This is a genomic window from Desulfacinum infernum DSM 9756, from assembly GCF_900129305.1.
Taxonomy (GTDB): Bacteria; Desulfobacterota; Syntrophobacteria; order Syntrophobacterales; family DSM-9756; genus Desulfacinum; species Desulfacinum infernum.
In genome coordinates this window covers 1-57671 of record NZ_FQVB01000022.1, presented here as the reverse complement: position 1 = coordinate 57671, position 57671 = coordinate 1, and the positions used below count along the sequence as shown (strand labels likewise).

General features: G+C 62.6%; 45 protein-coding genes and 1 pseudogene (1 of these 46 running past the window's edge). 23 read left to right on the top strand and 23 right to left on the bottom strand.

The annotated features are described in order from the left end of the window. From BUB04_RS11725 to BUB04_RS11715, 3 genes are all read right to left on the bottom strand, one after another. A protein-coding gene (locus BUB04_RS11725) for a translocation/assembly module TamB domain-containing protein (RefSeq protein ID WP_178371977.1) crosses the window boundary here: on the bottom strand, nucleotides 1-3695 show its 5' portion. The gene continues 361 nt to the left of window position 1, outside the view; the window shows 3695 of its 4056 coding nt (coding positions 1-3695); its start codon is at nucleotides 3693-3695; the stop codon falls past the left edge of the window. A gap of 151 nt (nucleotides 3696-3846) precedes the next feature. Beyond that, nucleotides 3847-4389 carry an acyloxyacyl hydrolase gene (locus tag BUB04_RS11720; protein ID WP_073039707.1) on the bottom strand — a complete coding sequence of 181 codons (543 nt, stop codon included), beginning with the start codon at nucleotides 4387-4389 and terminating at the stop codon, nucleotides 3847-3849. A 25-nt stretch (nucleotides 4390-4414) separates the two neighbouring features. Further along, nucleotides 4415-6253, bottom strand: a complete 1839-nt coding sequence (locus BUB04_RS11715; protein ID WP_084076440.1) for an autotransporter assembly complex protein TamA — start codon at nucleotides 6251-6253, stop codon at nucleotides 4415-4417. A gap of 312 nt (nucleotides 6254-6565) precedes the next feature. Here BUB04_RS11715 and BUB04_RS11710 point away from each other — a divergent pair, with 312 nt between their 5' ends. Then, complete coding sequence (locus BUB04_RS11710) at nucleotides 6566-8248, top strand: FAD-dependent oxidoreductase (RefSeq protein WP_073039703.1); 1683 nt, start codon at nucleotides 6566-6568, stop codon at nucleotides 8246-8248. Nucleotides 8249-8568: 320 nt separating this feature from the next. Here the strand turns inward: BUB04_RS11710 and BUB04_RS11705 are convergent, their stop codons facing one another. Next, on the bottom strand, nucleotides 8569-8889 hold the full coding sequence (locus tag BUB04_RS11705; protein WP_073039701.1) for a hypothetical protein: 321 nt from the start codon (nucleotides 8887-8889) through the stop codon (nucleotides 8569-8571). 294 nt (nucleotides 8890-9183) lie between these two features. On the opposite strand from BUB04_RS11705, the gene BUB04_RS11700 reads away from it, so the two are divergent. From BUB04_RS11700 to BUB04_RS11660, 9 genes are all read left to right on the top strand, one after another. Further along, nucleotides 9184-11700 (top strand): TIGR03960 family B12-binding radical SAM protein, encoded by a 2517-nt coding sequence (locus BUB04_RS11700; protein ID WP_073039699.1) that lies wholly within the window; start codon nucleotides 9184-9186, stop codon nucleotides 11698-11700. 3 nt (nucleotides 11701-11703) lie between these two features. After that, nucleotides 11704-13260, top strand: a complete 1557-nt coding sequence (locus tag BUB04_RS11695) for an Rne/Rng family ribonuclease (RefSeq protein ID WP_073039697.1) — start codon at nucleotides 11704-11706, stop codon at nucleotides 13258-13260. Nucleotides 13261-13319: 59 nt separating this feature from the next. Beyond that, nucleotides 13320-15095: a chloride channel protein gene (locus tag BUB04_RS11690; protein ID WP_245795180.1), complete on the top strand. Its 1776-nt coding sequence runs from the start codon at nucleotides 13320-13322 to the stop codon at nucleotides 15093-15095. Between the two features lie 18 nt (nucleotides 15096-15113). Then, nucleotides 15114-16421 (top strand): glutamate-1-semialdehyde 2,1-aminomutase, encoded by a 1308-nt coding sequence (hemL, locus tag BUB04_RS11685; RefSeq protein ID WP_143156458.1) that lies wholly within the window; start codon nucleotides 15114-15116, stop codon nucleotides 16419-16421. 65 nt (nucleotides 16422-16486) lie between these two features. Next, a complete protein-coding gene (locus BUB04_RS11680) occupies nucleotides 16487-16720 on the top strand; it encodes an AtpZ/AtpI family protein (RefSeq protein ID WP_073039691.1) in 234 nt (77 codons plus the stop codon). Between the two features lie 6 nt (nucleotides 16721-16726). Beyond that, complete coding sequence (locus tag BUB04_RS11675) at nucleotides 16727-17125, top strand: ATP synthase subunit I (RefSeq protein ID WP_073039689.1); 399 nt, start codon at nucleotides 16727-16729, stop codon at nucleotides 17123-17125. A gap of 3 nt (nucleotides 17126-17128) precedes the next feature. Next, the gene (gene atpB / locus BUB04_RS11670; RefSeq protein WP_073039687.1) at nucleotides 17129-17851 is read left to right on the top strand and encodes a F0F1 ATP synthase subunit A; all 723 of its coding nucleotides are present in this window, start codon (nucleotides 17129-17131) and stop codon (nucleotides 17849-17851) included. 179 nt (nucleotides 17852-18030) lie between these two features. Beyond that, a complete protein-coding gene (gene atpE, locus BUB04_RS11665) occupies nucleotides 18031-18306 on the top strand; it encodes an ATP synthase F0 subunit C (RefSeq protein ID WP_435051097.1) in 276 nt (91 codons plus the stop codon). 187 nt (nucleotides 18307-18493) lie between these two features. Further along, complete coding sequence (locus tag BUB04_RS11660; protein ID WP_084076437.1) at nucleotides 18494-19126, top strand: redox-sensing transcriptional repressor Rex; 633 nt, start codon at nucleotides 18494-18496, stop codon at nucleotides 19124-19126. On the opposite strand, the gene BUB04_RS11655 is transcribed toward BUB04_RS11660, so the two are convergent. The 7 genes from BUB04_RS11655 to BUB04_RS11625 form a co-directional block, all read right to left on the bottom strand. Then, nucleotides 19123-21687, bottom strand: coding sequence for an excinuclease ABC subunit UvrA (locus tag BUB04_RS11655; protein WP_073039741.1), 2565 nt, complete (start codon nucleotides 21685-21687; stop codon nucleotides 19123-19125). The genes BUB04_RS11660 and BUB04_RS11655 overlap by 4 nt on opposite strands. 227 nt (nucleotides 21688-21914) lie before the next feature. Beyond that, nucleotides 21915-22961, bottom strand: coding sequence for a 4-hydroxythreonine-4-phosphate dehydrogenase PdxA (gene pdxA / locus BUB04_RS11650; RefSeq protein WP_073039683.1), 1047 nt, complete (start codon nucleotides 22959-22961; stop codon nucleotides 21915-21917). Between the two features lie 15 nt (nucleotides 22962-22976). Next, complete coding sequence (gene nadA / locus BUB04_RS11645; RefSeq protein WP_073039681.1) at nucleotides 22977-23888, bottom strand: quinolinate synthase NadA; 912 nt, start codon at nucleotides 23886-23888, stop codon at nucleotides 22977-22979. Between the two features lie 15 nt (nucleotides 23889-23903). Continuing rightward, a complete protein-coding gene (gene lolA / locus BUB04_RS11640; protein ID WP_073039679.1) occupies nucleotides 23904-24647 on the bottom strand; it encodes an outer membrane lipoprotein periplasmic chaperone LolA in 744 nt (247 codons plus the stop codon). A gap of 19 nt (nucleotides 24648-24666) precedes the next feature. Further along, nucleotides 24667-26880: a DNA translocase FtsK gene (locus BUB04_RS11635; RefSeq protein ID WP_073039677.1), complete on the bottom strand. Its 2214-nt coding sequence runs from the start codon at nucleotides 26878-26880 to the stop codon at nucleotides 24667-24669. Between the two features lie 12 nt (nucleotides 26881-26892). Continuing rightward, nucleotides 26893-28572: a ribonuclease J gene (locus tag BUB04_RS11630; RefSeq protein ID WP_073039675.1), complete on the bottom strand. Its 1680-nt coding sequence runs from the start codon at nucleotides 28570-28572 to the stop codon at nucleotides 26893-26895. Further along, nucleotides 28569-29336: a lysophospholipid acyltransferase family protein gene (locus BUB04_RS11625; RefSeq protein WP_073039673.1), complete on the bottom strand. Its 768-nt coding sequence runs from the start codon at nucleotides 29334-29336 to the stop codon at nucleotides 28569-28571. The genes BUB04_RS11630 and BUB04_RS11625 overlap by 4 nt, the downstream gene beginning before the upstream one ends. Nucleotides 29337-29550: 214 nt before the next feature. On the opposite strand from BUB04_RS11625, the gene BUB04_RS11620 reads away from it, so the two are divergent. Then, nucleotides 29551-30012, top strand: coding sequence for a single-stranded DNA-binding protein (locus BUB04_RS11620; RefSeq protein WP_245795179.1), 462 nt, complete (start codon nucleotides 29551-29553; stop codon nucleotides 30010-30012). Between the two features lie 157 nt (nucleotides 30013-30169). Here BUB04_RS11620 and BUB04_RS11615 read toward each other — a convergent pair whose 3' ends face one another. The 8 genes from BUB04_RS11615 to BUB04_RS11580 form a co-directional block, all read right to left on the bottom strand. After that, complete coding sequence (locus tag BUB04_RS11615; protein WP_073039669.1) at nucleotides 30170-30394, bottom strand: twin-arginine translocase TatA/TatE family subunit; 225 nt, start codon at nucleotides 30392-30394, stop codon at nucleotides 30170-30172. A gap of 21 nt (nucleotides 30395-30415) precedes the next feature. Next, nucleotides 30416-30817: a hypothetical protein gene (locus BUB04_RS11610; RefSeq protein WP_073039667.1), complete on the bottom strand. Its 402-nt coding sequence runs from the start codon at nucleotides 30815-30817 to the stop codon at nucleotides 30416-30418. Between the two features lie 47 nt (nucleotides 30818-30864). Continuing rightward, complete coding sequence (gene hemA / locus BUB04_RS11605) at nucleotides 30865-32172, bottom strand: glutamyl-tRNA reductase (RefSeq protein ID WP_073039665.1); 1308 nt, start codon at nucleotides 32170-32172, stop codon at nucleotides 30865-30867. Between the two features lie 12 nt (nucleotides 32173-32184). Then, on the bottom strand, nucleotides 32185-33006 hold the full coding sequence (ccsB, locus tag BUB04_RS11600) for a c-type cytochrome biogenesis protein CcsB (RefSeq protein WP_073039739.1): 822 nt from the start codon (nucleotides 33004-33006) through the stop codon (nucleotides 32185-32187). After that, a complete protein-coding gene (locus BUB04_RS11595; protein WP_073039663.1) occupies nucleotides 32988-33704 on the bottom strand; it encodes a precorrin-2 dehydrogenase/sirohydrochlorin ferrochelatase family protein in 717 nt (238 codons plus the stop codon). The genes ccsB and BUB04_RS11595 overlap by 19 nt, the downstream gene beginning before the upstream one ends. Before the next feature lie 121 nt (nucleotides 33705-33825). Further along, nucleotides 33826-34851 carry a polyprenyl synthetase family protein gene (locus BUB04_RS11590; RefSeq protein WP_245795178.1) on the bottom strand — a complete coding sequence of 342 codons (1026 nt, stop codon included), beginning with the start codon at nucleotides 34849-34851 and terminating at the stop codon, nucleotides 33826-33828. Nucleotides 34852-35376: 525 nt separating this feature from the next. Next, nucleotides 35377-36741, bottom strand: a complete 1365-nt coding sequence (gene rimO, locus BUB04_RS11585) for a 30S ribosomal protein S12 methylthiotransferase RimO (RefSeq protein ID WP_073039661.1) — start codon at nucleotides 36739-36741, stop codon at nucleotides 35377-35379. Between the two features lie 72 nt (nucleotides 36742-36813). Continuing rightward, nucleotides 36814-37797, bottom strand: a complete 984-nt coding sequence (locus tag BUB04_RS11580) for a hypothetical protein (protein ID WP_073039659.1) — start codon at nucleotides 37795-37797, stop codon at nucleotides 36814-36816. A gap of 334 nt (nucleotides 37798-38131) precedes the next feature. Between BUB04_RS11580 and BUB04_RS11575 the strand changes: the two genes are divergently transcribed. From BUB04_RS11575 to BUB04_RS11525, 11 genes are all read left to right on the top strand, one after another. Beyond that, nucleotides 38132-39196 (top strand): lytic transglycosylase domain-containing protein, encoded by a 1065-nt coding sequence (locus BUB04_RS11575; protein WP_073039657.1) that lies wholly within the window; start codon nucleotides 38132-38134, stop codon nucleotides 39194-39196. A 230-nt stretch (nucleotides 39197-39426) separates the two neighbouring features. After that, nucleotides 39427-39609, top strand: coding sequence for a hypothetical protein (locus BUB04_RS11570; protein WP_073039655.1), 183 nt, complete (start codon nucleotides 39427-39429; stop codon nucleotides 39607-39609). Nucleotides 39610-39798: 189 nt separating this feature from the next. Beyond that, nucleotides 39799-41034: a sulfate adenylyltransferase gene (sat, locus tag BUB04_RS11565; RefSeq protein WP_073039653.1), complete on the top strand. Its 1236-nt coding sequence runs from the start codon at nucleotides 39799-39801 to the stop codon at nucleotides 41032-41034. A gap of 163 nt (nucleotides 41035-41197) precedes the next feature. Further along, a complete protein-coding gene (gene aprB, locus BUB04_RS11560; protein WP_073039651.1) occupies nucleotides 41198-41644 on the top strand; it encodes an adenylyl-sulfate reductase subunit beta in 447 nt (148 codons plus the stop codon). A gap of 19 nt (nucleotides 41645-41663) precedes the next feature. Continuing rightward, nucleotides 41664-43577 (top strand): adenylyl-sulfate reductase subunit alpha, encoded by a 1914-nt coding sequence (aprA, locus tag BUB04_RS11555; RefSeq protein ID WP_073039649.1) that lies wholly within the window; start codon nucleotides 41664-41666, stop codon nucleotides 43575-43577. Nucleotides 43578-44261: 684 nt separating this feature from the next. Continuing rightward, the gene (locus BUB04_RS11550; protein WP_073039648.1) at nucleotides 44262-45527 is read left to right on the top strand and encodes a CoB--CoM heterodisulfide reductase iron-sulfur subunit A family protein; all 1266 of its coding nucleotides are present in this window, start codon (nucleotides 44262-44264) and stop codon (nucleotides 45525-45527) included. Nucleotides 45528-45532: 5 nt separating this feature from the next. Continuing rightward, nucleotides 45533-47752 carry an FAD-dependent oxidoreductase gene (locus tag BUB04_RS20100; RefSeq protein WP_073039647.1) on the top strand — a complete coding sequence of 740 codons (2220 nt, stop codon included), beginning with the start codon at nucleotides 45533-45535 and terminating at the stop codon, nucleotides 47750-47752. Between the two features lie 39 nt (nucleotides 47753-47791). Continuing rightward, nucleotides 47792-48952, top strand: a complete 1161-nt coding sequence (locus BUB04_RS11540) for a (Fe-S)-binding protein (RefSeq protein WP_073039645.1) — start codon at nucleotides 47792-47794, stop codon at nucleotides 48950-48952. Nucleotides 48953-49160: 208 nt separating this feature from the next. Next, nucleotides 49161-49427 (top strand): hypothetical protein, encoded by a 267-nt coding sequence (locus tag BUB04_RS11535; RefSeq protein ID WP_073039643.1) that lies wholly within the window; start codon nucleotides 49161-49163, stop codon nucleotides 49425-49427. A 158-nt stretch (nucleotides 49428-49585) separates the two neighbouring features. Then, on the top strand, nucleotides 49586-50302 hold the full coding sequence (locus BUB04_RS11530) for a YkgJ family cysteine cluster protein (RefSeq protein WP_073039641.1): 717 nt from the start codon (nucleotides 49586-49588) through the stop codon (nucleotides 50300-50302). Nucleotides 50303-50322: 20 nt separating this feature from the next. After that, a complete protein-coding gene (locus tag BUB04_RS11525) occupies nucleotides 50323-51117 on the top strand; it encodes a YkgJ family cysteine cluster protein (RefSeq protein WP_073039639.1) in 795 nt (264 codons plus the stop codon). 161 nt (nucleotides 51118-51278) lie between these two features. Here BUB04_RS11525 and BUB04_RS11520 read toward each other — a convergent pair whose 3' ends face one another. From BUB04_RS11520 to BUB04_RS11510, 3 genes are all read right to left on the bottom strand, one after another. Beyond that, the gene (locus tag BUB04_RS11520) at nucleotides 51279-51542 is read right to left on the bottom strand and encodes an ogr/Delta-like zinc finger family protein (protein ID WP_281246590.1); all 264 of its coding nucleotides are present in this window, start codon (nucleotides 51540-51542) and stop codon (nucleotides 51279-51281) included. 105 nt (nucleotides 51543-51647) lie between these two features. Next, a complete protein-coding gene (locus BUB04_RS11515; RefSeq protein ID WP_073039635.1) occupies nucleotides 51648-52049 on the bottom strand; it encodes a DUF5663 domain-containing protein in 402 nt (133 codons plus the stop codon). Between the two features lie 147 nt (nucleotides 52050-52196). After that, nucleotides 52197-52631 carry a hypothetical protein gene (locus BUB04_RS11510; protein WP_143156456.1) on the bottom strand — a complete coding sequence of 145 codons (435 nt, stop codon included), beginning with the start codon at nucleotides 52629-52631 and terminating at the stop codon, nucleotides 52197-52199. 414 nt (nucleotides 52632-53045) lie between these two features. Between BUB04_RS11510 and BUB04_RS11505 the strand changes: the two genes are divergently transcribed. Next, nucleotides 53046-57230 carry a DEAD/DEAH box helicase gene (locus BUB04_RS11505; RefSeq protein WP_073039631.1) on the top strand — a complete coding sequence of 1395 codons (4185 nt, stop codon included), beginning with the start codon at nucleotides 53046-53048 and terminating at the stop codon, nucleotides 57228-57230. A 159-nt stretch (nucleotides 57231-57389) separates the two neighbouring features. On the opposite strand, the pseudogene BUB04_RS19610 reads toward BUB04_RS11505, so the two are convergent. Further along, nucleotides 57390-57671 (bottom strand): annotated as a pseudogene (locus tag BUB04_RS19610) (IS110 family transposase); the annotation flags it as partial.

Sequence of the window (57671 nt, the reverse complement as noted above, 5' to 3'; positions counted from 1 at the left end):
TGGGCCAGGACTTCGTCCTGGGGCCGCTCGGGCGTGGAGGAAAGCTTGAGGGAGGGCCTGGAGGCAGGGCCTGTGATGGTCACAACGGCGGTGAGTTCCCTTAAGGGGGCCTCGGCCGTCACGTCCAACACGGGATCCGGAGGGACCGACCCGTAGAGCTGGACGGTTCCCCGGGTCACCCGAAACCGCTTGTTCAAGAAGTCCAAGGTTCCCCGGACGGTCTCGAATCGCCCCGTGATCAGGGGATCGGAGGCCGTTCCGGAAAGGTTCAGCGCCCCCTTCCATTCCGAATCCAGCCCCCAACCGCGAACCGTGATCCGGCGTGGAAAGTCCACGGAAAGATCCAGGCGGATCCGCGAAGGCTTTTCGCCGGCTGCTCCCGCGTCGGCCCGCTTCGATGGGGACACCCCCTTTCCCACCTCCTCCACCTCGATCTCCGTCAGGGCCGGAGGAAGCCGTTCCGGCAGGATGATCTGAAGGGGCTGAACGGTGAGTTCCCCCCGCACCGCCATGTCCTGAAGGGAACCGGACGCTACCACCCGGCCGGAAACCTTTCCGAACACATCGTCGCGGTGAACCGGCGCGAACTCCTCCAGGGTCAAGCTCAAGGAAAACGGATACGCCCCGGAAGGCTCCAGCCGGGCGGTTCCGGCGCCCTTCAGCCGTCCGCCCAGCCCGTCCCGGGCCGATAGGTCCACGATGCGGATCTCCCGTTGGGAAGCCGTCACGGAAAGCGCCACATCCTGAACGAGGAGTCCCAGGTCCTCGTTTTCGTATCGGCCTCCAGCCAGATTCATCGTTCCGTCCACCTGGGGATCCGGCCACGAGCCGGAAAGGGTCAGGCGACTCTTGAGCATTCCCGAAAACCTCTGCTGGTCCAGTTCCAGGAGGGGCGCCACCCGTTCCAGATCGCAGACCAGTTCGGCGGAGCCCTGTAGCGGCTCGTCACCGCGGATCCGGAAGGTGAAGGGGGCCAGCCGGAACCGCACGGGAAAAGAGGCCTCCAGACGGCTGGGATCCTTTGCAAAACCTTCCAGATCCCCCCTGAGTCCCAGGGATCGGGCGTCCAAAAAAAGATTCGCACGCACCGATGCTTCAGGAGCCGAATGGGGATCCCACGACGGCGCCCGGATGCCTTCGACATTCAGGGCCGCCTCCACCTGAGGACCGGAAGCCCCTTCGGTGAGTCGGGCCTGTCCGCTGACCCGTCCCTCCACTGCCGGGCCCCCCAGCAGTCGGACCAGGCCCAGATCCACATCCTTCAAGGCCAGCGTTCCCCGAGACGCCCCCGGTTCCCACAGTCCGTCGGCCCGAACCGAGCCTTCGCCCAACCTCAGGGCCAACCCCGAAAGCTCCAAGCCCTTTTGGCGAGGGCTCAGAACGGCCTTCCGCTCAAGGGAAAAGGGCATGTCCGCCAAGCGGCCGGAAAGCCGCTCAAGAACAAGATCCATGCGGTCGGGATCCCGTTCCAGAAAGCCCCTGGCGTCCGCCCGGAAAGACGCCGCGGCCTTCCCCTGCCATTCCGCGGAATAGGCCAGCCGCCGCCCGTCGCCCTCGACCTGCGCCTGGACCTTATCCAAGAAAAGCGAAGGAAGGCGCAGGCCGCTTCCCGCCAAACGCACCGTTGCCTGGGGATTCGGCCCCAGCCGGGCCACGTCCAGATCGCATCGGAGCGAATCCAGCGACGCGTCTTCGAAGCGAATGGACGTTGCCGTCAGATTCCCTTTCGCCCGGGACCGGTCACCGTCCTTGGCCAGATCCAGGCGGGCCTGGACGCTTCCGTGCAGGTTCTTACCCACAACATCCCCCAGTTGCTCCAGCCGGGGCACGGAAAGATCCAAGGTTCCCGTAAAGGAAAGGGCGGCCGGCTCCCCCTTGACCTGTCCTCGAAGAACCGCGTCCCGGTACCGGACGTCCAGGTAGGAAAGATCCACGGTGCGGTCGATTACGGCAAAACGAGTTTCCGCCCAGAGTGGCCCATGGACGTGGTCGGCCTTCACGGTCATTTGTCCCCGGGGGGACCCGGGTAGATCCGCTGCGTCCAGGTCCACCCGGGCCCGCTTCCAGCGGATGTCCCCGTAGGCCAGGTCGCTTGCTTCCAACACGGCCTTGAGGTGGAAACCGTTCCAGGAGCCTTCCACGGTGCCGGACGCCTCCAGGCGCCCCTCCAGACGCTGGGGTGCGAGGGAGGAAAACCGGGCCAGGGAAGGAAGATCCAGATGGAAGCCCCCTTGCAAGATCCGCTTTCCAAGGTCCGCGGTCCCGGAAAGTTTCATGTCGCCCATCTCCTGGATCTGCACATGTCCGACTTCCAGAACCAGTTCCCCTTCCGGGGCCAGGCGCCCGCGGGCGACGAGCTGGAGATTGGGAACGGCCGTGGGATCTCCGTGCTTTAGAACCAGCCGGTGGGCCTCGCCTTCCAGCTCCACGGACGAGGCCGGGTAGGGGCCTTTGCCGCCCAGGCCCACGGCCCAGCAGGCCTGAAGGCGGACGGCCTGGCCCGAAAATTCGGGAAGCGAAAGATCCTCAAGGGTGAGCACCGTCCGGCCCTCCAGATCCTTCGCGTTCCCCCTCAGGGTCCCGTCCGCCGCCGCCTTCCCCGAAATCGGAAGGCCCGCCAGGGAGGAAAGAACCCCCAGGTCGGAAACCCCCAGCCGGTAGGACACCTCCTCCACATGCATGGAATCCGGCCGCAGGCGGCCGGAAACGGAAAGATCCAGTGCGGGCGAGGCGAGGTGGAGGGAGGCCACATCCAGAGTGCCGTCCTCCCATCTTTTGGCAAGAACGGAAAGATCCGTCGGATGAGCCAGGAGGGGGATCCAGGGTTCCGGAAGGAGGGTCCGGGAGGGTTCCGCGGTACCTTGGAGGGAAATCTCGAGGGGAACTCCGGTGCGGGGAAGATCCAGACCGAAGGAGAGATGGGCCCTGCCCAGCGCCGCGGCCCGGAAGGCCATCGTTCCCTCCCACCGGGAAAGATCGCCTCCCGCCTCCACCTGCGCGAACACCTCCCCGTCACCTGCAATTCCCGCACGCCGGCCCACCCACCCCGCGGGCGATTCGGAAAGATCGAGACGTATGGAAAGATGAGGGATCCCCGGCTTGACAAGGGCGAGGAGGGACAGGCGCGTCCCGGCGGCGTTTTCCAGGCCGGTCACGTTCAAGGCCGCCTCCAGTGCCCCCTCCTCCAGGCGGGAGCTCACGGTGCCCTGAACGGACGCCATCAAAGGTTCCCCCGCCACAGGAGCGTCCAGGAAGAGGTGATCCAGAAAGAGGCGTTCCACGGTGATGGGGAAGAACCTTTTCGGAGGCCCCCAGGGTTCGGCGTCTTTCGGGGAGGGAGAAGGTTCGGCTGGAGCTGGAAGGCGCAGGAGGCGAAGACGGCGCGCTCCCAACGTCCTCACCTGAAGGCGTCCGCCGAGGAGCGCCCAGGGGTTCCAGTCCAGTTGAGCGTCGTTCAGTTCAAGCCACGTCCCGCCGGCATCCCCCACCCGAAGACGTTCCACGCCCAGGGAAAAGGGAATCCATCCGGATAGGCCTTCCAGTTCCATCACCTGCCCGGGGCCGGAAAGTTCTTGGGACAAGACCTTGGCGGCGAACCGCTTGGTCGCCGGAAGCTGGAGTCCCCCCCAAAGCGCCGCCAGAAGCAGCAAGAGCGCACATGCCGAGAGAACGGCAAGCTTAAAAAGTCTCTTCATGGTGAGCACACCGCCTGACATTTCCGGTCGGGGCCGGGAGAACGTTTTGAGGGGCGGGCGGTGTTAGAGAAACCCAATGAAACAATGGTTCTCTCCCGGCAGGCATCCTTCCCGCTCCCGCGGGATTCCCCCCTCCCACCTCGCCGGACCGTCAGGGCAGGAGCCAGCGCAACTCCAATACATGGAAATCCAGGCCGGGATTGTGGTTATAGAGGCCGGCATTGGAAATATGCTGGAAACGGTACCCCACGCTCAAACCGCCCAGGATCGCCAGGTCCACGCCCAGCTCCTCCGTGAACTGCAAAGCGCCCCCCACGTTTTCTTTTCCGAAGACGTGGTCTTCGAGAAAGCCCGGCCGAAAGCCGAAAACGAAAGAGACGCGCTTCCACGGGGTCTCAAGCACCAGGGCCGGGCCCGTGGAAAAGAGCACCCGGTCTTCGCCGGCGGCGCTCAACAGCCCGAAGTGGATCTCCCACAAGGTATTGAGATACCAGCCGTCCTTCCATTTCCAGTCCCACGGCAGGGTGTGAAAGGCCACCAACTCCTGGATATGAAAGGTTTCCTCCTTTTTGATGGCCGTGAACCCGGAACGCACCGCCACTCCGAACTGGAGTCTTTCCGCAGCCGGCAGGGGAACCGGGACAAGGGCCGGCAGGAGAACCGCCAGGATCGCAACGATCAAGGCTTTACGCATGGAAACCTCCGTCATGACCGGTCACTCAAAAGGCCTGGCCCAGACTTACATAGAACTGGAAGGCATCGTCAATGCCTTCCCTGCGATTGAGCGGGAAGGCCACGTCGATCCGGAAGGGTCCCAGCGGCGAGTAGTAGCGCAGCCCCAGGCCCGCTCCCCAGCGGGGGGTCTCGCCGGAGCCGGGAAGGGCGTCGGCATAGGCGGAACCTCCGTCCACGAAAAGGACCATGCCGTAGCGCTCGGTGATCTTCCACCGGGCCTCGGCATTCACAAGAAAGAAGGATCGGCCGCCCACCGGATCCGTTCCTTCCAAGGGGCCCACGCTCTGGTATTCGTATCCCCGGACGGACCCGCCTCCCCCCACATAGAAGCGGATGTCGGCCGGGACGGCGTCGCGACCCGCGCCCAAGATGGAACCCGCGGCGGCCTTGAAAGCCAGGACGAGGCGCCTGTCGTCCAGCACTTCCCTGTAGGCACTCGCAGAGGCGGACAGTTTGGAAAAGGCCAGGGACAGATCCAGCATATCCCAGTAGGGCGAAAAATTCAGCTGAAGCCTTAGCCCTTTGGACGGATCCAGGGGATCGTCCGTGTTGTCCAAAGCAAATAACACGGGCGCATAGAGAAGGCCGAAGGAGTCTTCCTTTCCGTCTTCTTCCACCGACGACAATCGAAAGCCGGCTCCGGCGCCCACCCGCATACCGCCGCCCAGGTTCCGCTGGAGGGTCACCAGAGCGTCCGCCGCCTGGGAGAGATACGCGTCGGTGTCCTCCCGGGAAAATTCGGCTTCCATCTGCAAGGATTGGTTCGTCCTCAGGTAGTCGCGAATGAGAAAAGCCCCGCTCAGGCTCTGGCTGAGAGGGGATGCGGTGACGCCCAGATCCAGTCGCTCCCCGCGCCGTCGCATGTTACGGTGCTGCCAGGACGCCTTCGCCCCGGGCCCCGTGTCCGTCGTATAGGACAAGCCCCCCCGGAAGGTTCGATGCCTTCGTTCCACGACGGTGAGAACCACGGGAAGACGCCCCTGGTCATCCACCTTTTCGGCCGTGGAGAAACGAACGATGGAAAAGAGGTCCAGGGCCACGAGCCGGTTTCGCGCCTCGTTGAGAAGGCGCCTGTCGAACAGGCGGCCTTCCCGCCAGGGGATGCGAGCCCGGACCACCTCTTCGTCAACCGATTCCAAGCCCTCGATGCGCAAGGGGCCGAAAAGGGCCCGGGGCCCGGGATCCACCCGGTAGGTGACCCGCACGCGGCGCACATCGTGGTCCACCACCACCTTTCTTTCCCGGATGCGGGAAAGGGGATACCCGTTGTCGGCCAGGAAGGTGAGAAGCCGTTTGTCCGCATCGAGGATGGCCTGGGAGGCCGCCGGTGCCCCTTCTGGCAGCGCGGCCTTCAAGGATTCCAAGAGCTTCGCTGTCAGCACCGCTTCCAGCTGGGGAACTTCCAACCGGGGCACGTCCAGGACGTAAAGGGCGCCCGGTTCGATTTGAAAGACGAGACGAACGGCCTCTCCGGTCGTCTCCAGCCGGAAGGTTACGCGGCCGCCGTAGTAGCCGCGCGAGCGGAGCCAGGATCGGATCGTTCGGCGATCCTTTTCGGCCCGTCGCCTGAGCTGGGCCTGGGAGACGGCTCCTTCCGGCTGCAACTGCACGCTTCCAAGGAGCGGCCGGATGTCGGCAAGATCCCGCTTTTCCAAGGCCCCCTCCAAGTCCACCTCGTAGGCGATGGTTCCCGGGACCTGCCCGAGGACTCGGGTCGCCCCGGCAAACACCGTCAAGACCAGGATCCCCATCAGCATCCAGGCGGTGGAAAATCGTCCGAGAACCCGTTCATGGGCCCGTTCATGAGAAGGTGTCTTGAGCAATGTCGAACCACCCGGCTTTAGTGCGGCACATCACCCGGCGCATCCCCTGCGCGCGGTCATGGGGGACTTGGCGGCCCCCAGGATTTCCCGGTGAAAGAAGCCGCCATCGGTATTTCCCCGCATTATGGATTCCGCAACGGGTGTTGGCAAGACTCCTGCGTCACGACGGAGGCCCTCGCCGCTCCTCCGGCATTGCCCAATGGAAGGCTCTTGACTATGGTGTGGAGCGGACCAGCCACCGGAGGGGAAAGACGAACACGCGACGAAAGGCACCTCCAAAGACAAATGGATGACACCGGGAGGAAGGAAAGCATGAGCAACGGAAAGCGGATTCTGATCGTGGGAGGCGTGGCCGGAGGCGCTTCCTGCGCCGCACGTGCCCGAAGGATGGACGAGCAGGCGGAGATCATCCTGTTCGAGCGCGGCCCCTTCGTATCGTTCGCCAATTGCGGCCTGCCCTACTACGTGGGCGACGTGATCCGCCGGGAACAGAGCCTCCTGGTGGCCACGCCGGAGCTGTTCCGGGACCGCTTCAACATCCAGGTGCGTCTGCATTCCGAGGTGGTGGCCGTCAACCGGCAAGAAAAGACCGTGACGGTCCGGGATCATGGGAGCGGAACAAATTACGAGGAACGCTACGACGCCTTGGTCCTCTCACCGGGGGCATCCCCCGTCAAACCGCCCATCGAAGGACTGGACCTTCCGGGGGTCTTTTCCGTTCGGACCATTCCCGACAGCCGGGAGATCCGAAAGCGGATCGAGGAGGCCCGGGCGGGCCGCGCCGTGATCATTGGAGGCGGGTACATCGGGCTGGAAATGGCGGAAAATCTCCTCCGGCGAAACCTCCAGGTGACCCTGGTGGAACTGCAGCGCCAGCTCATGCCCCTTTCCGACCCGGAGATGGTCGTTCCCATCCACGAAGCCCTCACGGAGCGAGGCGCGGACATCCGGCTGGGCGAGGAAGTCGCGCGGGTGAGTCGAAGCGACGACGGGCTCCTCACCGTGCACCTGAAATCGGGCGGCACGGTGGATTCGGATGTGGTCATCCTGGCCGTGGGGGTGCGCCCGGAAGTACGGCTGGCTATGGAGGCCGGTTTGGAGCTGGGGCCCATGGGCGGAATCCGGGTGGATGAGCGCATGCGGACCAGCGATCCCCACATCTGGGCCGTGGGCGATGCGGTGGAGGTCTACAACGTGGTGACGGGAAGCAGGGGACTCATGCCCCTGGCGGGCCCCGCCAACCGCCAGGGGCGGATCGCCGCCGATGTGATCTGCGGCCGGGACGTGCGGTTCCGCGGCGTTCAGGGGACCGCCGTGGTGGGGGTTTTCGACCAGGTGCTGGCCGCCACAGGCCCCAGTGAAAAGGTGCTGAAAAGGCTGGGACTCTGGGATTCCCCCCTGCAATGCGAAAAGATCTATCTACATCCGGGCCACCACGCCAACTATTACCCCGGAGCCGAAGTCATCACCATCAAGCTCATCTTCTCCAAGAAGGACGGCAGGATCCTCGGTGCCCAGGCCGTGGGCAAGGAGGGCGTGGAAAAGAGGATCGACATCATCTCCATGGCAATCCAGAAAGGGGGCACCGTCTTTGATCTGGAGGAGGCGGAACTGTGTTATTCGCCCCAATTCGGCTCGGCCAAGGATCCCGTCAACCTGGCGGGCATGATCGCCGCCAACGTCCTGCGGGGGGATGTGGAGGTGGTCCACGCCCCCGAGATGGCGGCGCGACCGGAGGGCGTCTGCGTCCTGGATGTGCGGGAGCCGTTGGAATTCAAACGGGGCCACGTGGAAGGGGCCGTCCACATTCCCCTGGGGGAACTCCGCCGCAGGATGAACGAGCTGCCCCGGGATCGCGAGATCTGGGTCTACTGCTACGTGGGCCAGCGCTCCTATGTGGCGGCACGGGCGCTTCGCCAATACGGCTTCCGGGCCAAGAACCTGAGCGGCGGCTACCGCAGCCTGCTCATGTGGCAAAAGGCCGTGGACCTGTAGGCCGTGCCGCCCTTTCCTCCAAGCGGGGTGGCGGGCATGGCGCCATGATCCTTGGTTTCCGGCCTCTTCGTAGCCGCGGGGCTTGCAGCCCCGCGGAAAGGCACCATCGCTACCCAACTTTCCAGAAACCGGCCCGAGAAGTTTACAAACCGTCACTCCCGCGCAAGCGGGACCCCACAAGTCACAGGTAAGCCTGGATCCCTGCTTCCCGTTCAAGCCGGGGACACGCTTCGCACGGCTGAAACCGCGAGCCGCACACACAAAAAAAGCCTCCCGGAATCGGGAGGCTCTTTCGTCTCTTGAAGCGACAGGGGCCGGGATCAGCTGGCCGCTTCGCCCTTGGCCTTCTCCAGCTCTGCCTTGAGCTTTTCCACTTCCTGCTTGTACTTCTCGGCCTCTTCCTTGTACTTGGAAACATCCTCGGAAGCCGCGGCGGGAGCCGCTTCCTCTTCCTCTTTCTTCTTGCCGAAAGGAAGCTGATCCTTCACTTCGTCGTAACCCAGATAGGCCGCCATGGCGCCGCCCAGAAGCAGCATCAACGGCACAGCACCCGCCAGCAGGTGCAGGAACGGTTTAAACCAGATGAAGATTCCGATAATCCCCAAAAACGCTGCGGCAATCCCGCCCAGAAACACTTTCATCGTCCGTCCTCCTTCTCTTCCCTTAAATGGCTTCCTAGCACCGTGTCGCTCACAAATAGAAAGACGTCCACGGACCGCGGGACATCCTTTGCGAGGGCCTGAAAGTGATAAAAATTTCACGTATCCCTTAGCACGCCGCCCGGGCGATTGCAAGGACAAAGTGCCCGGAAAACGGCTTCCCAGGCAGGCCTTTGGGGTTGACCCTCCTCGCAAGCCTCCCGTATATACAAATGCTTTTATCCGGTCCGAAAAACGGGCCGACGCGGCCATGAGGCCCGGCCCACGGGAGATTCCATGAAGAGTATCGATCTGGACGATCTTCTCCACAACATCGAGCGGCCGGCCCGCTACACGGGCGGGGAAATCCATGCCCGGCTTAAACGTTTCGACGCCGCCCAGGTCCGCATCGCCCTGGCCTTTCCGGATGTCTACGAAGTGGGCATGAGCCACCTGGGTCTGCGCATCCTCTATTACCTTCTGAACGCCATGGAAGGGGTGATGGCCGACCGGGCCTACACCCCCTGGCCCGACTTCGAGAAGAGGCTCCGGGAAACCCGGACGCCCCTCTACGGCCTGGAATCCCGCCGTCCGCTGAACCGGTTCGACCTGGTGGGCTTCAGCCTCCAGTACGAGCTGAGTTACACCAACGTACTGACCATGCTGGACCTGAGCGGCATCCCGCTCAGAAGCGCCGAGAGGGGGGACGGGGATCCCTTCGTGATCGCCGGGGGCCCGTGCGCCTTCAATCCGGAGCCGCTGGCGCCGTTTTTGGATCTGGTGGTCCTGGGTGAAGCCGAAGAGGCCCTGAAGGAACTGGTGGAATTGTTGCGGCTTTGGAAAGAGGCCGGGGCTCCCCGCTCCGAATTCCTGGAAGCCGCTCGGAAAGTACCGGGGGTCTATGTGCCGGCCTTCTTCACACCCCGCTACGACGCCTCGGGGCGCCTCCGGGCCGTGGAGCCCCGCTATGCCGACTACCCCAACGTGCGAAAACGGTTGGTCACCGACCTGGACCGGGTCTCCCCCCTTCCCAGCCACCCCCTGGTTCCCCTGGTGGATATCGTCCACAACCGGCTGGGGCTGGAAATCGCCCGGGGATGCACACGGGGATGCCGCTTCTGCCAGGCGGGCTACATCTACCGCCCGGTCCGGGAAAGGGATCCGAAAGAAGTCTTTCATAAGGCCCTTACGGCCATCGACACCTCCGGCTTCGAAGAGATCTCCCTGCTTTCCCTGAGCACGGGAGACTACTGCCAGGTCGCCCCTCTGCTGAGAGCCCTCATGGAGGCGGTGGCCTCCCGGAAGGTGGCCGTCTCCCTTCCGTCCATGCGCGTGGGCACCCTCACCCAGGAGCTCATGGAGCAGATCCGGAAGGTGAGAAAGACCGGGTTCACCGTGGCGCCGGAAGCGGGCAGCGAAAGGCTCCGGCGGGTGATCAACAAGAACATCTCCGACGCCGACCTGATCACCACCGCCCGCGATGCCTACCACCTGGGCTGGAATCTCATGAAGCTCTACTTCATGATGGGGCTTCCCACCGAGACGCGGGAGGATCTGGACGCCCTGGCGGATCTTTCCCTGGAGGTTTGGAAGGCGGGCAAGGCCCGGAAAGCCAAGGTCAATGTGTCTGTTTCCACCTTCGTGCCCAAGCCCATGACGCCCTTCCAGTGGGTGGGCCAGATCCCCCGGGAAGAGATCCGGGAGCGTCTGGCCTACCTCAAGGAGCGCCTCAAGAAACCGGGAGTGCGCCTCAAGTGGCATGACCCGGATCAAAGCTTCCTGGAAGCGGTCTTCGCCCGGGGAGACCGGCGCCTGGCCCATGTGATCCAAGATGCCTGGCACCGAGGAGCCCGCTTCGACGGCTGGGGGGAGTGGCTGCGTATGGAAGTCTGGGAGGAAGCCTTCCGAAGGGCCGGTATCGATCCATCCCGCTGGGCCCAGCGGGCCTTCGAAGAAAACGACGTGCTGCCCTGGGACCACTTGAGCGCGGGCCTGGACAAGGCCTTTCTCTGGAAGGAATACGAGAAGGCCCGGGCCGAAGAACCCACGGGCGATTGCCGTTGGGAGCGATGCAGCCGCTGCGGGGTGTGCGATCACAAGGTGGTGGAGCCTCGGCTCCACCGGGAGGAGCCGGCCCTGAATCCGCCGGAAGGAGCTTCCAGCGCCCCTGGCCCGCAGGCGCTGCGCACCTACCGCTTCCGCTACGCCAAGCGCGGTCCCGCCCGATTCCTGGGCCAACTGGAGGTGGGAAGACTCTTTGAACGGGCGATCCGGCGATCCCGCCTTCCCGTGGTTTTCAGCCGGGGATTCCACCCCCATCCCAAGGTCTCCTTTTCGGAAGCCCTGCCGCTGGGCATGGAAAGCCAGGCGGAGGAAGGGACCCTGCAACTGGAAAGGGCCCTGTCTTCGGATCACATACGAGAGGCTCTGAACAGGGAGCTTCCCGAAGGCCTGCAGGTTTTGGATGTCTTGGAGGCGCAGCCGGGAAAGCACCCCCCCCGGGAGCGGCTGATCACGTATCGAGTTTCCCATTTGACCCCCTCCCAAGTGGACTGTATCATGGCAATTTGGCGTATCCGCCCCCGGCTGCGCCTGGTCAAGAAGACGAAGCGGGGGCAGGTGGAGGCGCCCCTGGACGAGGTGGTGCAAAGCCTGGAACGCGTGAACCCGTCGGCCGTCCTGATGCGACTGGTGGACCGGCCGGGGTGGCATTTCCGGCCGCAAGCGGTTTTGGAGCAACTGATGGCGGATTCCGAGCCCATTTCCGACACGGCTCGCGTTTGCAAATTGTCCGCAGATCCGCTGGAGTCCTAGACCATGGCTGCTGAGCTGATCATCAACGCCGACTTCTACGAAACCCGGGTGGCCCTGGTGGAAAACGGCCAGGTGGCCGAACTCTATATCGAACGGGCATCCGATCTGGGGATCGCCGGAAACATCTACAAGGGCCGGGTCGTTCGAGTCCTTCCGGGCATGCAGGCCGCCTTCGTGGACATCGGCCTGGAAAAGGCGGCCTTTCTTTACGTGAGCGACGTCCATCATCCGCTGCTGGAAATGGAGCAGATCTTCCAGGCGGAAGAGCAGGACATGAACGGCGGAGAGGGACCGGACGCCTTGGCCGAGGTCCGGGAAACGGACCGGCCCGCCAACGGTCGGCACTTCGCGGATGTCCCCATCGAGGACCGGCTGCAGGAGGGACAGGAAATCCTGGTGCAGGTGGCCAAGGAACCGCTGGGGAACAAGGGCGCCCGCATCACCACCCATGTGACCCTGCCCGGGCGGAACCTGGTGCTCATGCCCCTCATGGACCACGTGGGCGTCTCCCGTCGAATCGAGGACGAGAAGGAGCGAAAGCGCCTTAGGGACCTGGTGCTCGCCATCAAGCCGGCCCATTGCGGCTTCATCGTTCGTACGGCCGCCGAAGGCGAGGAGCTGGAAAAGATCCAGGCGGAAATGGAGTTCCTCCTCAAACTCTGGCAAAACATCCAGCGCCGGGCGGAATCCGCCTCCGCCCCTTCCCTGGTCTACCGGGATCTGGACATCACCCTGCGCGCCGTGCGGGACCTCTTCACCAAGGAAGTGGATCGCCTCGTCATCGACAACGAAGCGGAATACCGAAAGATCCTGCAATTCACGGAAACCTTCCTGCCTTCGCTCAAGAGCGCCGTGGAACTCTACGACGGCACGGAACCCATCTTCGACGCCTACGGCATCGAAATGGAGGTGCAGCGGGCTCTGAGCAAGAAGGTGTGGCTCAAGTCCGGGGGCTACATCATCATCGAAGCCACCGAGGCTCTCACGGCCATCGACGTGAACACGGGCCGCTACGTGGGAAAGCGCAACCTGGAGGAGACCATCCTCAAGACGAACCTGGAGGCGGTCAAGGAAATCGCCTGTCAGCTCAGGCTCCGGAACATCGGGGGCATCATCATCATCGATTTCATCGACATGGAAAAGGAAGCGAACCGGGAGAAGGTCTTCAATGCCCTCAAGGAGGCGGTGAAGAAGGACAAGAGCAAGACCAACATCTTGCGCATGTCGGAGCTGGGTCTCATCGAGATGACCCGGAAAAGAACGAAGGAAAGCATCGGGCGCGTTCTGTGCGAGCCGTGCTTTTACTGCGAAGGGGAAGGGCACCTCAAGTCCACCCAAACCTTGTGCTACGAGATCCTGCGGGAACTGCAGCGGGATCAGCGGGAGCTCTTCGGACGCAATGTGCTGATCCTTGTCCATCCTCAGGTGGCGGCACGGCTGCTGGATGAGGAGCGCGCGGCCCTGGAGCGGCTGGAAGAGAAACTCCACGCCTGTTTTCAGGTGCAGGGCGAGCGCCATTTCCACCTGGAACAGTACGAGATCGCTCCTTTGGAGAGCTGAACCGTCAGGGACCTGTTATCAACGAAAGCGCTGAGATCGGCGGGGAAAGCGGACGACTGGTGATTCGAGCCTCCATTATTCGGGATGTACTGGACCGGCACAAAACCCTCCGGTGGGTGGTCTACAGCCTGATCATCGGCGTGGTGAGCGGGCTGGGCGCCTGCGCCTTCTTCGTTTTGCTGGAATGGGGCAAGTACTTCTGCCTGGAATACCTGGCCGGATACCCCGTGGCCAAGCCGGCGGGCGAACACCTGGTTCACCTGGAGCCCACCGCCGAATTTCGCCGCTGGGTTCTCTTTCTCTTGCCCATCCTCGGGGGGCTCCTTTCGGGCTTCATCGTCTACACGTGGGCCCCGGAAGCCGAAGGGCACGGCACGGACGCTCTCATCGACGCCTTCCACAACAAGCAAGGCATCATCCGAACACGGGTTCCCTACATCAAGAGCCTGGCCTCCATCATCACCCTTTCCACCGGCGGCAGCGCGGGCCGGGAGGGACCCATCGCCCAGATCGGAGCGGGCTTCGGATCCTGGGTGGCCCGAACGCTCAACATGACCGTTCGGGAACGGCGCCTCATGCTTCTTGCGGGCTGCGCCGCGGGTCTGGGGGCCATCTTCCGAGCCCCCCTGGGAGGCGCGCTCACCGCCATCGAGGTGCTCTACCGGGAGGATTTCGAAACCGAGGGCATCATCCTGTGCATCATGTCGTCCGTGGTGGCCAACGCGATCTTCACCAGCATCTTCGGCCATCAGCCCATCTTCGAGACCCCGCACATTTCGTTCGTGCAGCCCGTGGAACTTCTCTTCTATGCCGCTCTGGGCCTGGTCTGCGTTCCTTTCGGGTTTGCCTATGTGAAGATCTTCTACGGAATGCGGGACTATTTCTTCCGCCGTCTTCCGCTGAAAAAGGCCCTCATTCCCGCCTTGGGAGGCCTCCTGGTGGGGCTGGTGGGCCTGTGGCGCCCGGAGGTACTGAGCGGCGGGTACGGAACCATCCAGAAGGCGCTGCTGGGCCAACTGCCGGTGACCCTCATGCTGACCCTGGCGATCCTGAAGATCTTCGCCACTTCTTTTACCATCTCCTCGGGGGGAAGCGGCGGGGTGTTCGGCCCGTCGCTTTTCATCGGGGCCATGCTGGGAGGGATGGTGGGCCAGCTTTCCCACCAGTACTATCCCCACCTGGTGACCAACCCCGGGGCCTTCGCCCTGGTGGGCATGGGGGCCTTCTTTGCCGGCGTGGCCAAGGCCCCCATCGGAGCGCTCCTCATGGTCTGCGAGATGACCGGCGGCTACGGGCTGGTGGCGCCTCTCATGTTCAGCTCCGTCATCGCCGTGCTCCTCTCCCAGGGATGGGCCCTGTACGAAAAGCAGGTGCTCAACAAGTTCCATTCCCCGGCCCACCGGGCCGACGCGGTCATCAACGTGCTCCAGGCCCTCAAGGTCAACGACATCTACCAACGACAGGCCCCGGTCACCAGCCTGCCGCAGGACATGACCTTCGCCGATCTCAAGCGGCTCATGGTCCACACCCGGGAATCCTTCTTCCCCGTGGTGGACGAGTCGTTCCGCCTCAAGGGCATTCTTTCGCTTCCCGATCTGCGATCCATTCTGTTCGAGGAATCCCTGGCGGAACTGTTGGTGGTCGGGGAATTGGCCTCGCCGCCCGTCAGCGTGAACGTGGAAGACAGCCTCTACGAGGCGCTCATCAAATTCCTGCGCTCGGGCTACGGCCAGATCCCCATCGAGGATCCCCAGGTGGGGGTGGTGGGCATGCTGCGCCTGGAGGAACTGATGGAGGCCTACCACAAGGAAATTCAAAGACTCAAAGAGGAATAGGCTCTGTTGGAGGAAACCATGGAACGGAAGCATACCCTGTCCCAGGAGCTTTTTCGTAGGGCCGAACAGGTCCTTCCCGGGGGCGTGAACAGCCCGGTTCGTTCGGGCCGCTCCGTGGGCGTTACGCCTTTCTTCGTCAAAAGCGCCGCGGGCTGCCGTCTGGAAGACGAGGACGGCAACGTCTATATCGACTACGTGGGGTCCTGGGGCCCCCTCATCGCCGGACACGCCCACCCGGAAGTGGTGGAGGCCGTCCGCCAGGCCGCCACCCGCGGCACCTCCTACGGCATCCCTTGCCGGCTGGAAGTGGAGATGGCGGAGAAGGTGGTTTCCATGGTGCCCTCCATGGACATGGTACGCATGGTGAACTCGGGAACGGAAGCCACCATGAGCGCCATCCGTCTGGCGCGGGGGTATACGGGCCGGCCCAAGCTCATCAAGTTCGACGGCTGCTACCACGGCCACAGCGACTGCCTGCTGGTCAAGGGAGGTTCCGGCCTGCTCACCTTGGGAATCCCCGGAAGTCCGGGAGTGCCGGATGAAATCGTCTCCCACACCGTCTCGCTTCCCTACAACGACCTGGACGCCGTGGAGACGGCCTTTCGGAAGATGGGCGACCAGATCGCCTGCGTGATCGTGGAGCCGGTGGCCGGCAACATGGGCACCGTTCCCCCCGCCCCCGGTTTTCTGGAGGGGCTCCGGCGGCTGTGCGACACCCACGGGGCCCTTCTCATCTTCGATGAAGTCATCACCGGCTTTCGGCTGGCGCCCGGCGGGGCTCAGCAGCGATTCGGGGTCCTGCCCGATCTCACCTGCCTGGGAAAGATCATCGGCGGCGGCCTTCCCGTGGGAGCCTACGGAGGGCGCCGGAAGATCATGGAGCACATCGCCCCCACCGGGAACGTGTACCAGGCGGGGACGCTTTCGGGAAACCCGTTGGCCATGGCGGCGGGCCTGGCCATGCTGAATATCCTGAGCCGTCCCGGGGTCTACGAAACCCTGGAAGAACGGGCCGCCTACCTGGAAGCGGGTCTCGCCCGGGCGGCCGAGGAAGCGGGCGTGCCCGTCACCCTGAACCGGGTGGGGTCCATGGGATGCGCCTTTTTCAACGGCGAGCCCGTCCGGGACTTCCAGTCCGCCCTCCAGTCCAACACGGAGGCTTACGGGATCTACTTTCGCGAGATGCTTGCCCGCGGCGTCTACCTGGCGCCGTCCCAGTTCGAATGCTTCTTCGTGGGTTTGGCCCACGATCGGGAGGCGCTGGACGAGACCATCGCCGCCGCCGGGGAGGCTCTCCAGGTGGTGAAAAACGCTCTGGGTTTCTGAAAAAGCCGTTGACTTGCCCAGGGGCGTGTGCTAGGTAGTCTGTGATATTTTACACGAAGTCGCCGATGAAAGAAGAAACGAAAAAACTGTTGCGGCAAGTGGGGTTAGCGAGCACCCTGGGCTTTTCCGTGGCCTTCGCCATCTTCATCGGCGCGGGGCTCGGTTTCTGGCTGGACTCCACGCTGGGAACCTTCCCCTGGCTGACCCTGGTCTTTCTGGTCATGGGCATCATCGCCGGCTTTCGCAACTACTACCGCTTCATGCGGAAGCAACAGCGAGAAGAGGAACGAAAGTCATAGGGGCCCTTGCACACCCTATCGGTCGATGAAAAGCTGGTCCGGCGCATCGAGGTTGTGAATGTGATCTTTCTCCTGATCACCCTCCTCGGGGCGCTCCTGTGGTTTTCCAAGAAGCATGTTTGGGGAGTGGTTCTGGGTGGTGCCACGGTGACAGCCAGCTTCCGGATCATGCGCTGGCAGCTGCACCGCGCCTTTCGGAACCCGCGGCAGGTCCCCTCCAAGGGCGCGTTGTTTGTGAAATACTACTTGCGCTTCCTGGGGACCCTCTTCGTGGTCTTTACCATCATCTACTACGGCTGGGTCGACTCGGTGGCGTTCCTGGTGGGCTTGTCGTCGGTGGTGGTCAGCATCGTGGTGGTGGGGCTGCATCAGGCCTTAAATATGATGCTCAAGGGGGAAAGGTAAGCTATGGAACACCCGGTTCTGTTTCTCAGTTTGCTGTTGGAGAAGTTGGGGCTGCCCGTGGCTCACAGCGCGGAAGAAGCCCACACCTTCGTGCAGAAGCTTCTTCTGCCCCACGTGACCTATACGTGGGTGGTGGCCATCCTTCTGCTGGTCCTGGCCAAGCTGGCGGTGAGTCGGCTGGAGCTGGTGCCGTCCGGAGGACAGAATTTCTTCGAGATGGTGATCACCGGCATCGAGGATTTCATGGTGGGCATCACCGGGGAAGAAGGCCGGTTCGCCTTTCCGCTCATCGCCACCCTGGGGTTTTTCATTTTGGTGAGCAACTACATGGGCATGATCCCCGGCTTCTTCGCGCCCACGGCCAACATCAACACCACGGCAGCCTGCGCCATCATCGTGGTGGTCTATACCCATGTGATCGGCATCAAGTTCCACGGCGCCCATTACATCAAGCACTTCATGGGCCCCATCTGGTGGCTGACGCCGCTCATCTTCCCCATCGAGCTCATCGGCCATGCGGCCCGTGTGTTGAGCCTGTCCATCCGTCTTTTCGGCAACGTCTTCGGGGAGGAGCTGGTGCTGGCGATCTTGTTCTTCCTGGCCGGTCTGTACCTGGCGCCCCTTCCCATCATGTTCCTGGGGCTCTTCACCGGCTTCGTGCAGGCATTCATCTTCTGTCTGCTTTCTTCCATGTACTTTGCGGGCGCCATCGAAGAAGCCCACTAAACAAGGCGGTAGCGGTTGGAGGAAGGCCGCATATATAAAAACCCCAATTCAAATCCACTACATTCAAGGAGGTTGTGTCGATGTCTAGAAAGGTTGGTTTTCTCACGACGTTGCTGGTGCTCGGATTGACCACGGTGGCCCTCGCCGCGGATGCCGGCGCGGCTGAAAAGGTGGAAGGCATTCGCTTCTTCATGTATTCCGCCGTCGCCGCCGGCTTCGGAATCGCCATCGCCGCGTTTGGAACGGGCCTGGGCCAGGGCATGGCCATCAAGAGCTCGGTGGAAGGCGTGGCGCGCAACCCTGAAGCTTCCGGTAAGATCACCGTGACCATGATGATCGGTCTGGCCATGATCGAGTCGCTGTGTATCTACGCTCTCGTCATCGCCCTGATCCTCATCTACGCCAACCCCGTCTCCAAGCTCATCCAGGGCTTCGTGGGGCTGGCCGCCCACTAAGCAACGGTGACATCAAGGCTGAATCGTTAGAGGATCGGGCCCCATCCGGGGCCCGGTCCCATCTTTTTCCCATGATTCGGCCTTCTTTTCAGAGAGGCCATGTGAACAGACGCACAACTCCGGCCCCTTTGCGGCCGAAATGCACAGGTATCAACCAGGACCACCAGACCACCGATGAGGGTTGAGGATGAAATTTGCCAAGATCCCCATGGCGACCATCAACCGCCTGTCCATTTACATGCGCACGCTCCAGGAGCTGTTGGAAGAGGATGTGGAGGTGATCTCGTCCGAGCGGCTCGCCAAGCAGTGTGGGGTCAATCCCGCACAGATCCGCAAGGACCTGGCCTATTTCGGCGAGTTCGGCGTTCGGGGCGTGGGCTACCATGTGGCGGATCTGGTCAATCAGATCAAGGACATCCTCGGGCTCAGCCGCACCTGGAACCTGGCCATGGTGGGACTCGGCAACATCGGCTCCTCCCTCATCCGCCACGGAAACTTCGTCAAGCACGGCTACATCTTCACGGCGGCCTTCGACGTGGATCCCCAGAAGGTGGGAAAGAAGCTTCCCAACGGACTGATCGTCAACCACGTGGATGAGCTGGAAGACGTGGTACGCGAGCGTGACGTGCACATCGGCGTCATCGCCACGCCCGCCGGCGCCGCTCAAAGCGTCGCCAATCAGCTCATCCTGGCGGGCATCAACGGGATCCTCAACTTCGCCCCTGTGCAGATCCAGGTCCCCGACTGCTGTCACGTGGAAAACGTGGATTTCACCATCAAGCTGGACTGCATCGCCTACCACCTGTCCACAGGCGTCTAAAGGGTACGGAAGAACCTCGCCAGGGCCCGTGCCGTGTGGGACCCGCCCTTTTCAGCCAGCACCCGAGGCGGCCCCTCCGCCACCACCCGGCCCCCTTCCGGTCCGCCCTCCGGCCCCAGGTCGATCACGTGATCCGCGCAACCGATGAAGGGCACATGGTGCTCCACGACGATGACCGTGTGTCCCTGCTGCACCAGCCGGCGCAGGATCCACAGGAGTTTTTCCACATCGTGGATATGGAGCCCGCGTGTGGGTTCGTCCAGGATGTACAGGGTCTGGCCCTTCACGCGACACCCCAGCTCTCGGGCCAGCCTCACCCGTTGGGCTTCCCCGCCCGAAAGCGTGTTTCCGGGCTGCCCCAGCTGGAGATAATGGAGCCCCACATCCGAAAGGATCTGCAAGCGGTTTCGGATGGCCGGCAGATTTTGGAAAACCTCCAGGGCCTGTGCCACGGTCATGTGAAGCACGTCGGCGATGCTATAGCCCTTGAACCGAATCTCCAAGGTGGCCTCCTCGTAGCGACTCCCCCCGCAGGCCGGGCACGTCACAAACACGTCCGGCAGCAGAACCATGTCGATCCTCTGCCGCCCCTCCCCCTGGCACGCCTCGCAGCGACCTCCCTTGGTGTTGAAGGAGAAACGCTCCGCACGGTATCCCCTGGCCTTCGCTTCCGGAAGATTCCCAAAGAGGTTTCGTAGGAGGTCGAAGACCCCGGTGTAGGTCCCCGGCGTGGACCGGGGCGTGGTTCCGATGGGCGCCTGGTCGATCCGGAACACGCCTTGAAGATCCTCCCAACCCTCCAGTCCGTTATAGGGAAGCTCCGGCATGTTCCCTCGGTGCAGCCGGTTTCGGACCGCCGGGTAGAGGGTGTCCCTCACCAGGCTCGTCTTTCCCGATCCGGAGACGCCGGTCACACACGTGAGCCGCCCCAGAGGGAAAGCCACGCTGAGGTTTTTCAGGTTGCGCCCCTTCGCTCCCGTCAGGCGCAAAACGCCATGGCCTTGCGCCGCCCAAGACGAAACCCTCTCAAACCCGAGCTTCTTGGCACCGCCGGCGTATCGGCCGGTGAGGGACCCTTCGCAGCGCACGATCCCCTCCGGAGGGCCGCTGTAGAGCACCCTCCCCCCTTCGGTTCCGCCGCCTGGGCCCAGGTCCACCACGTGGTCCGCCCACCGAAGCACCTCCAGGTCGTGTTCCACCAGAAGCACCGTGTTCCCGGCATCGCGAAATCGAAAAAGCGTCCGCAGAAGGCGTTCACGATCGCGCGCGTGAAGGCCCACGCTGGGTTCATCCAACAGATAGAGCACGCCGGACAGGGGGGTGTTGAGCTGCTGGGCCAGACGCAACCGCTGGGCTTCTCCGCTGGAAAGGGTGCCGGCCCCCCGGCCGATATGGAGATAGTCCAGCCCAAGATCGAGAAGGGCGTCCACCCGCCGGAGGATTTCGCGGCGGGGTCCGGACGCCACCGCTTCCTTGGCGGGCTCCACCGAAAGGTTTTCCATCCATCGGCGAAAGGCCGGGAGATCCAGGGCACCCGCCTCCCCGAAGGAGCACCCGTCCAGCAGAACGGAGAGCGCCCGCTGGTTCAGGCGCGAACCCTTGCAGGACCCGCAGGGCTCACCCTCCCAGTGGGGTGCCTCCTCTGCCGAAGACTTCCCCCTGGCGGGCTTCGCCTTCTGCCCATAACCCAACCCCTGGCAACTCGGGCATGCGCCCTCCGGATGAAAGTGGGAAAAGAGCTGCGGCGTGGGCTCGGGGGCTTCCCACCCGCACCGGCCGCACACCCGGTTTTGGGAAAAGTAGACCTCTCCGCCGTCCAGGACCGCCACACCGGCCGTCCCCCGACCCAGCTGAGCGGCCAGTTCCAGGGAATCGGCCAGCCTGCGCGCCGCGTCCCTTGTGACCACCAGCCGGTCCACCACCACTTGAAGATCGTAGGTGCTTCGCCTGGGGAGAGTGGGAAGGGGGGCCAGGAGATGCACCCATCCCTCGAACCGGACCCGGGCAAACCCCTCCCGGCGGAGGCGCACGAGGGTCTTTCCCAGATCGGCGGCCGTCACGGGAGCCAGCGGCGCCAGAACGAGAAGGCGGCTCTTTTCGGGGAGGCGCTGAACCTCCTGCACCATCTCGGGAATGGTGTGGGCGCGGATGGGAACGCGGCAGGCGGGACAGGTGACCGTGCCCAGCCGGGCATAGAGGATCCTCAGAAAATCGCTGATCTCCGTGACCGTTCCCACGGTGGACCGGGGATCGGCCGGAAGACGCCTGTGCTGGATGGCCACCGTGGGGCTGAGTCCCTCGATGACGTCCACGTCCGGTCTTTCCTGGCGCCAGGGAGCCCCGAAGGCGAATCTGGAGGCGGGAAGAAACGCATCCAGATAGCGGCGGCATCCTTCCGCGTGCAGGACGTCAAAGGCCAGCGTGGACTTGCCGGATCCACTCACGCCCGTCACCACGATGAGGGAGTCCTTGGGAAGATCCAGGTCGATGTTCTTCAGGTTGTGCTGACGGGCCCCCCGGATGCGGATCAGCCGCCCGAGTCCTTCATCTTCCCTCGTCATGGCCGTCATCCCCGCCGGCCGTTCGTCCATAACTTGAAAGGAGCCTCTCTTTCATGGGGTTTCCCTATCCCCGCACGCTATCGCGGGCGGGGATAAACCCCGCCCCTACTCTTGGGGTTCATCCTCTTTCGCAGGGGCGGGCTTTACGCCCGCCCGCAGGGACCGCTCAGTGAGGGCTCGGCCCGTTCCTGCATCCATTTGGAACGGTACAGGAACGGCCCAGATCGTCAGCCGGGTATGCCCGCTTGCGCAAGGGACCGAAAACGCGCCATGGAGACGGCGGTCCGGACGGCGTGGATGAGGCTGGACGCCCGGGCCTTCCCCTGACCTGCTATGTCGTAGGCCGTGCCGTGATCCACGGAGGTTCGAACGATGGGAAGGCCCAGCGTCACGTTGACGGCTTCATCGAAGTGGACCAGCTTGACGGGGATGAGCCCCTGGTCGTGATACATGGCCACCACGGCGTCGAACTCCCCGTGATAGGCCCGGGTGAAGACGGTGTCCGGAGGATAAGGTCCCAGCACGCACCCGGGCCCGCAGACGGCATCCAGGGACCGGACCACCGGCTCGATGAGTTCCTTCTCCTCTGTTCCGAACCGGCCGGCCTCACCGGCATGGGGATTGACACCCGCCACGGCCAGCCGGGGTCGTGGAATGCCGAAGTCCCTTCGGAGGGCTTCCAGGGTGATGCGGATCGTCTCTTCGACGGCGGCGGCCGTAAGACGTTCGGGCACCTCGCGCAGGGCGCAGTGGATGGTCACCAGCGCCACGCGCAGCCGCGGCCCCGCCAGCATCATCACCACCCGGGGGGTGCCGCACAGGTGCTGGAGAAACTCGGTGTGGCCGGGAAACGAAAAACCGCTTCTGTGCAGCGCTTCCTTGTTGATGGGGCCCGTCACCACGGCGGCCACGCGCCCCTCCAGGGCCAGGTGGACGGCCGCCTCGATGTAGCCGATGGTGGCTCGGCAGGCCTCGACCGAAGGACGCCCGTAGGGGATCTGGCCTTCTTCGAGCCGGGAGGGTCGAAAGACGGGGATCCCCCTTTCCCCGGGCCGGATTTCTCTCACATCGCCCACCGGCCGGAAGGGAAGGGCGACATCCACCAGGCGGGCCGCACGCTCCAGAGCGGTCAGATCCCCCAGCACCAACGGGCGGCAGCACTCGCCGACCATGGGGTCGGAAAGCGCCCGCACGAGCACCTCCGGGCCCACGCCGCTGGGGTCCCCCATGGTCAGGGCCACCACGGGCCGGGTTGCCGAACCCCCCTTCGTCATGTTTCCTCCGCGGCTTCAAATGGCCAACATGCGTTCCACGGCCTGCAGGGCCCGCACCCGGACCTCCTCCGGCACCTGGATGCGGGGCGAGAGGGTCTCCAGGCTTCGAAGCACATCCTCCAGGGAGGTCTTCTTCATGTCCGGACACACCATGTCTTCGGAGACGGGCAGGAAGGTCTTTCCGGGATTGTCCCGTCGCATGGGGTGCAGGATTCCCACTTCGGTCCCGATGATGAAGGTGTCGCGGTCGCTTTCCCGCACATAGCGCAGCATGCCCGAGGTGCTGGTGACCACGTCGGCCAGCTCCAGGACTTCCGGCCGGCATTCCGGGTGGGCCAGAAAGACGGCCTTCGGATACTGCTTCTTGCGCGAGCGGACCGTCTCCGCCGTCAGGTTGTGATGGACCGGGCAGTAGCCCTTCCAGTAGAGGATCTTTTTGGATGTGTGCCGGGCCGCATACAAGGCCAGGTTCTGATCCGGGATCAGGTAGAGGGTCTGCGCGTCCGTGAAGGAAGCCACCACGCTGTTCACGTTGGCTGACGTGCAGCAGATCGTACTTTCCGCTTTCACTTCCGCCGTGGAATTGACGTAGGTGACGATGGGCACGCCGGGATGCTCTTCGGCCACACGCCGCACGTCCCGGGCGTTGATCATGTCGGCCATGGCGCATCCGGCCTGGATGTTGGGCAGCAGCACGACCTTATCGGGGTTGAGGATGGCCGCCGTCTCCGCCATGAAGTGCACGCCGCAAAAGACGATCACCTGGGCATCGGTTTCCGCCGCCTGACGGCTCAATTCCAGGGAATCACCGGTAAGATCGGCAACTTCCTGGATCTCCGCGGGCTGGTAGTTGTGGGCCAGGATGATGGCCTTGCGGGTCTCCTTGAGCTTCCGGATGGCATCCACAAGATTTCGGGATTCCGTCATTGTGACTTCCTTTCTCTATGGGGATACGGCCCGTTGGAGGGCCGAAATTTCTTCCGGTTCCAGTTTGCGTCCCGACGGGTCGATCACCAGCGTGTTCGGCCCGACGCTGAATTGAAAGAGCGCGGAAGGCAGGGAAGCCATCTCCCGGTGATGGGTGAAGCGAAGGCGATTGACGTTCCCCAGGGCGTCCCGAACCTCCATCTGCCAAACCAGGTAATCTTCGGTGCGGATCCACAGGCGCAGGGACTGGACCTGCGGATCCTCTTCCCGGGGCCTCAGGATCAGGACGGCGCTTTCGTCGGTGGAGGCGTCGGCGTCCATGCTGACCTCGAAGGAATCCTGGAGATCGAAGGTTCCTTCCAGCAGGGTACGCATGATGGGCGACCGGCGCATCTGGTCGGCGTCGAACAGAGAGATCTGGTCTTCTTCCGGCACGTGGAGCCAGGCCACGTCCCCGACGGTAACGAACACCTGCCGGTCCGGTTCCGTATATTCCCACCGCATCCGTTGGGGTTTTTGGAAATAGAAGGTGCCGCGGGCTTCCGTTGTGATGCTGGAAGCCGCCACGGAGGTGGTCCACTGGACGAAGTCCGCCGTGTAGGCCCGGACGTTGCGATAGCGCTCTTCGGTCAGGCGCAGGAGGTCCTGCGCGGTGGCCTGGGCGGATGTTTGCGCCGAAATGGGCGCAGGACTTGCGGCAAGGAACGCCCACAGAGCGAGAGAGGCGCAAAGTCCGATTCCGTATAGTTTTCGGTTCATGAGACCTTCCGGGTGCTTCTTACGATTCGAAGCCGTCCTTGGGGACCAGGACCTCCCGGGGCTTGCTGCCGTCCGAGGGTCCCACGATGCCCTGCTGCTCCATGATCTCGATCATGCGGGCCGCCCGGTTGTAGCCGATTCGAAGCCGGCGCTGGATCATGGAAATGGACGCCTGCCGGGTTTCCACCACCAGTCGGACGGCTTCCTCGTATTTCTCGTCCAGTTCATCGTCGGGAATGTCCTGGGCCACACCCGCATCCTCGAAATTCACCCGATCCGCCATGGGATCGTCACCCAGTTGCTGGCCCTTCCAGAAGGACGTGACCCTCTGCACTTCCGCGTCCGAGACGAAGGCGCCCTGGATCCGCTGGAGCTTGGCCGTCCCCGGCGGCATGAAGAGCATGTCGCCCGCCCCCAGAAGGGTCTCGGCCCCGTTGGTGTCCAGGATCGTCCGGGAATCCACCTTGGAAGACACCTGGAAAGAGATGCGGGTCGGGATGTTGGCCTTGATGATCCCGGTGAGAACGTCCACCGACGGGCGCTGGGTCGCCAGGATCAGGTGGATCCCCGCCGCCCGGGCCATCTGGGCCAGCCGCGTGATGTATTCTTCCACTTCCCGGGAGGCCACCATCATGAGATCCGCCAGCTCGTCGATCACCACCACGATGTAGGGCAGGTGGTGGTGGTCCAGAACGGTCCCGTTTTCCGTCTCGGCGGGTTCCGGGCGGCTGTCCTTGCGCGGGTCCGCCTTGCTCATCAGCCGGTTGTAACTTTCGATGTTGCGAACGTTCTTGTCCGCCAGCAGCTTGTAGCGCAGTTCCATTTCCTGCACCGCCCAGCGGAGGGCGCGGGTGGCCATCTTGGGCTCCGTCACCACGGGATGGAGCAGATGGGGGATCTTCTCGTAACTGCTCAGTTCGATCCGCTTGGGATCGATCATGAGCAGCCGAAGCGTCTCGGGGGTGTTCCGGTAGAGCAGGCTCAGGAGCATGGCGTTGATGCACACGGATTTTCCGGTTCCCGTGGCGCCGGCGATGAGCAGGTGCGGCATCCGCGTCAGGTTGGTGACCACCGGCTGGCCGGTGATGTCCTTTCCCAGGGCGAGGGTAAGTGGAAAGGTGGACGATGCGAAGGGTTTCGATTCGATGATGGAGCGCAAGGAAACGGCTGCCCGCCGTTCGTTGGGGATCTCGATCCCGATGGCCGCCTTTCCGGGGATGGGGGCCACCACCCGCACGCTCTCGGCCCGGAGGGCCATGGAGAGATCGTCGGCCAGGCCCACGATGCGGCTGATCTTGATGCCCGGCGCCGGGGCGTATTCGTACATGGTGATCACGGGGCCCGGGCTGATGCCCACCACCTGGCCTTGCACCCCGAAATCGGCCAGTTTTTCTTCCAGCACGCGGGCCTTCTCCTCCAACAGGGTGGGATCGGGCTGGGCGTCCTCGGCGTCGTAGAAGTCCAGAAGGTTGATGGCGGGAAGAGCATACCGTCCGGAAACCGCGGCCAGCTGCACCGGCTTGTCGTCCTTGGGGGGCTGGGGACGAACGGCGGCGGGCGGCTCAGGGTTCGGGGACGTCTGCCGCTTTTTCCCGGTCGCCTGGGATTTGGCCTTCGTAATCCGCACGGCCGATCTTTCTTCCCGGGGATTCCCCGGGGATCTCAGCGGTGGCAACGAAACGATCTTGCCGCCGATCCAGCGAAAAAGATCGAGAAACTTTCTTCCGGCGGCTTTCAGGGAAAAGGGCGTGGAAAGGATCAGGGAGATGAGAAAGAGGCTTCCCAGGAGGACATGGGCACCCAGGTCATTGACCCGGTCTCGAAGAAAGGCGGCCATGAGCGCCCCGATCTGGCCGCCGGCCAGCACCTGGGCCCCCAGGAAGGTGATTCTGGAGCCGTGGAGGGCGGCCAGGCCGATGAGGCTCAAAAGGAGCAGGGCGAGGCCCAGGACCTGGAGTCGGCCATAGGGCAGGGGGTCCTGTCCGCGAAGGAAGGCATAGCCGAGCCACAGGCCCACGGCCGGCAGCGCATAGGCCCCCACGCCCAAAAGAAAGAAGAGACACCAGGCCAGGTTGGCTCCCAAGGCCCCCACCCAGTTGTGCGGTGAGCCATGGCCGGCGGACGATCCGAAAAAGGTGGGATCCGCCGGATCGAAGGACACCAGGCTGCACCCCACCAGGACGGTGACCGTCAGGATGACCAGGGCCCAAATCTCTCGCTTCTTGTGTTCCACGGGGAATCTTTCCTAAATTTCCACAACGATGGGATAGATGAAGGGGCGCCGTTCCAGCACCTTCTGGAAAAAGCGCTTCAGTTCGCGGCGGATCTCCAGCTGAAAATCCCCGCAGTCCATCATCTCCCCTTCCGCCTGGTAGCGCTCCAGCAGATCGAGGATGAGGCACCGGGCCCCTTCCAGGATCTCCGGCTTGGTTTCTTCCAGGATGAAGCCGCGGCTCACCACGTCGGGCCCGTTGAGCACCTCCCGGTGCTCCTTGTTGATCACCAGCGTGACCAGGACCATCCCGTCCTCGGACAGATGGCGCCGGTCCCGAAGGACCAGGTCACACACGTCTCCCACGCCCTTGCCGTCCACGAAGACCCGGCCCGTTTCCGCCTGCTTGTGAACGGCCGCCCGGCCGTCCACGAAGGTGACGGCGTCGCCGTTTTCCACGATGAAGCAGTTTTCCGGCGGAAGCCCCACCTGCTGAGCCAGCTGCTTGTGCTTCACCAGATGCCGGTATTCCCCGTGGATGGGCACAAAATAGGTGGGGCGCACCAGGTTGAGCATCATCTTGAGCTCTTCCCGGTAGGCGTGGCCGCTCACATGAATGTCCTTGACCTGTTCGTGGATGACCTCCGCACCCTGCCGGTACAGGTGGTTGATGATGTTCTGGATGGCCCGCTCATTGCCGGGTATGAACTTGGAACTCAAAATGATCGTGTCCCCCGGCTTGATGGACAGCTTCCGATGCACGTTGAAGGCCATGCGGGTGAGCGCGCTCATGGGCTCGCCCTGGCTGCCCGTGGTGAGCATGAGCACACGATGGTCCGGGAGGCGCTGCAATTCGGCCAAGGTGGCCTCGTTTTCCGGGTCGAAATCCAGATAGCCCAGCTCCCGGGCGATCCGCACATTGGTCACCATGGACTTGCCGCTGAAAAAGACCTTCCGGTCGAAGTCCCGGGCCAGATGGAGCACCTGCTGAATGCGGTGCAGGTTGCTGGCAAAGACGGCCACGATGATCCGCCCCGTACACTCCCGGAAGATCTCCCGAAAGGTGTGTCCGATGTCCTTTTCCGACAGGGTGTAGCCTTCCCTTTCCACGTTGGTGGAATCGGAAAAGAGGGCCAAGACGCCCTGCTCCCCGTAGTGGCCGAAACGAGCCACATCCAAGCGTCGCCCGTCGATGGGGGTTTGATCCAGTTTGAAATCCCCCGAATGGATGAGGACTCCCTGGGGCGTTCGGATGGCCAGGCCCACACCGTCCGGGATGCTGTGGCAGACCTGAATGCACTCGATGTCGAAGGGGCCGATGGAGAAGACGTCCCGGGGACGCACCGTGTGCAGGACGGTTCTTTCCAGCAGTTTGTGCTCCCTCAGCTTTTCCTCCACGAGGGCCAGCGTGAGGCGGGTGGCGTAGATGGGGATGGGAAACTCCCGGATGAGAAAGGGAATGGCCCCGATGTGATCCTCATGGCCGTGGGTGACCACCAGGGCCCGCACCTTGTTGCGGTTCTCCCGAAGGTAGGTGAAGTCCGGGATGACGATGTCGATGCCCAGCATGTCCTCTTCGGGAAACATGAGGCCCGCATCCACCACCACGATGGTGTCGCCGTATTCCACGACCATCATGTTGAGGCCGATCTCACCCAAGCCGCCCAGCGGAACGACCTTGAGGGGCAAACGGGAGGGTTCCATGGGATTCATGATGCCGCCGAACGAACCTCCGTATCCGTGGATTCCGCCTCCAGGACGCCGCCTTCCCGAACTGTCAGATACTTGCGGATGGCTTCGCGCACCAGAAAGATCACCTCATCCCGGTCCTCCATGGTGAATCCCGCCGTTTCGATGGGATCCCCGATGGTCATGCGGATGCGCCCCGGCCGGACCAGCCACCCGCCCTTGGGCAGGATGGCGTGGGAGCCGCTCAAGCCGACGGGGACAATGGGTTGCCCCGATTTGATGGCCAGGATGATGCCCCCTTTCTTGAAGGGCTGGATCACGCCGTCCCTGCTGCGGGTGCCTTCCGGAAAGATGACGATGGACGTTCCCTCGCGCACCCGCCGGGATGCTTCTTCCAGACTCTCGAAGGCCTTTTTCCGATCCGCCCGATCGATGGGAATATAGCCGATCATTCGCATGGCATGACCGAACAGGGGGATCCTGAAGAGCTCTTCCTTGGCCAACCACCGGAACTGGACGGGAAGTTTGCCGAGAATGGTGAAGATATCGAACCAGCTCTGATGGTTGGCGGCATAGACCGCCGGTCGGTAGGGCTTGAGCCGCTCCAAGCCCATCACATCCACCCGGACCCCGGCGGCCCAAAGATTGAGGTTTCCCCAGATCCGGCCGCACAAATGGGCCCAGTCGCTCCGGCGGGTGAGGAGCACGATGCCGATGGCGCACAGACCCATGACAACGGTTGAAACCAGCAGCATGAGGTAGAAGAGGGCGGTTCGGAGATAGCGCATGGGCGCTCCCATCTTTTTTATAAGTGCCTAAAAAAGATTGCAAATTTTGTCCAGGACGAGAGTGTAGCCACTTTCACCCCCCGAGTCAACGCTGTCTTGTTGGCCATCGGCATCCTATGATATAGAGAACCAGTTCCAACGAAGGCCACGAATGGGCGCAAATAGGCGCCAATGTTTTCACATACCTTACACGGGGGACATCATGGCCAAAACAATGAATAAAGTCATTCTCATCGGCCGTCTGGGAGCCGATCCCGACATCCGCTACACCCAAAGCGGCACTCCCGTGGTCCGCTTCAACCTGGCGACCAACGAACGAGTACCCGTGGGTGAAGGCAATTGGGAGGACCGGACGGAATGGCACCGCATCGTGGTCTTCGGCAAGCAGGCGGAAGCCTGCGGCAATTACCTGGCCAAAGGCCGGCTGGTGTACGTGGAGGGCCGGCTCCGCACCAACCAGTGGGAGGATGCCCAGGGGGTACGCCGCTACACCACCGAGATCGTGGCATCCGACGTGGGCTTTCTGGACAGCGGGCGGGACGCCGCCGAGGGAACCCAGGCGCCCCAGGGCTCCTACCAAAGAACCCAGGGAGGCCCCAAGACGAACAGCGACGCTCCGTTTCCCGACGCGCTCCCCGAGATGTCCACTCCGCCGGACGACGACATTCCCTTCTAAACAAAAACGGGGCGACCTTCCGTCGCCCCGTCCTTCCACTGAACGATCACGGATAAGACTCATTTGCGTCTATTCGCGTTCATTCGCGGTTCCATTTCACGTCAAGAACTGTCCCGGGTCGGTCCGAACACCCAATCCGCCGTCCGATTTCGGGCTTTCAGCTCGCTTTCTTCTCCGATTCCGCCGAGGCCTGGGCGGATTCGATCTTTTCCACCGGTTCCGCCTTCTGCTCAGGCAGTTCGGCCTCTTGCGTCGCCTTCTTGAAATTTCGAATGCCCTTGCCGAGACCGGCGCCGATCTCGGGCAGCTTTCCCGCCCCGAAGATAATCAGCACGATCACCAGGATCACGAGCAGTTCAGGCATTCCGATTCCACCAATCATGGGAGGGCTCCTTCTTCTCAATTATTTTCCCAGAAGATCTTCCACTTCCTGCACTAACTGCAGGAACTCCTTGCTCCGTCGGTATTGGTCCAGCACCCGCTGGTGCTCCAGCCAGCTGTCCCACACCTGCATCCACAGGCTGTTGTGCCAGTAATACCTGGGGCGGTCCTGGACACCGTCCCGCCTGGCCCGATACTCCATGTATTCCTCTTGGCAGGTGCGGCAGAAGGGATACGGACCGGCATACTTTCCGTCCATTCGATCGCCTTCGTCCAGCTGAGTTCCGCATTTGGCGCACTTGAAGGCACACCGGGTGCACTGAAAGATCTTGCGCAGGGCCTCCACCTTGCGCCGGCGGACCTCCGCGTCCTTCTCGGATTTGAGGCTTTCGCACCGCCTGCCGAATTCAATGATGTCTGCCATGGAAACGACTTTCCCTTATGTTTCAAGCAGTTAATTTGCTCATATCACTATCCTTCTCCGGAGTCAAGGGACGGGGCGGACTGCCCCCGCTCTTCGTTCAGGTTGAAGAGCTGCTGGGTGAAGTCCACAAAGAGCCGTTTGGATTCCCGCGTGGATTTGTTCTTGAGGAAGACGATGGGGTCGTGCAGCATCTTTCGGAGGATGGAGTCCGTCAAGACGGCGATGGCCCGTCGTTCCTTTTCTCCCAAGTCGGGAAGCTGGGAAAAGGTCTTCTTGAGCTCCGCCTGGCGGATGGCTTCCGCCTTGCGGCGCAGGGCGATGATGGTGGGCACCACGTCCAGGGTCTGAAGCCACTGGTGAAAGCGGAAGGTCTCCGATTCGATGATGTGCTCCGCCTTCTGGGCCTCCTGGCGCCGCTCCGTGAGGTTGAGGTCCACAATGCCCTTCAGATCGTCGATGTCGTAGAGATACACGTTGTCCAGCCGGTTCACTTCCGGATCGATGTCCCGGGGCACGGCGATGTCGATGAAAAAGAGCGGCCGGTTCTTCCTGCGGCGCATCCTGGGCTTCAGGTCCCGATAGGTCACGATGGGTTCCACCGCCCCGGTGGAGCTGACCACGATATCCACATCCAGGAGCGTCTCCGGAAGGTTCTCGAAGGGGGCCGTGGAGGCGCGGAACCGGGCGGCCAGGTCCATGGCCCGGGCCAGGGTCCGATTGACCACCACCATGTCCCGGACCCCCTGCGCCAACAGGTGTTGAGCGGCCAGTTCCGCCATTTCCCCGGCGCCGATGAGCAGGACCCGCTTGTCCTTCAGTTCGCCGAAGATCTTCCGGGCCAGTTCCACGGCGGCATAGCTGATGGAAACGGCATGGCAGCCGATGTTGGTCTCCGTGCGGACCCGTTTGGCCACGGAAAAGGTCTTGTGCAGCAGGCGGTTGAGAACCACGCCCACGGTCTTGTGGCGGGTGGCCTCCCGGTAGGCGTCCTTGATCTGGCCCAGGATCTGGGGCTCTCCCACCACCATGGAATCCAGGCTGGAGGCCACGCGGAACAGGTGGCGCACCGCCTCCAGGTTGTGGTGCACGTAGGTGTGGGCTTCCAGCTGAGGCCGGGGCAGCCCCACGTGGGCAAACATGAGCTCCCGCACCTCCTCCAGCGCCCGGCCACCGTCGGACGTGGTGAAGAGAAATTCCACCCGGTTGCAGGTGGACAGGTAGAAGAGCTCATCCACCGCCCGGCACTGGCGGACCTTTTCCAGGGGGCTTTGGTCCAGGCGACACACCTGGGCGAGGCGTTCCCTCAGGGCCACGGGCGCCGTCTTATGGTTCATGCCGATGAGATAGATGTCCATGGCGCTGACCTCTTATTCGACAAAGATCGTGTGGTGCCCCTCCAAAAAGAGGTTCACCCCGAGAAAGGTGACGAGCACGGCGGAAAATCCGAAAATGGCCAGCCAGGCGGCGCGGCGCCCCCTCCAGCCCACGGCCAGCCGTTCATGGAGCAGCACGGCATAGATCAACCAGGTCAGGAGGGCGAAGATCTCCTTGGGGTCCCAGTTCCACGGCGACTTCCAGACGGTGCTGGCATAGAGGAAGCCGGCCAGCAGGCCGACGGTCATGAGCGGAAACCCGATGAGCAGGCAGATGTGGTTGATCCGATCCAGCCGTTCCAGCGACGGCAGCCGCGCGTAGAGGTGCCCCAGCCGCTTTTGCTTGATGGCCCGTTCCTGGAGCAGGTACATGATGGCCGCGGCGAAGGCCACGGCGAAAAGGGCATTGGCGGCGAAAAGGGCGGCCACGTGGACCACCACCCAGGTGCTTTTGAAAAGGGACCCTGAAGGGATGAACCGGGTGGGCAGCAGGGTGGATCCGAACATGAAGACCGCCGCCAACGGAGAGACGAAGCTCCCCAGGATGCGCAACCTCAAGCGCTGGGAAAGAATCAGGTAGGCGAGGACGAGGAACCACGCAAAAAAGGACAGGGCCTCCGGACTGGTGGTGACCGCCAGGTGCCCCTTTTCCAGGGAACGCAGGACGATGGCCGCCCCGTGGCACAGGGCTCCCGCCACAAGCACGCTCCAGGACGCCTTGTGCACCCCCTCCCGGTCCCGAACAAGAAAGATGAGATACCCCACGGTCCCCACGCAATAGAAGGTCACCGCCAGGGTCAGAAGGACGCTTTCCATGCCGCTTCCCATTCCCGCTCGATTTCAGGCTCCCCCAGCACTCCGCCGCCCACGCGGCTCACCGCCACCGGAATCTCCCGGAAGCGCTCTTGTCGAATCCATTCCAGGATGGGCAATTGGACCACGGCTCGAAACCATTCCTGGTTCCGCTCGGAATCGGCGCTGCGCGCCTGGACCGCCCGCCGCAGCCTCCCGAGAAAGTGCAGATAGACCTCCCATTCCGGCCCGAATTCCCTTTCCAGCCTTTCCCGGACCAACCGGGCCACGGCGGGGCTCAGGCCGGCCGTGCTCACCGCGACGGTCAGCGGCCCCCGCCGGAAGGAGGCCGGCACCAGGCAGGACCCCCACCGGGGGTCGGAGGCCATGTTGCACCATACCCCCCGGCTCCGGGCATCTTCAGCCACCCGGCGATTCAAGGCGCGGTCGCTGGTGGCGGCGAAAACCAGGGCCGCTCCCTCCAGCTGATGGGGCTCGTAGCCGGTGGCGATCCAGTGCACCTTTCCCCGGGAGGCCTGCTCCCTCCACCAGGCATTGAGACGTTGGGCCACCACCTCCACGCAGGCCCCGTGCTCCAGCAGTCGACGGGCCTTCCGCTCCGCCACCGTCCCGCCGCCGATCACCAGGCAACGCCGGTCCTTCAGGGACAAGAACAAAGGGCAGTAGGTCGTGAAATCCTCGTGCAGAAAAGGGTCCGCCACGCGCCTCTTCCTTTCGCAAAGAAAACCCCGCGCGCCGGGCGAGGTTATCGGCACAGATCGTGGCAACCTTTATCACGACGTGAAAGAGGAGACAAGGACGGGAACGGCCGCCGAAGGTCCCTCAGGAGCGGCGGCACAGAACATAGTCGGTGATGTCCAGGAGCGTGGATTTGGCAGGACCGTCGGCGAAAATCTCCAGGCTTTCCCGGGCTCGTTCCAGATGCCCGGCGGCCCGCTGGAAGGTGTAGTCCACGCCCCCCAAATCCAGCACCAGTCTCTGAACCGCTTCGATCTGCTCTTTTCGGATGGCCGTCTCGGACAGAAAGATCCTGCGGATGAGGTCGCGCTGGCCTTCGTCGGCCTTGGTCAGGGCGTGGATGAGCGGCAGGGTGGCCTTGCCTTCCTGCAAATCGTTTCCCACCGGCTTTCCCAGCTCACCCACAGTGCCCACATAGTCCAGCGCATCGTCCGTCAGCTGAAAGGCGATGCCCAGATTGTGCCCGAAGTCCCGCAGAGCCGTTTCCTCCTCGGGTCCGGCCCCGGCGTAGATGGCGCCGATCCGGCACGCGGCGGTCATGAGGTCCGCTGTCTTTCGGGTGATCACCTCCATGTAGGCGGCCTCGTCCGTTTCCAGGTCGTCCGAGTGGATGAGCTGCAAGACCTCGCCCTCCGCAATGCGGGTGGTGGTGGCCGAGAAAACTTCCAGTATGCGCAGATCCCCGTAACGGACGGTCGTTCGGATGGCCTGGGAATAGAGAAAGTCTCCGATGAGCACCACCGCCGGGTTTCCCCAGAGGGTGTTGGCGGCGGGCTGTTGGCGGCGAATCTCGGCATTGTCCACCACATCGTCATGGAGGAGCGTGGCGGCATGGAGCAACTCGAAAGCGACCGCCAGATCCACCTCTTCGGTTCCCTGGTAGCCGCAGAGCCGCGCGGACAGGATCATGAGAAGCGGCCGCAGACGCTTTCCCCCGCTGTTGACGATGTAGCGCCCCACCACCTCCACCAGCGGCACGGAGGAACTGAGATGGCGCTGAAGAGCCGTTTCGATTCTTTCCAGGTCCGAACGAATGTTTCCGTAGATGCGGGCCTTGAGGGCCTCGGCGCTGAGGGCATCGGCAGGGGCGGGGGATGGGTTTCCGATCACGTTCGCTTTCCCGACAAGAAGACGGAGCCTCCAAACCTCTAGGGGCCCGAACCGGTATCACCTCCCGGTTCCAGCCGCTTTCGCTTTCCAGCAGACGCTCCGGTTCATATCGAAAAAAGGCAGACGTGTCAAAGAGTTTGGCCGGACGGGACTCAACCTGGAGCCACTGGCAGAAGGTCAATGCGTTTTTGAGCAGCCGTCTTTAATGGATCTGACATCTTTCGCAGCTGTGGGGCTTCAGCCCCGCGGAAAGGGCCATAGCAACTGCTTGAAGTGACAGGAAATGCGCGATGGCCCATGCAACGTTCGGGGGTTCCTCCGCAGCCCTAAAGGGCTGCGCTACGAGAAAAGAGATCATCCGCGACTTTCTCGGACAGCCTCCTGGGAGCTTGTCTGACAACGGCAAATTTACCTGGTTCAACGCCCATCCGTCATCCCCGCGAAGGCGGGGATCCAGGATTCTTGGGAACCTATGGACTCCTGCTTGCGCGGGAGTGACGCTTTACGGAGTTCTCGGACAAGCTCTTAGGGGACCAAACGGGCCTCCAGGTCGTAGTCGTGGGAACGCACGATCTCGGCGGAAACGATTTGCCCCACCGTCGCCTCCCCTTCCGTGATGATCACCTGCCCGTCCACCTCGGGCGCCTGGGTGGGCAGACGCCCCACCGCCAGAAGGTTCGTCTCCGGGTGCGGCCCTTCCACCAGGACGGGCAACCGGCGTCCCACCAGGGCCGCCAGCTTCCTTCGCGACACCTCCTGCTGGATCGCCATCAGGGCCTCTTTTCTTGCCTCTTTTATGGGATCGGGCACCTGGTCCGGGTGGGAAGCCGCCCCGCACCCCTTTTCCGGGGAAAAGGCGAAGACTCCCACATGGTCGAATTCCGTGTCCCGAACAAAACGGCAAAGGGCCCGGAAGTCGTTTTCCGTTTCCCCCGGAAAGCCCACCATGAGGGAGGTGCGAAGCGCTGCTTGGGGGAGATGCTTCCGGATGCGTTCCACGATTTCTTCGGGACGCCGGCCCAGGTCCACGCGATGCATGGCCTGCAGGATCCGCGGCACCGAGTGCTGAAAAGGAATGTCCAGGTAGGGGACCACCTTGTGGCCGGCCGCCATGGCCTTCAACAGATCCTCGTGGATGCGGTGGGGGTAGGCGTAGAGGAGGCGCACCCAGCGCAATCCGTCCACCGCTTCCAAGGCCTCCAAAAGCCGAATCAGAGCCCCGACCTCGCCCCGGTCGCTGCCGAACGCGGTGGTATCCTGGGCAATCAGATTGATCTCCACCACTCCTTCGTCCGCCAGCTCGCGGGCCTCCCGCGCCACATCCTCCACAGTCCGACTGCGGTAAGGCCCTCGCAATTTGGGAATGATGCAAAAGGAGCAGCGATTGCTGCATCCTTCGGCGATCTTCATATAGGCCGTGTGGGGTGCGGTGGAGCGAAGCCGGGGCATTCGGGCATCCAGAAGATAGGTGGGGCGCTCCAAGAACACCTTGGGCGAGGATCCTTCCAGGAACCGCCGGAAGATTTCGGCAAACCGATGATATTGGGATGTTCCCAGAAAAAGGTCCACTTCGGGCAACAGGTCCGGGAGCTTCCTCCCATAGCGTTGCACCATGCAGCCCACGGCCACCAGATGCCGGCACCCTCCCTCTTCCTTCAACCGGGCCAGATCCAGGATGTGCTCCACGGCCTCCTGGACTGCACTTTCCAGGAAGCCGCAGGTATTGACCACGATGAGCTCGGCCTCCTCGGCCGCCTCCGTCAGGGGATAGCCCAGGGATTGGATCTGTGCCGCCAGAATTTCACTGTCCACCAGGTTCTTGGCGCACCCCAGGCTGATCAGCACCGCCGGACCGGGTGCTTCCGTCCCCTTGAAAGCCCTTTTCGTCATGCCGGTCTTCCTCCGCTCGTTCGAATTCCCCCGCAAGGGAGCGCCGAACCATAAAGGATCCCTCGATCCCGGTCAAGGCGTCCAGCTCCTGACGGTGAAACGGTCAATCCCCACAAAAACGAGGAAATCCCAAACGAGGCTCAGCAGGAACGCACTCAGGAGAAGGAGTCTGCGAGCCGAGGGCGGAAACCGGTCCTGGAGGCGCAACCACCCAAGGCGTACGGATTCCACCATGGCGAAGCACTCCAGGGCAAACGGCGGAAAGCCGAGAAAGCCCAGGACGGGCATCTCGAAAAGTTTCACCTGCCCCACCCAAGGAACCGTATAGACCCACTTGGAACCCGCCCAGTAATTCCAAAGTTCCCACAGGAGGCCGCAGATCAGGCCGGCGGCCAGGATGAGGAATGTCTTCCCGTAGTCGCCATTCTCCCATTCTTGCAGGAGGGATCGTCCGCCAAGGTGTGCGTTCAGAGGATCCAACAGTAGAAAGAATCCGATCCATATCAGTGGAAAGGCAAAGCGGGGCAGAATCAAAGAGGCCAAAACACACAAAAGGCCCAGCGCCTGAAGTTCCCTGGCCCGACGCAACGTCCACCCTTTGGGAACGAACTTCCAACGGGGGATCCAACGCTGGCCTCCCCAATGCTCCAGCATGCGGGCGGTCACGAAAAGTCCCGGCAGCACTGTGGCGTAGGCAATCCAGTAGCCCCACCAGCGCGTGAGCCGCGACGCGGGAAGTCCCACATAATGCCAGTTTTCCAAGCGAAAATTGGCCGCCTCGAACAAAACCCAAAGGGAGACGGAAAGCGGGAGAAGAGCCAGGAACTCGCCGGGCCTTTCAAAGAGCCGGGAGCGGCCGCCGGTGCATCGAAGCAGGGCTTCCGAAGCCAGGATGTAGGGCCACCAGGCGAGACAGTAGTACCAGGTCTTTATAAAGGGATCTTCCCGAGCGAGTCCCCAGGTGGCCCAGGAGAACACAGCCACACAAAAAGCCGTCCACCCCCAAAGCAGGCCGTCCCTTTTTCCCCGAACAGGGTCGATTCCTTTCCTTTTCATGCCTCCTCCCTATGGCGCATCCTTTCTTCGGCTCGGAGCGACCGATTCCGTCCTATCCCGTATGCTAAAGGGATGAGGCGGAAAGATGAAGAATTCTAAGCCGGCCGTCCTGCCGGGAATCCCACCTGCGGCCCCAGTTCCTTTGTATTGAAAGCCGATGACAACCATCGCGGTAAAACCGCCCTTCTTCTAAAAATGATTGAAAACAATCCAAGACGGCTCGAAACGGCATTTGTCAGTCCCGGCAGTCGGCTGCTAATAGAGCGCGGAGAAAATGGGCAAGCCGCCCTCGGGGCGGTTTTCCCAAGAAATTAAGCAAGATCAAGGAGAAACCATGGCGCTCCATCTGCGGTACCACCGCAAGGGTACAGCGGAAAAGGCTGCCGCCACACCGAAAATGGGCGTCGCGATCCTGGTGGTGACTTTGCTTCTCGGGTCGGGAGCGAATTTTGCGTGGGCGGGTACTCAGGAAGGCCCCATCCTTCTGATGCCCTCCCCATTCATCGGCTCTCCGTACAAAGAGAGTGCCCCGCTCCGGATGGCGGCAGTCCCCCTTCACAAGAATCTTCCCTCCGCCAAGGCCGTCCCCGTTCCCGAGGAAACCCTGCTGGGCCGGCGCGGCTTTCAGGTGCCCGACCACCCCCTGGTGGAACGGTATGTGGGTTATTTTACCGGAAAATGGAAAAAAGGATTCCAGGAATCCCTGGATCGAGCTTGGCCTTACCTGCCCTTGATGGCGGAGATCCTGGATGTAATGGGCGTACCCACCGAGCTGGTTTACGTGGTTCTCGTGGAAAGTCACTTCAAGGGCAAGGCCCGCTCCTCGGCGGGTGCCGCCGGCTTCTGGCAGCTCATGCCGGCCACCGCCCGGTCCCTGGGACTGCGCGTGGACGCGTATGTGGACGAGCGGCTGGATCCTCTCCGGTCCACGCAGGCCGCCGCCGTCTATTTGCGAAAACTGTACGACAGGTTCGGCTCCTGGGAGCTGGCCCTGGCAGCCTACAATGCAGGAGCCGGAACAGTACGCCGCGCCATTCGCCGCCACGGGACCTATGACTTTTGGGAGCTTCGGGAAAGGCGGGCCCTGCCCAAGCAGACCCGTTTCTATGTGCCCAAAATCATGGCCGCTGTTCACATCTGCCGGGACTTGGACCGCTACGGCTTCGATCGGCCCCGCTTCCTGCCCGTGTGGGCCTTCACCACCGTATGGGTGCAACAACCGCTCAGCCTCGGCCAGGTGGCCAAATGGAGCGGCATCCCGTCGAAAGACCTCCGACGTCTCAATCCCGCCCTGAGAAAAGCCAAAATCCCTTCCGATGGCTACCGACTCCGTCTGCCGCCGGCCGTCGTGGAAAAGTTCCTGTCGGCCTACGAGACCTATCTGGCGGGCCGAGGCTAGCAGGGGTGCCAGTCCCCTTGAAGAAGGAGGCCCCGCCCCGCGGCTTTGTCGCCCTCCTGGACAGAAAGCTCTTTTGGGATTCGCCGGCGTCCTGTCGAAACACGGCGTGTGATCGACATCTTTTTCACGAAAGGGGCTGACTTTCTTGCCCCTTTGGTGTATGAATCCACAAAATGCTTCAGCTCCGCTTGGGAGCGAGAACCGATTTCCCCACACACCGAGGATGAACGATGACTCTGAGGGCACTGGCCGCCGAGCTTTACCAAAGCATTCGGCGCGTGGAGGAGCTTGAGAAAAAGATCGCAGAGCTTTCCCCCGAGGACCCGGCGAGGATCGCCTTGGAAAGGGATCTGGCCGAAGCAAAAAAGGAGCGCGATCGCCTGAAGGGCGCGCTGGAAGGGGCCAAAGCCTAGGGCGCGGAGCCGTCTTTTTCCCATGGGATGCGCGGTACGTAAGTGTCGTGAAGCGCGTGCACTTGCGTACATTTTCACTTGACAAGGGGTGGCCCTTCCCTATAATCACCTTGCTACAGATTGCACAAGCTGGAGTGCCGCCTCTTGCGGATGGTTCAAATACCCAACAATGAAAGAGGAGAAAAGGTCATGTCCAAACTGGTTCCTCCCCATGGAAAAGAAAGAAAGCTCAAACCGCTCCTGCTGGAAGGCGACGAGCTCAAGGCCGAAATCGAAAAGGCCAAGACCTTGAAAAAGGTTCCCATGACCAGCCGCGAGGCCTCGGACCTGGTGATGCTGGGCATCGGCGCCTTTACGCCCCTGGAAGGCTTCATGGGCTACGACGACTGGAAGGGCGTCTGTGATGAGTACAAGATGGCCGACGGCACCTTCTGGCCCATTCCCATCACCCTTTCCGCCGATAAGGCCCTGGCCGACAGCATCGGTCCCAACGAAGAAGTGGCCCTTTGGGACGAGGAAAACGATCAGATCCTCGGCACCATGAAGGTCACGGAAAAGTACACCATCGACAAGGAACACGAGTGCAAGTCGGTCTTCTGGACCACGGACGCCGAAGGCCATCCCGGGGTGGCCAAGGTCATGGCCCAGAAGGAGATCAACCTGGCCGGTCCGGTGAAGGTCATCAGCGAATCCTTCTATCCCGAAGTCTTCGCCGGCACCTACCAGAAGCCGGCGGAAGCCCGCGCCATTTTCGACGCCAAGGGTTGGTCCCGGGTGGCGGCCTTCCAGACCCGCAACCCCATGCACCGCAGCCACGAATATCTCTGCAAGATTGCCGTGGAGGTGATGGACGGCGTCTACATCCACCAGCTGCTGGGCAAACTGAAACCCGGCGACATTCCGGCGGATGTGCGCAAGAAGGCCATCGGCGCCCTGGTGGACAACTACTTCGTGAAGGACACCGTGGTGGTGGGCGGTTATCCTGCGGAAATGCGCTATGCCGGTCCCCGCGAAGCGCTTCTCCATGCCGTTTTCCGTCAAAACTACGGCTGCAGCCACCTCATCGTGGGCCGCGACCACGCCGGTGTGGGCGACTACTACGGCCCGTTCGACGCCCAGAAGATCTTCGACGAGATCCCTGAAGACGCCCTGGTCACCAAGCCGCTCAAGATCGACTGGACCTTCTGGTGCTTCAAGTGCGACGGCATGGCCTCCATGCGCACCTGCCCGCACGGCAAAGAAGACCGGCTCATCCTTTCCGGAACCATGGTCCGAAAGACCTTGAGCGAAGGCGGCGAGCTGGATCCGCACTTCTCCCGTCCCGAGGTGGTCAAGATCCTCCAGGAATACTACGCCGGGCTGGAAGAGAAGGTGGAGATCAAGCTGCACGGTGCCGCCACCGGCGACGCCGCCGCCAAGAAATAGGGTTTGCCGAGGGTTTGTGGGAGGGGCCAAGGGGCCGCTCCCACAAGAAGAAATGGCAGGGATTGCATCCGAGAAAGGAGGTGCAAGGGCTGTTTCTTGGTGCGGGCCGAAGGAGCCCGCAATCGTCAGAGGGTTGTCGTGTTAACCTTTAGGAGGTGAAGAAATGCCTAGTTACGTCATCCTGGAAAAGTGCGACGGCTGCAAGGGGCAGGATAAGACGGCGTGCATGTACATCTGCCCCAACGACCTGATGGTCCTGGACAAGGAAAAGATGAAGGCCTTCAACCGCGCTCCGGAAATGTGCTGGGAGTGCTACAACTGCGTGAAGATCTGCCCGCAGCAGGCGGTGGATGTCCGCGGCTACGCCGACTTCGTGCCCATGGGCGCTTCGGTGGTGCCTCTGCGCGGTTCCGAGGACATCATGTGGACGGTCAAGTTCCGCAACGGACAGGTCAAGCGCTTCAAGTTCCCCATCCGGACCACCCCGGAAGGCCAGGCGAAGCCGTGGCCCGATGGCTGGGACACCGGCACGGAAGACATCAAGAGCCCGCTTCTCTGCACGGAACCGGCATCCACGCTGGCCGCGGAACTCCCCACCCTTAAGAAGTAACCCCTAAGGAGGTGAACAGATGAAGCCTTCCGATTTCGAAACTGTACGCGTCGATACCGATCTGCTCATCCTGGGCGGCGGCATGTCCGCTTGCGGCGCCGCTTTTGAGGCGTCCTACTGGGCCAAGAAGCACGGCCTGAAGGTCACCGTGGTGGACAAGGCCGCCATGGACCGTTCCGGCGCCGTGGCCATGGGTCTTTCCGCCATCAACCAGTACATCGGTTACGGCAAGGGCCAGAACACGGTTGAAGATTACGTCAAGTACGTCCGCCAGGACCTCATGGGCATCTCCCGTGAAGACTTGGTCTATGACATCGCCCGCCACGTGGACAGCTCCGTGCATCTCTTCGAGAAGTGGGGCCTGCCCATTTGGAAGGACGAAAACGGCGAGTACGTCCATGAAGGCCGTTGGCAGATCATGATCAACGGTGAGTCCTACAAGGTCATCGTGGCCGAAGCCGCCAAGAACGCTCTGGCCACCATGGGCGACCAGGCTCAGATTTTCGAGCGCGTCTTCATCGTCGAGCCGCTCCTGAAGGACGGCAAGTGCGTGGGCGCCGTGGGCTTCAGTGTCCGCGAGAACAAGTTCTACGTCTTCACGGCCAAGGCCGTCATGGCCTGCATGGGCGGCGCCGTGCACGTCTTCCGTCCGCGTTCCGTGGGTGAAGGTCTGGGTCGCGCCTGGTATCCGCCTTGGAACTCCGGCTCCACGGCCTACTTCACCATCCGCGCCGGTGCGGAAATGACCTGCCAGGAAGTGCGCTTCATCCCCGTGCGCTTCAAGGACGGCTACGGCCCGGTGGGCGCCTGGTTCCTCCTGTTCAAGTCCCGCGCCACCAACGCCCTGGGCGGTGAATACATGGTGGAACGCGCCGACGAGCTCAAGAAGTGGGCTCCCTACGGCACCGGCAAGCCCATCCCGGCCAACCTGCGTAACTGGCTGGGTATGGAAGACGTGATGGAAGGCAAGGGCCCCATCTACATGAGGACGGAAGAGGCCATCGCCAACCTGGCCGCCGCCTACAAGGATGACCCCAAGGCCTTCAAGAAGAAGATGAAGGAACTGGAAAGCGAAGCCTGGGAAGACTTCCTCGACATGACCATCAGCCAGGCTCTGCTGTGGGCCGGTATGAACATCCAGCCCGAAGAGAAGCCTTCGGAAATCGCCGCGGCCGAACCGTACTTCATCGGTTCCCACTCCGGCGCCTCCGGTGCCTGGGTCTGCGGTCCCGAAGACCTGATGCCGGCCGAGTACAAGAAGCAGTGGGAAGCCATCGGCGTCTACAACCACATGACCACGGTTCCGGGCCTGTTCACCGCCGGTGACGGCGCGGGCGCCAGCTCCCACAAGTTCTCCTCCGGCTCCCACGCGGAAGGCCGTATCGCCGCCAAGGGCGCCATCGCCTACATCCTGGACCACAACGAAGCGCCCCAGGTGGATGAGGCCCAGATCGCCGCCCTGCGCGACAAGATCCTGGCCCCGCTGGCCCGGTTCGAGGAGTTCAGCCCGATCTCCAGCGATCCGGACATCAACCACAACTACATCAAGCCCAAGATGTTCATGTTCCGCCTCCAGAAGATCATGGACGAGTACGTGGCCGGTGTGTCCGCTCAGTTCACCACCAACAAGCACCTGCTGGAGCGCGGCCTTGAGCTGCTCACCATGCTGAGGGAAGACTCCGAGAAGCTGGCGGCCGAGGATCTGCATGAACTGATGCGGTGCTGGGAAAACGTGCAGCGCATGTGGATCGCCGAAAGCCACCTGCGCCACGTCCTGTTCCGCGAGGAAAGCCGTTGGCCGGGCTACTACTACCGCGCCGACTTCCCCGACATGGACGAGGCCAACTGGAAGGTCTTCGTCAATTCCGTCTGGGATCCGGCGACCGGCGAATGGACCATGAAGAAGGTCCCCGTCGTGCACCTGGATGTCTAAGTCGCTAGACTGACGGCATGAGCCCCCTGGAGCCCCCGGCTTCAGGGGGTTTTTTATTGGCACAGAAGCCGGGGATCTTGTCCTTCCGGCCACTTATGCACTCCCGCTTGTGCCGGGGTACTGGGTGGGGGAGTTCTCAGACAGCTTCCGAGGAGGCTGTCGGAAAACGTCGCGGATGTTCACTTTTCTCGTAGCGCAGCCCTTTAGGGCTGCCCAAGAACCCCCGAACGTGGGATGGGCCAGTGCGTATTTCCTGTTCCTTCCTGACCTTGCGAGGGCCCTTCCCGCGGGGCTAAAGCCACGCGGCTACGAAAAGAGCGGCCATAGTCCGGGCTCTTCTTTCGGAGAGCCATCGTAGGGCAGGCTCCTTGGGTGCAGTGCCGGCGGGCGGGCGTAAAGCCCGCCCCTACTGAAGCAGATGGGCCTGCTGAGTAGGGGCGTGGTTTATCCACGCCCGCAAATCCACCGGCGGCGAAGGAATTTCGGCACTTGACACGCCCCACAAATTGCCGTCCCGCGCCTTGCACCTCTTGGCCAGTTGTGCTATGCGGAGGCGTTTAGGTGAAGAGAAGCACAAACACCCCGCCGGTTTTCCTTAAGAGCGGGGCTCGGTGCGATGTCCAAGGAGGGGGAGACCATAGGCAGAGGGAGAGGCACACATTCCCAGTTGACGGAGGAGAATCCATGTCGGATGTGGTCAACGCAAATCGCAGTCTGTTGGTAGTGGGAGGCGGCATGAGCGGCCTGAGTGCGGCTCTCGAGGCCGCCGAGGCCGGCTATCAGGTCTACATCGTGGAAAAGGAGCCCTACCTGGGCGGCCGGGTGGCGCGCATGAACAAGTACTTTCCCAAGCTGTGCCCGCCCAGTTGCGGTTTGGAGATCAACTTCCGCCGCATCAAGAACAATCCCCTGGTGCGCTTTTTCACCATGGCGGAAGTGACCCGGATCAAGGGCACACCGGGGGACCTGGACGTGACCATCAAGATCCGGCCCCGGTATGTGAACGAAAAGTGCACGGGGTGCGGTCTGTGCGCCGAGGCGGCGGAGACCGAAATCCCCAACCCCTTCGACTACGGCTTGAGCACCGTCAAGGCCGCCTACCTCCCCCATGAATTCGCCTTTCCCATGCGCTACGTGATCGCACCGGAAGTCATCGGCACCGAGGAGGCCCAAAAGATCCAGGCCGCCTGCCCCTACGGGGCCGTGGAGCTGGACATGGCCGAAAAGGCCTTCGACTTGAAGGTGGGCGCCGTGGTCTGGGCCACCGGCTGGAAGCCCTACGACGCCGAAAAGATCGGCTATTACGGCTTCGGAAAGCACCAGAACGTGGTGACCAACGTGATCTTCGAGCGTCTGGCGTCCGTCAACGGTCCCACGGCCGGTGTCATTCAGCGGCCTTCGGACGGACAGCCGGTCAAGAACGTCGCTTTCATCCAGTGCGCCGGTTCCCGGGATGAAAACCACCTGCCCTATTGTTCCGGTGTGTGCTGTCTGGCCTCCCTCAAGCAGGCCACCTACCTCCTGGACCAGGATCCCGACGCGCGGGCCACCATCTTCTACATCGACATCCGCGCGCTGGGTAAATACGAAGATTTCTTCGCCAAGGTGCAGGCCGACGAGCGGGTTCGGCTGGTGAAGGCCAAGGCCGGTGAAATCACCGAAGATCCGCAAACGGGTCAGGTGACCGTTCAGGCCGAAGACCAGACCACGGGCGCCATCTTGAAAGAGGCCTTCGACCTGGTGGTACTGGCCACCGGCATGGTGCCTTCCACGGCCGAGGACAAGGTGCCCGCCGATGTCGCCTACGACGACAACGGCTTCCTCATGAACGGTTCGGCGGGGGCCGTGATTCCGGCGGGATGCGTCAGGCGGCCCGTGGACGTGGCCACCAGTGTCCAGGATGCAACGGCGGCAGCCCTCAAGGCGATTCAGGCGACGGTGAGGAGGTAGGTTCCATGGAAAAGAAGATCGGTGCATATATCTGCACGGGTTGTGGCATAGGCGATGCCCTGGACGTGGCGGCCCTTACGAAGGTGGCCACGGGGGAATACAAGGTTCCGGTGTGCCGGGAGCACGCTTTTCTTTGCAGCGAAGAGGGCCGGGCCCTCATTCGGGCGGACGTGGAAAACGAAGGCGTGAACGCTCTGGTCATCGCCGCCTGCTCACCGCGCGTCATGGTGGACGCCTTCGATTTCGGCGCAGACAAGGCGGTGGAACGGGTGAACCTGCGCGAACAGGTGGTCTGGTCCCATCCGGCCGGTGACGAAGACACCCAGATGATGGCCGAGGACTACCTGCGCATGAGCCTCACCAAGGCCAAGGACATGGAGCCGCCCGTGCCCTTTGAGGGCGAAAACCTGAGCAAGCGCATCCTGGTGGTGGGCGGCGGCCTCACGGGCCTCACGGCCGCCAGGGAAGCGGCGGCAGCCGGCTACGAAGTGGTCCTGGTGGAAAAATCCGACCAACTGGGCGGCTACGCCCGAAACGTGGTGAAGCTCCCGCCCATGGCTCCCCCCTATGAAGAACCTCAGGTCTTCGACCTGGAAGGACTCATCGGGGAAGTCACCGGAAGCGACAAGATCACCGTCTATACCGGATCGCGGATCGAAAAGATCAGCGGCGCCCCCTGCATGTTCGACGTCTCCATCCAGCAGAACGGCTCCCAGGCGGCCGAACGTGTGGGCGCCATCGTGCTGGCCACGGGCGCCGTCCCCTACGACGCTTCCAAGCTGGAACATCTGGGCTTCGGAAAACACCCGGATGTCATCACGGCCGATCAGCTGGAAGCCATGTTCAAGGCGGGCGAGGTGAAACGGCCCTCCAACGGCCAGCCGGTGAACGGCGTGGCGTTCATCTTGTGCGCCGGATCCCGGGATCCCGAGCACCTGCCCTATTGCTCCGCCGCCTGCTGCGTGGAATCCCTGAAGCAGGCCAAGTACTTCAAGGACGCCAACCCGGAAACGCCCGTCTACATCTTTTATAAGGACCTTCGGGCCCATGGGAACTACGAGTTCCTCTACAAGCAGCTCCAGAAGGACGGGGTCTTCTTCGTGCGCGGCACGGTGACCGGAGTGGATGACGACGGTGCCGGCGCCCTGGCCGTCTCGGCGGAAGACGTGCTCACCCGCTCGCCCATCCTTTCGGAGAGCGTGGACCTGGTGGTCCTGGCCACGGGCATGGTGTCCACGGCGTCTTTGGGCAAGCCCTACAAGGCCCAGCAACCCAAGGAAGGGGAGGAGGAGCTGGAGGTTCCGGCCGACACCATCCTCGCCTCCAACCTGCTCAACCTGGAATACCGCCAGGGCCCGGAAATCCCGGCCCTGAAGTACGGATTCCCCGATTCGCACTTCATCTGCTTTCCCTATGAATCGCGCCGAACGGGGATCTATCCCGCCGGAACGGTCCGCGCGCCCATGGACTACAGCCGCGCCATGGACGATGCCGCCGGCGCGGCCCTCAAGGCGATCCAGTGCGTGGAGATGACCGCTCAGGGCAAGGCGGTGCATCCGCGGGCCGGAGACCTCAGCTATCCGGAATTCTTCATGCAACGCTGCACCCAGTGCAAGCGCTGCACGGAGGAGTGTCCCTTCGGGGCCATCAACGAGGATGAAAAAGCCAACCCGCTCCCCAACCCCACCCGGTGCCGTCGCTGCGGCGTGTGCATGGGAGCTTGCCCGGAACGGATCATCTCCTTCAAGAACTACTCGGTGGGCATAATCGGCAACATGATCAAGAACATCGAGGTCCCCGAGGAAGACGAGGAAAAGCCCCGGATCCTGGTGCTGGCGTGCGAAAACGACGCCTATCCCGCCCTGGACATGGTGGGCATCCGCCGGGCCCAGTACAATCCGTGGGTGCGCGTCATTCCCGTGCGCTGCCTGGGGTCCATGAATCTGGTGTGGATCGCCGACGCCCTGTCCAAGGGCATCGACGGCATCCTGCTGCTGGGCTGCAAGCACGGCGACGACTACCAGTGCCACTTCATCAAGGGCAGCGAGCTGGCCAACATCCGCATGAGCAAGATCAAGGAAACCCTGGACCGGCTGGTGCTGGAATCGGATCGCGTGCGTTTCGAGCAGCTTTCCATCACGGACTATGGGAAGCTTCCGGAGATCCTGGACGGCTTCGCGTCCGACCTGGAAGACCTGGGCCCCAACCCGTACAAGGATTTCTAGTCCGCCCGTCACGCCGGCGACAGGAAAAGGAGAGTGAACATGGAACCGAAATACGTATCCGCCGAGATGCGCGACTATATCGTGAGCATGGGTGCCGAGACGGTCAACTGGTGCATGCAGTGCGGCCTGTGCACCAACCTGTGTCCGTGGCGGCTGGTTCCCGGGGAGACCAGCGAGAAGTTCAACATCCGCCACATGCAGCGCCTGGGCCAGATGGGCATGGAAGGCTTCGAGGACGAAACGGTTCTTTTCGCCTGTTCCACCTGCGGCATGTGCCAGACCAACTGCCCTCGGGGCGTGAAGATTATCGACAACGTGCGCGGCATGCGCGCCAGCATCGTGGGGGCGGGCATGGCCCCGGCGAACCTGCGGCCCATTCTGGGAAGCGCCCACGCCAACGGAAATCCCTGGTCCGGCCCCCGGGAAAAGCGCACCGCCTGGCAGGAAGGCCTGGATGTGCCCGCCTTCGGTCCGGACACGGAATACTTTCTCTTCGTGTGCTGCCATTCGTGCTACGACCCCAGGAGCACCAAGGCGGCCCGAAGCATCGTGAAGCTGCTCCAGGCGGCCGGGGTGAGCTTCGGCGTCATCGGCCAGGAGGAAAGCTGCTGCGGTGAAAGCATGCGCAAGCTGGGCGACGAGGAGCTCTTCCAGAAGCTGGCCCAGTCCAACATCGAGCTTTTCAACAACAAGGGCGTCAAAAAGATCATCACCACCTCGCCCCACTGCCTGTGGACCTTCACCAACGAATACCCGGAACTGGGCGGTGAGTGGGAGGTGATCCACTACACCGAGCTTCTGAACCGGCTGGTGGAGGAAGGAAAGCTCAGCCTCAACGCCGCCCAGGGCAAGAAGGTGGCCTTCCACGATCCGTGCTATCTGGGCCGCCACAGCGGGATCTACGACGCCCCCAGGGCCCTTCTGGAAAAGGCCGCCCAGGACGGAACGGTGGAACTGAGCCGCAACCGGGAAGCAAGCCTGTGCTGCGCCGGCGGTGGTGGGCGCATCTGGGCGGAAGTTCCCATGGGCGAGCGATTCGGGGAGCTCCGGGTGACCGACGCTCTGGAGCAGGGTGCCCAGGTGCTGGCCACGGCCTGCCCCTACTGCATGAACATGCTCATCGACGCCTGCAACAGCCTGGACAAGCAGGAAGAGCTGGAAGTGGTGGAACTGAGCGAAATCCTGGCCGCTTCCCTCTAAGAGATTGTTCCAATAACCCCGCTCCCTCTTGGGGGGAGCGGGGGCCCGTTTTTGGTGTAGGGGCGGTTCGCGAACCGCCCCTACGGGAAATGACCGCGATGCCCCCTCCCCCTCCAAACCGGGGACAAGGCTGGCCGATTGACGGTTTACGGACGACGGACGGCGCATCACAGATTGCGGATCACGGATCACGAAAAAGGGGTACTGGATGGCTTTGAGGCCGGAAACACTCAAGGAACAGCAGCAGGACTACTTCGTGGCCCAGTGGGAAAACGACCAGCTCTACATGACGCCCCACTGCTTCTGCGGCAACACCCTGGACGAACAGTATTTTTGCGAACGGTGCCAGCGCCAGTGCACCTGCCAGGTCATTGTCTGCCGCGATGCGCAGACCCTGAACGTGGTGGAAAAGTTCCTTCACGGCAACCCGGACTTCAAGCATTTCCAGGTCCATTTGCTTGAGGACGCACCCTAAAGCGGTCGGGAGAGCCACTTCCCGCACGAAGCCTCTTACCGATTCAAAATGGCAGGGGCGAAAAATTTTACGCCCCTGCCGTTTGCTGGAAGAAGCACCAAGGGACAGGAAGGACCGGGGATAGCGAGTAGCTCTTGGGATTCGAGGAAACGAGGACCATGACACAAGCGGAAGACAAGAAGACCGTGCTGAGGGCGGAGGATCCCTTCAGCTTTGCCTGCCATCACGACCTGCCGTGTTTCACCCAGTGCTGCCGGGACGTGAACATCTATCTCACCCCTTACGACGTTCTGCGCCTTCGAAGGGCGCTGGGTCTGGGGTCGGCCGAATTCCTGGAACGCCACACGCGCCACTTTCTGGCCAAGATCACCCACATCCCCGTGGTTCAGCTGGCCATGGACGAAAAGACCCTGCGCTGCCACTTCGTCGGCGAAGACGGCTGCAGGGTGTACGATCACAGGCCCTGGGCCTGCCGCATGTTTCCGCTGGACCTGGCGGACCGGGACGACGAGTACACTCTACTGGCGGGCAAGGAAAGATGCTTCGGGCTCAAGGAAGGAGCCCGCTGGACCGTGGCCCAGTGGCTCCAAACCCAGGACGTGGAGCCCTATGCGGTCATGGAACGGGCCTTCCAGACGGTCATGCCTTTGAATTTCAAGCCCGGTCAGCCGCTGGAGCCCGGCCTGGGGAAGTTACTCTTTCTCGCCTACGATCTGGACCGGTTCGCGGCCATGCTGGAAGATCCCAAGCTGACCCGTCTCTATGAGATCGATCCCGAACGCCTCCGGAGGGCCCGGGAAGACGACGAAGAGATGCTGCGCCTGGCTTTCGACTACATCCGCTCCCAGCTGGCCGAACTTCTGGAACTGCTCTGAGCGGACAACTGGAAAAACCCATGGAAAACGTCAAGACGACCGCTCCCGAAAAGATTCGCGACCGCCTCACGCCCATCGAAAACGACCGCTTCCGGTTCGCCTGCCATCCGGGTGTGCCCTGCTTCACCGAATGCTGCCGGGCCCTCAATCTGATGCTCACCCCCTACGATATCCTGAGGCTCTCCCGGCACCTGGAGTTGAGCACCACCCAATTCCTGGACCGCTATGCGGATGTGGTGGTCGAAGAGGGAAGTCCGCTCCCGCAGGCGGTCCTCAAGATGCAGGAAAACGAACGGCAGACCTGCCCGTTCGTGTCCGAAAAGGGCTGCCTCGTCTATCCCGACCGCCCGTCTGCGTGCCGTACCTATCCCCTGGCCCGGGCGTCGCGCAAGCACCGGGTCCACGGCACCGTTCTGGAATCCTACTTTCTCCTCAAGGAAGACCACTGCCGGGGTTTCGAGGAAACGCGGGAATGGAGCGTTTCCCAATGGGTGGCGGATCAGGGGCTGGAAGACTACCACGCCATGAACAACCAATGGATGGACGTGGTGACTCACCCCAAAGCAAGGCAGGGGCTGACCGAAAAACAGCTCCAGATGTTCTATCTGGCCTCCTATGACCTGGACCGGTTTCGATCCTTCGTCTTCGAAAGCCGATTCCTCCAGGCCTTTGACGTGGGGGACATGAATCCGGAAGAAGCGCGAACCGACGATCGGGCCCTCCTGGAACTGGCGGTCCGATGGCTGCGCTTCTTCCTGCTGGGGATGGGACCGGTCAAGCCGAAAGGCTCCCCGGCCGGCGCAGGGAAAAGCTGAAGGCGGGGCGCGATCGCCGGAGAAGACGTCCGAAAAAGCCGGCGATGGCAACGAAGGATGAAACGCACCCTTGAAAAGCAGGCCCCTGTAGGGGCGAATGATTATTCGCCCCTACAGGCCGCGGGCCCGAACGGAACGGGGTCCGGTCGAACCTGCCTTTATCAGTCTTCGATGATGCCCGATTTGAGCGCATCCTTGGACCAGACGGGGATGGGGCCGGTGTAGCCGGTGTCCGGATCGTACCGGTACCTGTAGGAAACGCTGGCAGCCACGGTGGCCTGCATCTGATTCCAGCCGCGCGTGAAATAGGGGCAATCGTCATTGAAGCAAACGAAGAAAAACTCCGCCGACCACGTGGAAAAGTCGGGCGTTCTCCACTTCTTCATCCTGCTTCCGCAATGAGGGCAAATCGTCTTTTCGTCCATCATCGAAACTCCTTTGCTCCACCAGGTCCAACAGGCCAGGAATCACCCTTTGAACCTAAGATCGGGGCGGTGCCGCCGCAAGGCGTCACCGCTCCGGTAACCCCCTCACCCTTGGACGTCCTCGGATACGGGATAGTCCTTGGGATCGAACTTGCGGTTCTTCATGAAGATGGCCGTGAACTGCTTCATGGTTTCCTTCATGACCTCTTCGTAGTTGGGAACGTATTTGTCGAAGATCTCCTCGATCTTCTTATAGCTCACCTTGGTCAGATCCTTGCTCAGTTCCAGATATTCGCGGCGCTTGTCTTCCGGCAGCGCCTTGACCATATTTTGCCCGAGCATGTTTTCGAAAAGCTTGTACATGTCGTCCAGGAGCTTCTTGAGCGCCTCGGGTTCGTGTTTCTCCCCCTTTTTTTCCACCAGCGCCTTCATGAAATTGACGATGTAGGGGTTTCGGATCCCCAGGGGGACGGCGGTTTCCGGATCGTTGGTCTTGGGTTTCTGCATGGTCTTCTGCTCCTCCATTGGCTCCGATGGCTTTCAGGTTGCCCCTACTTACCATCGGCGGCATTGCTTCACCAGATCTTTTTCTTTGGGGAGAAAGCGGACGGGTGAACGGGAAGCAAGTGGCCCCGGGGCGCTGCGGCGGGGGATTCAGCCGGCGGCCGCCTTTTTCTTGGCCTCGGCGTCCTTGTAGGCTTGGAGTTCCTCGTAGATCTTCTTGGAGCATTCGGGGCAAACGCTGTGGGTGAAGCTCACGTCGGCGTGCTGCGCCATATAGCTTTCCAACTGGTTCCAGTAGCCCTTGTCGTCCCGGATCTTCTTGCAATAGGCGCAAATGGGAAGGAGACCCCGGAGTTTTCGGAGGTTTTCCAGGGCCTCTTTCAGTTCCTGGATCAGCCGTTCCTTGTCTTTTTCCATCTGCTGGCGCTCTTCCACCTCCGCTTCCAGCTCATTGTTCTTGCGGCGCAGTTCCGCCAAGACGGTGAGCAGTTCCCGGGATCGCGCCCGCAGCCGCACGCGCAACACCACGTAGGCACTGACCGCCCCCATCAGGAACATGCCCGCAAGCAGGACGACTTCCGTCATCCCGACACCGGAAAAGCCCTCAGGCCCCGGCCGGGTTTCGACGGCCCACAAATCCGCCGCCCCTGCCGTGAACAAAAGGGATGAGACCGCTGCCGGCAAGCGGAAAAGGACAGGGCGGATCGCATCTTTCATGGTGGTTGTGCTCCGGGTTCGGCTCCACGCAAGACATCCCGGGAGCCTTCACCCCAAGACCCACGGGATGGGAAAGAGAGGCGGTGCAGATCCCTCACACTCTAGTGAAAGACGGAACGCTTGCCAAGAGGGAAAGGAAAATCCTAACAGATCCCGCATCCTGGCATGCTCGGGCGCCCTTCGGGCAACGGGGAATAGAACGCCCCTTTTTCGGACCTTGATATGGCGCCTCCCAATGTCTATAACACCCAAACTCGGCTCAAAGGAGGAATTCCCATCAACATGTCCGTTTCCCGCCAGGAAGAGGCGCACATCCGAAAGCGGCTCCAAAGGGAATACCGGCTGCTGCACCCTCTGGAAAAGGTTCTCCTGCACCTGCATGCCCTCGTGGACGGGGCGATCTCCCCCATGCGACTCGTCCGCACGTTTCGGGAGGCGCCCTTCCATCAGGCCGTCCAGGCCGACCCCAAGGCGGAGATCCAGGACGCGCTGCTTCGGCTGCAAAAGGCCGGATTTCTGGAACGCCACTTGTCCACACCCATCTTGAGGGTGCCCCCCTTTTTTGTCGAAACGGCAGCCCGATCGGCCTTTCTGGACCCACCGCCAGTGGACGTGGAGCGGCCCCTTTACGGCCAGGCTCTCAAGGAGAAGGCCCAAGCCTTCTGGGGCCCCAATACTGTGGTCCGGCGCCGCAGGGGCGAACCGGACGAAGCAAAGGCCCTCCGCCTCCTTCGGCTGGGGCTCTGCGCAAACGACGCCGCCCTCATCACCGCCGCGAAAAAGGAGTGCCGGGACGAAGGGGCCTTTCGCCGCGCGCTGGCACGGATCTGCAACAACCCCTTCGATCCCCGCTGGTTCGACACCCTCGACCCGGACACGCAGCTCTCGGCCCTGGAAGCCCTGGGCGAGCGGGCCGTGACCTATCTGGAAGACGACCGGGCCGCTCTCGACCATGCGGCCTCCGCCGCCTGGATCAAAGGCTTGGGGTCGGAAAGGTATCCCCGGGCGGCTACCGTTCTGACCCCGCGCCTCATCCTGGCGGGCCGCACGGCGGAGGCTCAAAGACTTTTGCCGGCGCTGAAGCATTCCTTCCTCGGAGACCTCCTGCACTCCTGGATCCATTGGGTCCAGGGCCGCCCGGAAAAGGCTCTCTCTACGCTGGAAGAAGAAGCCCAAGGGAAGTATCTGGCGACTGCGGCCATCATTCCCGGAATTTCCGGCATTTTCTATTTCCTCGCCCTCCTTTCCCGCCCCGGCCTGGCCGGCCTGGAGGACGTGCAGCCTTCCGACCTCTGGCCGCTTCAGATAGGCCTGGGGCCATGGGAGGCCCCCATGCAGGCGCTATCGGCAGCCGTCCACCTGAGCCGCATGGAGGGGAAGGCGGCCGAAAAACTGCTTCTTTTAGCTCGCAGCCTCTCCAACATTCCCTGGGGGACTTTCTTCTGCGCTTTGGCTGAGTTTTGGATCAGGGGATTTCTCACCGCCGGGGAGATCGAGAGGGTGAGCCAAATCTTCATCCAGGCCAAGCAGGCCGGGGTCCATTGGCTCGCCATGGAAAGCGCCGAACTCTTGTGCCGGGCGGAAAGGGTCACTCCGGTTCGGAGCAATTACCTGGCCGAGATCTCCCGGAAATCCGGGTTTCGCAGCCTGTTTGAGTCCATCTCGCTGCATGAGCCCTGGCGCCGGAGCCTGAACGGGCTACGACGGATCGTCCGTGAAGAGCCCGGACCGGCCGCCCCAAAGAGACTGGTCTGGCTCGTCTTTTTCAACGGCACCACCCTGGATGTGGAGCCCCGGATCCAGTCGCGCCGGGTCGACGGCACCTGGAGTCCGGGGCGCCGGGCCGCCCTCAAGAGGCTCCGCGAAGAATTCCTCGCCGCACCGTTGGACCACCACGACGAGCGAATCCTTACCAGTCTTGAGGAAGTCCGCATCGGCTATCGGAGCCCTTCCCTTGCCTTCCGACAGCCGGATTTGACTCTGGCCCTGGCGGGCCATCCCCGGCTTTTCGACGCACGCCGACCGGATCGACGGGTGGAGGTGACGGCGGAAGAGCCTCAGCTTCTGGTGGAACCCGTCCCGGAAGGATTTCGCGTTTCCATGCGGCCGCCGTCCAAGGGCCGAAGGGTGACCGTAATCCAGGAATCCCCCACTCGCTACACGGTAGTGAGCTTTTCCAAGAAGCATCAAGAAATCGCCGCCGCGATCGGCCACGAGGGAACCTGCATCCCCGAAAACGCCGCCGACGAACTCCGGGAACTGCTGGGAGAGCTGTCCCGCCATGTCACTGTGCATTCCCCCTTTTCTCCTGCAGACGAAGGACTTCAACACGTAGAGGCGGACCCCACGCCCCACGTGCACCTGCTTCCCGCCGGCGGAGGGCTGCGTGCGGAAATCCTCGTCAAACCCCTGGGAGAAGACGGCCCGCATCTGGAACCGGGCCGCGGGGGCCAGGTCCTCATGGCCGAACGCCGAGGCGAACGTTGCCAGGCCCGCCGGGACCTGGAGGCGGAAAGGCGGGGGGCGCAACGGGTGGCGGAAGAATGCTTCGCTCCCTGGGCGACGGCCGGGGGCGATCTTTTCCAGTGGACCGTGCCGGATCCCGCCTCGTGTTTGGAAATTCTTCAACGCCTCAAGACGTTCCAGGAACAAGGGCTGGTGGTGGTCGCCTGGCCCCAAGGGGAACGGTTCCGCATCGCCCGGACCGTATCGGCCGACGATCTTCAGATCCTTTTGCACGGCCGTTTCAACTGGTTTGAACTGGAGGGGCGCCTCCGGGTCTCCGAGGATCAGGTGCTGGAACTGCAGGCGGTGCTGGAACACCTGCGGCGGCGAAGGGATCGATTCCTTCCCATCGGAGAATCGGAATACGTGGCGCTGAGCCGGGAGCTGCTCAAACAGCTCCGGGACATGGACGCCTTCGTCCAGGATCGGGGCAAGACCCTGAGGATGCACCCGCTGGGGGTGCTGGCCCTGAAGGAAGCGGGCACCCTGGACGAACACCGGCACCTGGACGAAAAGCTGCGCCACAAGATCCGGGATCTGGAACGGGCGATGCGAAGCACCCCGCAGGTTCCCAGCACCCTGAAGGCGGACCTTCGCGATTATCAGGTGGAAGGCTTCCAGTGGCTGGCCCGCCTTTCCGAGCTGGGTATCGGGGCGTGCCTGGCCGACGACATGGGACTGGGAAAGACCCTCCAGGCGCTGACCGTCCTCGTGCACCGATCGGCCGGAGGCCCTTCCTTGGTGGTGGCCCCCACTTCCGTGTGCATGAATTGGGTGGGCGAGGCCCGGCGCTTCGCGCCCACCCTCCGGGTGCACGTCTTCGGCGGCAATCATCGCAGGGCGCTGGTGGAGGGCTTGGGCGCCGGGGCTCTGCTGGTGTGCAGCTACGGACTCATGCAGCAGGAGATCGAACTACTCAAGGACGTGGAATGGCAGACCGTGGTTCTGGACGAGGCCCAGGCCATCAAGAACGCGGCCACCAAACGGGCCCAGGCGGCCATGAAACTCCGCGGTCGTTTCAGGATGGTGACCACCGGTACGCCTTTGGAAAACCGGCTGGAAGAGCTGCACAGCCTCTTTCAGTTCATCAACCCGGGCCTATTGGGCTCCCGGGCCGGGTTTCGGGAGCGCTTCGTGCTTCCCATCGAAAAAAACAAGGATGGAGACGCCCGACGGCGCCTCCGGAAGCTCATCCGCCCCTTCGTCCTGCGGCGCACCAAGGCGCAGGTACTGGAAGAGCTTCCACCGAGAACGGAGATCACGCTCCAGGTGGAACTTCCTCCCCGGGAGGCCGCCTTTTACGAGGCGCTGCGACGCGATGCGCTGAACCGGCTGGAAGAGGATCGGGAGGAACGACGGCTCAGCCATGTGCGGATCTTCGCCGAGCTCATGCGCCTTCGCCAGGCCTGCTGCCATCCCCGGCTCATCGATTCGCGCTTTTCCGCCCCCAGTGCCAAGATGCGCCTCCTGGACGAGATCCTGGAAGAGCTGCTGACCAGCGGCCACAAGGCCCTGATCTTCAGCCAGTTCGTCCGGTTTCTGAAAATCATCCGCGAACACCTGGATGCCAAGGGAATCGACTACCGGTACCTGGACGGCGCCACGCCGCCCAAGGAGAGGGAACGGGAGGTGAGGGCCTTCCAGGAAGGCCGGGGCGATCTCTTTCTCATCAGCCTCAAGGCGGGCGGGTTCGGCCTCAATCTCACCGCCGCTGACTACGTGATCCACATGGACCCGTGGTGGAACCCGGCCGTGGAGGACCAGGCGTCCAACCGGGTACACCGCATCGGACAGGATCGGCCCGTGACCGTCTATCGCATGATCACCTCGGGAACCATCGAGGAGAAGGTGGTGAAGCTCCACAGGGAGAAGAAGGCCCTGGCCGACATGGTGCTGGCCGGCACCGACACGACGGGGGTCGTCTCGGCCGAGGAACTGCTGGCTCTCCTTCGGGAAGACTGATCGAAGGAGCGGGCAACACGCGCACGAACCATCCGTTTTTTGAAACATGACACTCTACGTTCCCCACAGCGATAGAGAAACCCAATGCTTAATATGAAAGATACGGTCGGGGGGCACCAGCTATCCACCCCCCGGCAACGTTTCCCGTTCCCCTCTGGTCTAAGATGGGTTTTGGGGTTGTGCGATGTATCCGAACTTTACCAGCATCCTAATCCAACGTGGGGCGTTGCGTTTAACATACAAGGCTTCGTAGTCTACGGTGCTGTCTCGATAGGGCTCGTTTCTCGAGATCATGTAGAAAATGGTGCGCAGGATCTTGTGGGCAATGGCGATGATGGCTCGTTTGTAACCTCTTCTGGGCATGAGGCTCTGAAACTTGGCCTTAAAGGCTGAAGGAGTTCGAACCGCAGCGTGGGCGAACTCGCAAAGCACGCGCCGGGC

What these genes read in the sequence shown, in the direction of transcription:
- atpB (WP_073039687.1), top strand. Translation starts at nt 17,129, where the DNA reads ATGGAACACCCGGTTCTGTTTCTCAGTTTGCTGTTGGAGAAGTTGGGG.
- BUB04_RS11630 (WP_073039675.1), bottom strand. Translation starts at nt 28,572, where the DNA reads ATGAATCCCATGGAACCCTCCCGTTTGCCCCTCAAGGTCGTTCCGCTG.
- BUB04_RS11575 (WP_073039657.1), top strand. Translation starts at nt 38,132, where the DNA reads ATGGCGCTCCATCTGCGGTACCACCGCAAGGGTACAGCGGAAAAGGCT.
- BUB04_RS11540 (WP_073039645.1), top strand. Translation starts at nt 47,792, where the DNA reads ATGGAACCGAAATACGTATCCGCCGAGATGCGCGACTATATCGTGAGC.
- BUB04_RS11660 (WP_084076437.1), top strand. Translation starts at nt 18,494, where the DNA reads ATGAAATTTGCCAAGATCCCCATGGCGACCATCAACCGCCTGTCCATT.
- BUB04_RS11700 (WP_073039699.1), top strand. Translation starts at nt 9,184, where the DNA reads ATGAAGAGTATCGATCTGGACGATCTTCTCCACAACATCGAGCGGCCG.
- BUB04_RS11695 (WP_073039697.1), top strand. Translation starts at nt 11,704, where the DNA reads ATGGCTGCTGAGCTGATCATCAACGCCGACTTCTACGAAACCCGGGTG.
- ccsB (WP_073039739.1), bottom strand. Translation starts at nt 33,006, where the DNA reads ATGGAAAGCGTCCTTCTGACCCTGGCGGTGACCTTCTATTGCGTGGGG.
- BUB04_RS11720 (WP_073039707.1), bottom strand. Translation starts at nt 4,389, where the DNA reads ATGCGTAAAGCCTTGATCGTTGCGATCCTGGCGGTTCTCCTGCCGGCC.
- BUB04_RS11510 (WP_143156456.1), bottom strand. Translation starts at nt 52,631, where the DNA reads ATGACGGAAGTCGTCCTGCTTGCGGGCATGTTCCTGATGGGGGCGGTC.
- lolA (WP_073039679.1), bottom strand. Translation starts at nt 24,647, where the DNA reads ATGAACCGAAAACTATACGGAATCGGACTTTGCGCCTCTCTCGCTCTG.
- hemA (WP_073039665.1), bottom strand. Translation starts at nt 32,172, where the DNA reads ATGGACATCTATCTCATCGGCATGAACCATAAGACGGCGCCCGTGGCC.
- BUB04_RS20100 (WP_073039647.1), top strand. Translation starts at nt 45,533, where the DNA reads ATGGAAAAGAAGATCGGTGCATATATCTGCACGGGTTGTGGCATAGGC.
- BUB04_RS11620 (WP_245795179.1), top strand. Translation starts at nt 29,551, where the DNA reads ATGAATAAAGTCATTCTCATCGGCCGTCTGGGAGCCGATCCCGACATC.
- BUB04_RS11610 (WP_073039667.1), bottom strand. Translation starts at nt 30,817, where the DNA reads ATGGCAGACATCATTGAATTCGGCAGGCGGTGCGAAAGCCTCAAATCC.
- BUB04_RS11505 (WP_073039631.1), top strand. Translation starts at nt 53,046, where the DNA reads ATGTCCGTTTCCCGCCAGGAAGAGGCGCACATCCGAAAGCGGCTCCAA.
- BUB04_RS11570 (WP_073039655.1), top strand. Translation starts at nt 39,427, where the DNA reads ATGACTCTGAGGGCACTGGCCGCCGAGCTTTACCAAAGCATTCGGCGC.
- BUB04_RS11530 (WP_073039641.1), top strand. Translation starts at nt 49,586, where the DNA reads ATGACACAAGCGGAAGACAAGAAGACCGTGCTGAGGGCGGAGGATCCC.
- BUB04_RS11655 (WP_073039741.1), bottom strand. Translation starts at nt 21,687, where the DNA reads ATGACGAGGGAAGATGAAGGACTCGGGCGGCTGATCCGCATCCGGGGG.
- BUB04_RS11515 (WP_073039635.1), bottom strand. Translation starts at nt 52,049, where the DNA reads ATGCAGAAACCCAAGACCAACGATCCGGAAACCGCCGTCCCCCTGGGG.
- rimO (WP_073039661.1), bottom strand. Translation starts at nt 36,741, where the DNA reads ATGACGAAAAGGGCTTTCAAGGGGACGGAAGCACCCGGTCCGGCGGTG.
- sat (WP_073039653.1), top strand. Translation starts at nt 39,799, where the DNA reads ATGTCCAAACTGGTTCCTCCCCATGGAAAAGAAAGAAAGCTCAAACCG.
- BUB04_RS11520 (WP_281246590.1), bottom strand. Translation starts at nt 51,542, where the DNA reads ATGGACGAAAAGACGATTTGCCCTCATTGCGGAAGCAGGATGAAGAAG.
- BUB04_RS11615 (WP_073039669.1), bottom strand. Translation starts at nt 30,394, where the DNA reads ATGATTGGTGGAATCGGAATGCCTGAACTGCTCGTGATCCTGGTGATC.
- BUB04_RS11525 (WP_073039639.1), top strand. Translation starts at nt 50,323, where the DNA reads ATGGAAAACGTCAAGACGACCGCTCCCGAAAAGATTCGCGACCGCCTC.
- BUB04_RS11680 (WP_073039691.1), top strand. Translation starts at nt 16,487, where the DNA reads ATGAAAGAAGAAACGAAAAAACTGTTGCGGCAAGTGGGGTTAGCGAGC.
- hemL (WP_143156458.1), top strand. Translation starts at nt 15,114, where the DNA reads ATGGAACGGAAGCATACCCTGTCCCAGGAGCTTTTTCGTAGGGCCGAA.
- BUB04_RS11550 (WP_073039648.1), top strand. Translation starts at nt 44,262, where the DNA reads ATGTCGGATGTGGTCAACGCAAATCGCAGTCTGTTGGTAGTGGGAGGC.
- nadA (WP_073039681.1), bottom strand. Translation starts at nt 23,888, where the DNA reads ATGACGGAATCCCGAAATCTTGTGGATGCCATCCGGAAGCTCAAGGAG.
- pdxA (WP_073039683.1), bottom strand. Translation starts at nt 22,961, where the DNA reads ATGACGAAGGGGGGTTCGGCAACCCGGCCCGTGGTGGCCCTGACCATG.
- BUB04_RS11535 (WP_073039643.1), top strand. Translation starts at nt 49,161, where the DNA reads ATGGCTTTGAGGCCGGAAACACTCAAGGAACAGCAGCAGGACTACTTC.
- BUB04_RS11710 (WP_073039703.1), top strand. Translation starts at nt 6,566, where the DNA reads ATGAGCAACGGAAAGCGGATTCTGATCGTGGGAGGCGTGGCCGGAGGC.
- aprB (WP_073039651.1), top strand. Translation starts at nt 41,198, where the DNA reads ATGCCTAGTTACGTCATCCTGGAAAAGTGCGACGGCTGCAAGGGGCAG.
- aprA (WP_073039649.1), top strand. Translation starts at nt 41,664, where the DNA reads ATGAAGCCTTCCGATTTCGAAACTGTACGCGTCGATACCGATCTGCTC.
- BUB04_RS11705 (WP_073039701.1), bottom strand. Translation starts at nt 8,889, where the DNA reads ATGAAAGTGTTTCTGGGCGGGATTGCCGCAGCGTTTTTGGGGATTATC.
- BUB04_RS11625 (WP_073039673.1), bottom strand. Translation starts at nt 29,336, where the DNA reads ATGCGCTATCTCCGAACCGCCCTCTTCTACCTCATGCTGCTGGTTTCA.
- BUB04_RS11580 (WP_073039659.1), bottom strand. Translation starts at nt 37,797, where the DNA reads ATGAAAAGGAAAGGAATCGACCCTGTTCGGGGAAAAAGGGACGGCCTG.